The sequence below is a fragment of the Micromonospora sp. NPDC005203 genome (genome assembly GCF_042872705.1).
In the GTDB taxonomy this organism is placed as follows: Bacteria; Actinomycetota; Actinomycetes; order Mycobacteriales; family Micromonosporaceae; genus Micromonospora.
In genome coordinates, this window is sequence record NZ_JBIAKV010000004.1 from 56,948 (window position 1) to 113,948 (window position 57,001).

General features: G+C 71.9%; 51 protein-coding genes and 1 pseudogene (2 of these 52 cut by a window edge). 10 read left to right on the forward strand and 42 right to left on the reverse strand.

What is annotated here, in order from left to right:
* The 15 genes from ACFYPM_RS12035 to aspS form a co-directional block, all read right to left on the reverse strand.
* A protein-coding gene (locus tag ACFYPM_RS12035; protein WP_387194573.1) for a hypothetical protein crosses the window boundary here: on the reverse strand, positions 1-727 show its 5' portion. It extends 1,211 nt beyond the left edge of the window; only the first 727 of its 1,938 coding nucleotides appear in the window; the start codon lies at positions 725-727; its stop codon lies beyond the left edge, outside the window.
* 223 nt (positions 728-950) lie between these two features.
* Positions 951-2,663 (reverse strand): glycosyl hydrolase, encoded by a 1,713-nt coding sequence (locus ACFYPM_RS12040; RefSeq protein ID WP_387194576.1) that lies wholly within the window; start codon positions 2,661-2,663, stop codon positions 951-953.
* A 101-nt stretch (positions 2,664-2,764) separates the two neighbouring features.
* Positions 2,765-3,577, reverse strand: coding sequence for a shikimate dehydrogenase (locus ACFYPM_RS12045; RefSeq protein WP_387195423.1), 813 nt, complete (start codon positions 3,575-3,577; stop codon positions 2,765-2,767).
* A gap of 94 nt (positions 3,578-3,671) precedes the next feature.
* Positions 3,672-4,880: an endolytic transglycosylase MltG gene (gene mltG / locus ACFYPM_RS12050; RefSeq protein ID WP_387194579.1), complete on the reverse strand. Its 1,209-nt coding sequence runs from the start codon at positions 4,878-4,880 to the stop codon at positions 3,672-3,674.
* Positions 4,880-5,338, reverse strand: coding sequence for a Holliday junction resolvase RuvX (ruvX, locus tag ACFYPM_RS12055; protein ID WP_238671622.1), 459 nt, complete (start codon positions 5,336-5,338; stop codon positions 4,880-4,882). The genes mltG and ruvX overlap by 1 nt, the downstream gene beginning before the upstream one ends.
* 72 nt (positions 5,339-5,410) lie before the next feature.
* A complete protein-coding gene (gene alaS / locus ACFYPM_RS12060; protein WP_387194582.1) occupies positions 5,411-8,089 on the reverse strand; it encodes an alanine--tRNA ligase in 2,679 nt (892 codons plus the stop codon).
* On the reverse strand, positions 8,086-8,391 hold the full coding sequence (locus ACFYPM_RS12065) for a hypothetical protein (protein ID WP_387194585.1): 306 nt from the start codon (positions 8,389-8,391) through the stop codon (positions 8,086-8,088). The genes alaS and ACFYPM_RS12065 overlap by 4 nt, the downstream gene beginning before the upstream one ends.
* A gap of 30 nt (positions 8,392-8,421) precedes the next feature.
* The gene (locus ACFYPM_RS12070; protein ID WP_357254791.1) at positions 8,422-8,886 is read right to left on the reverse strand and encodes a DUF948 domain-containing protein; all 465 of its coding nucleotides are present in this window, start codon (positions 8,884-8,886) and stop codon (positions 8,422-8,424) included.
* A 146-nt stretch (positions 8,887-9,032) separates the two neighbouring features.
* Entirely contained in the window at positions 9,033-9,728 is a 696-nt protein-coding gene (locus tag ACFYPM_RS12075; RefSeq protein WP_357254932.1) for a hypothetical protein, read from the reverse strand.
* A 2,573-nt stretch (positions 9,729-12,301) separates the two neighbouring features.
* Entirely contained in the window at positions 12,302-13,840 is a 1,539-nt protein-coding gene (locus ACFYPM_RS12080; RefSeq protein ID WP_387194588.1) for a replication-associated recombination protein A, read from the reverse strand.
* A 74-nt stretch (positions 13,841-13,914) separates the two neighbouring features.
* The gene (locus tag ACFYPM_RS12085) at positions 13,915-14,136 is read right to left on the reverse strand and encodes a hypothetical protein (RefSeq protein ID WP_387194591.1); all 222 of its coding nucleotides are present in this window, start codon (positions 14,134-14,136) and stop codon (positions 13,915-13,917) included.
* 133 nt (positions 14,137-14,269) lie between these two features.
* Complete coding sequence (locus tag ACFYPM_RS12090; RefSeq protein ID WP_387194594.1) at positions 14,270-15,553, reverse strand: MFS transporter; 1,284 nt, start codon at positions 15,551-15,553, stop codon at positions 14,270-14,272.
* Between the two features lie 175 nt (positions 15,554-15,728).
* Complete coding sequence (locus ACFYPM_RS12095; protein WP_387194596.1) at positions 15,729-16,328, reverse strand: winged helix-turn-helix domain-containing protein; 600 nt, start codon at positions 16,326-16,328, stop codon at positions 15,729-15,731.
* A 66-nt stretch (positions 16,329-16,394) separates the two neighbouring features.
* Positions 16,395-17,207, reverse strand: coding sequence for a sugar nucleotide-binding protein (locus ACFYPM_RS12100; protein WP_387194599.1), 813 nt, complete (start codon positions 17,205-17,207; stop codon positions 16,395-16,397).
* 95 nt (positions 17,208-17,302) lie between these two features.
* Positions 17,303-19,108 carry an aspartate--tRNA ligase gene (gene aspS, locus ACFYPM_RS12105; RefSeq protein WP_387194602.1) on the reverse strand — a complete coding sequence of 602 codons (1,806 nt, stop codon included), beginning with the start codon at positions 19,106-19,108 and terminating at the stop codon, positions 17,303-17,305.
* A 154-nt stretch (positions 19,109-19,262) separates the two neighbouring features.
* Between aspS and ACFYPM_RS12110 the strand changes: the two genes are divergently transcribed.
* Positions 19,263-19,973 (forward strand): DUF998 domain-containing protein, encoded by a 711-nt coding sequence (locus ACFYPM_RS12110; RefSeq protein WP_387194605.1) that lies wholly within the window; start codon positions 19,263-19,265, stop codon positions 19,971-19,973.
* Between the two features lie 75 nt (positions 19,974-20,048).
* Here ACFYPM_RS12110 and ACFYPM_RS12115 read toward each other — a convergent pair whose 3' ends face one another.
* Positions 20,049-21,095, reverse strand: coding sequence for a S1 family peptidase (locus ACFYPM_RS12115; protein ID WP_387194608.1), 1,047 nt, complete (start codon positions 21,093-21,095; stop codon positions 20,049-20,051).
* A gap of 274 nt (positions 21,096-21,369) precedes the next feature.
* Entirely contained in the window at positions 21,370-21,846 is a 477-nt protein-coding gene (locus ACFYPM_RS12120; RefSeq protein WP_387194611.1) for a winged helix-turn-helix transcriptional regulator, read from the reverse strand.
* Between the two features lie 55 nt (positions 21,847-21,901).
* Here ACFYPM_RS12120 and ACFYPM_RS12125 point away from each other — a divergent pair, with 55 nt between their 5' ends.
* Positions 21,902-22,408 (forward strand): PaaI family thioesterase, encoded by a 507-nt coding sequence (locus ACFYPM_RS12125; protein WP_387194615.1) that lies wholly within the window; start codon positions 21,902-21,904, stop codon positions 22,406-22,408.
* 109 nt (positions 22,409-22,517) lie between these two features.
* Here the strand turns inward: ACFYPM_RS12125 and ACFYPM_RS12130 are convergent, their stop codons facing one another.
* The 3 genes from ACFYPM_RS12130 to ACFYPM_RS12140 all read right to left on the reverse strand — a co-directional run bounded on the left by ACFYPM_RS12130 (position 22,518) and on the right by ACFYPM_RS12140 (position 25,644).
* Positions 22,518-23,453 (reverse strand): acyl-ACP desaturase, encoded by a 936-nt coding sequence (locus ACFYPM_RS12130; RefSeq protein ID WP_387195426.1) that lies wholly within the window; start codon positions 23,451-23,453, stop codon positions 22,518-22,520.
* 77 nt (positions 23,454-23,530) lie between these two features.
* The gene (hisS, locus tag ACFYPM_RS12135) at positions 23,531-24,859 is read right to left on the reverse strand and encodes a histidine--tRNA ligase (protein WP_387194618.1); all 1,329 of its coding nucleotides are present in this window, start codon (positions 24,857-24,859) and stop codon (positions 23,531-23,533) included.
* 74 nt (positions 24,860-24,933) lie between these two features.
* Positions 24,934-25,644 (reverse strand): MBL fold metallo-hydrolase, encoded by a 711-nt coding sequence (locus tag ACFYPM_RS12140; protein ID WP_387194621.1) that lies wholly within the window; start codon positions 25,642-25,644, stop codon positions 24,934-24,936.
* A 269-nt stretch (positions 25,645-25,913) separates the two neighbouring features.
* Between ACFYPM_RS12140 and ACFYPM_RS12145 the strand changes: the two genes are divergently transcribed.
* Positions 25,914-26,786 (forward strand): peptidylprolyl isomerase, encoded by an 873-nt coding sequence (locus tag ACFYPM_RS12145; protein WP_387194624.1) that lies wholly within the window; start codon positions 25,914-25,916, stop codon positions 26,784-26,786.
* A 63-nt stretch (positions 26,787-26,849) separates the two neighbouring features.
* Entirely contained in the window at positions 26,850-27,689 is an 840-nt protein-coding gene (locus tag ACFYPM_RS12150; protein WP_387194627.1) for a peptidylprolyl isomerase, read from the forward strand.
* Positions 27,690-27,755: 66 nt separating this feature from the next.
* On the opposite strand, the pseudogene ACFYPM_RS12155 reads toward ACFYPM_RS12150, so the two are convergent.
* The 8 genes and pseudogenes from ACFYPM_RS12155 to ruvC form a co-directional block, all read right to left on the reverse strand.
* Positions 27,756-30,035: pseudogene (locus tag ACFYPM_RS12155) on the reverse strand (RelA/SpoT family protein); the annotation flags it as partial.
* A 443-nt stretch (positions 30,036-30,478) separates the two neighbouring features.
* Positions 30,479-31,045, reverse strand: a complete 567-nt coding sequence (locus ACFYPM_RS12160; RefSeq protein WP_387194630.1) for an adenine phosphoribosyltransferase — start codon at positions 31,043-31,045, stop codon at positions 30,479-30,481.
* Between the two features lie 88 nt (positions 31,046-31,133).
* The gene (secF, locus tag ACFYPM_RS12165) at positions 31,134-32,327 is read right to left on the reverse strand and encodes a protein translocase subunit SecF (RefSeq protein ID WP_387194633.1); all 1,194 of its coding nucleotides are present in this window, start codon (positions 32,325-32,327) and stop codon (positions 31,134-31,136) included.
* 1 nt (position 32,328) lies between these two features.
* Complete coding sequence (gene secD / locus ACFYPM_RS12170) at positions 32,329-34,266, reverse strand: protein translocase subunit SecD (protein ID WP_387194636.1); 1,938 nt, start codon at positions 34,264-34,266, stop codon at positions 32,329-32,331.
* Between the two features lie 278 nt (positions 34,267-34,544).
* Complete coding sequence (yajC, locus tag ACFYPM_RS12175; RefSeq protein ID WP_387194639.1) at positions 34,545-34,883, reverse strand: preprotein translocase subunit YajC; 339 nt, start codon at positions 34,881-34,883, stop codon at positions 34,545-34,547.
* Between the two features lie 140 nt (positions 34,884-35,023).
* Positions 35,024-36,091, reverse strand: coding sequence for a Holliday junction branch migration DNA helicase RuvB (ruvB, locus tag ACFYPM_RS12180; RefSeq protein WP_387194642.1), 1,068 nt, complete (start codon positions 36,089-36,091; stop codon positions 35,024-35,026).
* On the reverse strand, positions 36,088-36,690 hold the full coding sequence (gene ruvA / locus ACFYPM_RS12185; protein ID WP_387194645.1) for a Holliday junction branch migration protein RuvA: 603 nt from the start codon (positions 36,688-36,690) through the stop codon (positions 36,088-36,090). The genes ruvB and ruvA overlap by 4 nt, the downstream gene beginning before the upstream one ends.
* The gene (gene ruvC / locus ACFYPM_RS12190; RefSeq protein ID WP_387194648.1) at positions 36,687-37,214 is read right to left on the reverse strand and encodes a crossover junction endodeoxyribonuclease RuvC; all 528 of its coding nucleotides are present in this window, start codon (positions 37,212-37,214) and stop codon (positions 36,687-36,689) included. Before ruvC ends, ruvA begins: the two co-directional genes overlap by 4 nt.
* 547 nt (positions 37,215-37,761) lie before the next feature.
* Between ruvC and ACFYPM_RS12195 the strand changes: the two genes are divergently transcribed.
* A complete protein-coding gene (locus ACFYPM_RS12195; protein ID WP_387194651.1) occupies positions 37,762-38,544 on the forward strand; it encodes a 3-hydroxybutyrate dehydrogenase in 783 nt (260 codons plus the stop codon).
* A 14-nt stretch (positions 38,545-38,558) separates the two neighbouring features.
* Positions 38,559-40,478 (forward strand): helix-turn-helix domain-containing protein, encoded by a 1,920-nt coding sequence (locus tag ACFYPM_RS12200; RefSeq protein WP_387194654.1) that lies wholly within the window; start codon positions 38,559-38,561, stop codon positions 40,476-40,478.
* Positions 40,479-40,592: 114 nt separating this feature from the next.
* Here ACFYPM_RS12200 and ACFYPM_RS12205 read toward each other — a convergent pair whose 3' ends face one another.
* The 3 genes from ACFYPM_RS12205 to ACFYPM_RS12215 all read right to left on the reverse strand — a co-directional run bounded on the left by ACFYPM_RS12205 (position 40,593) and on the right by ACFYPM_RS12215 (position 43,532).
* The gene (locus tag ACFYPM_RS12205; protein WP_387194657.1) at positions 40,593-41,201 is read right to left on the reverse strand and encodes a TetR/AcrR family transcriptional regulator; all 609 of its coding nucleotides are present in this window, start codon (positions 41,199-41,201) and stop codon (positions 40,593-40,595) included.
* A 10-nt stretch (positions 41,202-41,211) separates the two neighbouring features.
* Entirely contained in the window at positions 41,212-42,780 is a 1,569-nt protein-coding gene (locus ACFYPM_RS12210) for an MFS transporter (protein ID WP_387194660.1), read from the reverse strand.
* Between the two features lie 80 nt (positions 42,781-42,860).
* Positions 42,861-43,532 (reverse strand): transcriptional regulator, encoded by a 672-nt coding sequence (locus tag ACFYPM_RS12215; protein WP_387194662.1) that lies wholly within the window; start codon positions 43,530-43,532, stop codon positions 42,861-42,863.
* Positions 43,533-43,678: 146 nt separating this feature from the next.
* Here ACFYPM_RS12215 and ACFYPM_RS12220 point away from each other — a divergent pair, with 146 nt between their 5' ends.
* Complete coding sequence (locus ACFYPM_RS12220) at positions 43,679-44,536, forward strand: SPFH domain-containing protein (RefSeq protein WP_387194665.1); 858 nt, start codon at positions 43,679-43,681, stop codon at positions 44,534-44,536.
* A gap of 23 nt (positions 44,537-44,559) precedes the next feature.
* On the opposite strand, the gene ACFYPM_RS12225 is transcribed toward ACFYPM_RS12220, so the two are convergent.
* The 4 genes from ACFYPM_RS12225 to ACFYPM_RS12240 all read right to left on the reverse strand — a co-directional run bounded on the left by ACFYPM_RS12225 (position 44,560) and on the right by ACFYPM_RS12240 (position 48,292).
* Positions 44,560-45,834 (reverse strand): FAD-dependent oxidoreductase, encoded by a 1,275-nt coding sequence (locus tag ACFYPM_RS12225; RefSeq protein ID WP_387194668.1) that lies wholly within the window; start codon positions 45,832-45,834, stop codon positions 44,560-44,562.
* Complete coding sequence (locus tag ACFYPM_RS12230) at positions 45,827-46,390, reverse strand: TetR/AcrR family transcriptional regulator (protein ID WP_387194671.1); 564 nt, start codon at positions 46,388-46,390, stop codon at positions 45,827-45,829. The genes ACFYPM_RS12225 and ACFYPM_RS12230 overlap by 8 nt, the downstream gene beginning before the upstream one ends.
* 163 nt (positions 46,391-46,553) lie before the next feature.
* Positions 46,554-47,930, reverse strand: coding sequence for a permease prefix domain 1-containing protein (locus ACFYPM_RS12235; RefSeq protein ID WP_387194674.1), 1,377 nt, complete (start codon positions 47,928-47,930; stop codon positions 46,554-46,556).
* Positions 47,927-48,292: a PadR family transcriptional regulator gene (locus tag ACFYPM_RS12240; RefSeq protein ID WP_387194677.1), complete on the reverse strand. Its 366-nt coding sequence runs from the start codon at positions 48,290-48,292 to the stop codon at positions 47,927-47,929. Before ACFYPM_RS12240 ends, ACFYPM_RS12235 begins: the two co-directional genes overlap by 4 nt.
* A gap of 142 nt (positions 48,293-48,434) precedes the next feature.
* Here ACFYPM_RS12240 and ACFYPM_RS12245 point away from each other — a divergent pair, with 142 nt between their 5' ends.
* Together ACFYPM_RS12245 and ACFYPM_RS12250 are read left to right on the forward strand one after the other, a co-directional pair.
* Complete coding sequence (locus ACFYPM_RS12245; protein WP_357569861.1) at positions 48,435-48,722, forward strand: hypothetical protein; 288 nt, start codon at positions 48,435-48,437, stop codon at positions 48,720-48,722.
* A 127-nt stretch (positions 48,723-48,849) separates the two neighbouring features.
* Positions 48,850-49,596, forward strand: coding sequence for a phosphotransferase family protein (locus ACFYPM_RS12250; RefSeq protein ID WP_387194680.1), 747 nt, complete (start codon positions 48,850-48,852; stop codon positions 49,594-49,596).
* A gap of 39 nt (positions 49,597-49,635) precedes the next feature.
* Here the strand turns inward: ACFYPM_RS12250 and ACFYPM_RS12255 are convergent, their stop codons facing one another.
* The 3 genes from ACFYPM_RS12255 to ACFYPM_RS12265 all read right to left on the reverse strand — a co-directional run bounded on the left by ACFYPM_RS12255 (position 49,636) and on the right by ACFYPM_RS12265 (position 52,987).
* Positions 49,636-50,763, reverse strand: a complete 1,128-nt coding sequence (locus ACFYPM_RS12255) for a zinc-binding dehydrogenase (RefSeq protein ID WP_387194683.1) — start codon at positions 50,761-50,763, stop codon at positions 49,636-49,638.
* Positions 50,760-52,214, reverse strand: coding sequence for an aldehyde dehydrogenase family protein (locus ACFYPM_RS12260; protein WP_387194686.1), 1,455 nt, complete (start codon positions 52,212-52,214; stop codon positions 50,760-50,762). Before ACFYPM_RS12260 ends, ACFYPM_RS12255 begins: the two co-directional genes overlap by 4 nt.
* A 116-nt stretch (positions 52,215-52,330) precedes the next feature.
* Positions 52,331-52,987 (reverse strand): TetR/AcrR family transcriptional regulator C-terminal domain-containing protein, encoded by a 657-nt coding sequence (locus ACFYPM_RS12265; protein WP_387194689.1) that lies wholly within the window; start codon positions 52,985-52,987, stop codon positions 52,331-52,333.
* A gap of 99 nt (positions 52,988-53,086) precedes the next feature.
* On the opposite strand from ACFYPM_RS12265, the gene ACFYPM_RS12270 reads away from it, so the two are divergent.
* Positions 53,087-54,259 (forward strand): acyl-CoA dehydrogenase family protein, encoded by a 1,173-nt coding sequence (locus ACFYPM_RS12270; protein ID WP_387194691.1) that lies wholly within the window; start codon positions 53,087-53,089, stop codon positions 54,257-54,259.
* Between the two features lie 6 nt (positions 54,260-54,265).
* Here ACFYPM_RS12270 and ACFYPM_RS12275 read toward each other — a convergent pair whose 3' ends face one another.
* The 4 genes from ACFYPM_RS12275 to ACFYPM_RS12290 all read right to left on the reverse strand — a co-directional run.
* Complete coding sequence (locus ACFYPM_RS12275) at positions 54,266-55,303, reverse strand: aminotransferase class V-fold PLP-dependent enzyme (protein WP_387194694.1); 1,038 nt, start codon at positions 55,301-55,303, stop codon at positions 54,266-54,268.
* Between the two features lie 61 nt (positions 55,304-55,364).
* Positions 55,365-55,901, reverse strand: a complete 537-nt coding sequence (locus ACFYPM_RS12280; RefSeq protein ID WP_387194697.1) for a SigE family RNA polymerase sigma factor — start codon at positions 55,899-55,901, stop codon at positions 55,365-55,367.
* A complete protein-coding gene (locus tag ACFYPM_RS12285) occupies positions 55,901-56,512 on the reverse strand; it encodes a permease-like cell division protein FtsX (RefSeq protein WP_387194700.1) in 612 nt (203 codons plus the stop codon). Before ACFYPM_RS12285 ends, ACFYPM_RS12280 begins: the two co-directional genes overlap by 1 nt.
* Positions 56,513-56,573: 61 nt before the next feature.
* Positions 56,574-57,001, reverse strand: the 3' portion of a protein-coding gene (locus ACFYPM_RS12290) for an FUSC family protein (RefSeq protein WP_387194703.1). Its footprint extends 1,777 nt past the window's final position; only the last 428 of its 2,205 coding nucleotides appear in the window; its start codon lies off the right edge, out of view — the gene reads right to left on this strand; its stop codon occupies positions 56,574-56,576.

The following is a 57,001-nucleotide window of genomic DNA, read 5'->3' on the forward strand; positions in this document are numbered from 1 at the left end:
CGTCCACGAGCGCGATCTGGTTGCGCGCCAGACCGTTGACGAGCGTGAAATTGCCGCCGACGACGAGCGTGTTGCCATCCGGCGCGACGTCGAGGGTCCAGACGTACGACGTGGTGCCGTGCCGTCCCACGGTCGCGTCGATGACGAAGCTCGGGTCGATCGCGCCGGTGGTCGCGTTGAGGCGGCCGACACCGACGTGTGCCGTGCCGTTGAGCCAGTTGAACGCGCCCGCCACGTACAGCCAGTTGCCGTGCAGCGCCAGGTCACGGACCGTGCCGCCGTCGGAGCGCCCGACCCAGCTGTCGACGATCGCGCCGGTGGCCGGATCGAGTGCGACCAGGTTCTTCCGGGAGACCCCGTTGACGTTCTTGAAGGAGCCGCCGGCGATCAGCGTGCCGCCGGGACCGGCGACAAGCGTGTTGACCGCGCCGTCGAGCACCGGCAGGAAGGTGGTGGACATGGTGCCGGTGAGCCGGTCGTACGCGAAGAGGTAGCGCTGGGTGACCCACGCGGCGCCGGCGGTCTGCCGCAGTTGGGTGAAGCTGCCGCCGACGAAGACCGTGTTGCCCACCTGCGCGAAGGCGCGGGTCTCACCGTCTCGGGCGTGCGGCGTCACATCGGCGGGATTGGCCGACACCAGGGTCGCCGTCTCGGGGACCGGCACCACCGCGGCCGACGCGGTGGTGGGTACGCCGAGAACCGCGGCGACGGTCGCCAACGCGACCATCCCCGCCCTGCTCCGACGTCGTCCTGCGAAACGCCACAAGTGCGAGAGTCTAGGCACGCTGCGCCTCCAAGGTGGATGAGAACCCGGCGGTAGCGTGCCTCGTCCAGCTTGGTCAATGAAATCCGCCGATTGGGCGGTGCATGAATCTGCTAGCCGACAGAACGCCGGAGGGTCGGATGCCCGACCTCCGTGCGCGGCGTCCTGTCACTGGCCGAAAGGGTCGTCAGCGGCTCCCTCCGGTGGGCTGCCGCAGGTACGGATCCTGTCCGGCCTTCGCGAAACCGGCCACCGCTGCGGCGTCGTGGTTCATCGTCATGTCGCAGGTCGCCGTGCGACTGGTCATGCCCGGCGAGTTGAAGTAGATGGCGGCCTTGATCTTCGGGTGCGCCTTCAGCGCGGCCGGGAAGTCCTGGAACCAGCGCTGCTTGGCGCCCAGGTCGGCGGAGTTGAAGTTGGTGCCGAACTCGGCGAGCATCCGGGGTTTGCCGGCGCCGATGCCGTTGGCGTCCAACCAGTCGTAGAAACCGCCCACCGTCGTGCTCGGGCTCTTCCACACCGTGCTGCCGTTGCAGACGTGGAAGTTGTACGGGTCGTAGGCCACCCAGTCGACGTACCGGTCACCGGGGTACAGGCCGGCGTACCGGGAGTGGTGCCCGGACCAGCCCATCATCGTCCACACCCAGACCGCGTTCGTCGCGCCGGCCTTGGCGAACCGCTCGTAGACGTAGCGCCAGGCGCGGACGAAGTCGGCGTCGCTGCCCTTGTTCGGCTCATCCTCCGGCTCGTGGTCGAAGCCCATGAAGACCGGTACGCCAGCCGCACGGATGCGACCCGCGACCGCGTCGATCGTCGCGTCCTGCCGGCCACTGTAGATCTCCGACCACTTCATCGTGGTGCCGGCGGAGAAGTCACGGGACTCCCAGGCGAAGAACATCAACCGGCCCTCGCGCATCTGCTGCGTCTCGTACGCGTCCGGGAAGGCGCCGTTGCTGCCGGCGTTCGAGAAGTCGTGGTAGCGGTGCACGATGTCGAACTTGCGCCCGACCTGTGACTCCACGTCGGTGACGGCCTTACCGTGGTCCCAGCCACCGGACGCCCCGGCCGGCGAGTACATGCCCCACCAGGCGCCGCAGGACGGGACGAGCTTGTCCGACACGGAACCACACCGGCCGTCCGGAAGGGTGCCGCTCGGGCTCGGCGTCGCGGTCCGGCTCGGCGCGATGGTGGCCGACGGCTTCGGCGCGGCGGTGGTCGGCGCGGCGCTCGGCGACGCGCTCGGCGGCGACGCGGGCCGGGTGGTCGTCACCGACGACGGCCGGGTGCCGATGTCGTAGCTGATCACCAGGCTGGGACGCAGGTCCGCGTTGCGGTTCTCGACCGACGCCCAGTAGACCCGGCTCTCCAGGCCCGTCTGGGCCAGGGCGACAGTCCAGGTGCCGTTACCGGTGACCAGCTTGGAGATGTCCCACTCGTTGAAGCCCTTGGCCACACCTGACACGCTGTCCAGCACGGCACCGGCCGTCGCCAGCGGCGGCCGCGACTCGCGGGCGCTCAGCGGTGAGGCGTGCGCCGTCACCGTGGCGGGAAACTGCTGCCAGGCGTGCATCCGCAGCGTCGCCCGGACGTTGACCGCGGCGGCCGGCACGGTGGTCACCGCGAACTCGATGACCGCCTCGCGGCCACCACGCGGATTGCCGTCGCAGCGCGTCGCGCAGGTCGCCAGCGTCGTCTTGGTCGCGTTGTCGCCGTCCTGCGACACCGCGGTCGCGGTGGTGTCGGCCACCGCCCGGATCGACAGGTCGTCGCTGGCCAACAGCGGCATCATGGTCGCCACGACGCCGGCCACCACCGATCCGCCGACCACGCCGATGGCGATCGCCTTGCGCCGGGGTGCGGAGCGGAACCGGGTGATGCGGTGCAGTCCGTGCCTGGTCAAGGAAACTCCCTGTGTCTGCGTCCGTAACGGTGAGCAGCGTATCCATGACCAGGACGCATCGCAGGAACGACAGTTTCCCGTAAGCGCGTCTTAACCGTCAGCTAAAGAAGGCCGCCTCTGGTCGCCCGTCGTACCGCCTCGCGCATCGCCGTGACCGGTGCGGCCACGCCGGTGAACTGCTCGAACTGCCCGACCGCCTGAGCCAGCAGAAGGTCCAGACCGGACACCACCCGCCGGCCGGCCGCGACGGCGGAGGCGGCCAGTGGCGTGGGCCACGGGTCGTAGAGCGCGTCGAGGAACACCGCCCCCGGCCGCCAGGCCACCGCGTCGGCCAACGGGTCGGCGGCGCCCTTCGGCACCGTGGAGACAACCACGTCGGCGGCGGCGAGATGCTGGTGCGCGGCGGCCCAGTCGGCGGGGATCAGCGCGACACCCAGGGCGTCCGCCACCGGCCGTAGCTCGTCGACCGCCGCCGCCCGACGGGCCACCACGGTGACCGGGGAGCAGGCCAACCGCGCGGCGGCGGCCAGCGCGGCGCGGGCCGTGCCACCGGCGCCGAGCACCGTCACGGCGGCGCCGGCGCCCACCCCGGCGTCGGTGAGCACCCGCACCATGCCGGCGACGTCGGTGTTGTCCGCGTACCAGGAGCCGTCGGGGCGGCGTACCAACGTGTTGGCCGCGCCGACGGCGACGGCGACCGGCGAGGCGGCGTCGGCCACGGCGAGCGCCGCCTCCTTGCCCGGCATGGTCACCGACAGGCCGGCCCACTCCGGGCCCAGGCCGGCGACCAGATCCGGCAGCTCCGCGGCCGCGCACTCGATCCGGGTGTACGTCCACCCGGTCAGCCCGGCCGCGGCGTAACCGGCGTTGTGGATCACCGGGGAGAGGGAGTGCGCGATCGGCTTGCCGAGCACCGCGGCCCTACGGGTCGACACGACCACCGCCGACTGCCATTGCCAAGGTCCGCACCACTGCCCCGCTCTCGCTCGTGTGTCGGAACGGATGCCGTCAGATGATGCCGGCTTCCCGGGCCTTGGCCTCGTTGCGCTTCTGCTCGTCGTATGTCTCGGCGAAGGCGGAGTGCCCCTGCTTGTCGATCGCCACGAAGTAGAGCCACTTGCCCGCCGGCGGGTCCATTGCACCCTCCAGGGCCTGCTTGCCGGGGCTGTTGATCGGGGTCGGGAGCATGCCCCGCAGCTTCCGGTTGTACGGGTTCTTCGGGTCGTCCATCTCGGCCGCCGTCATCTGCTTGGACGACTTGGTCGGCTTGCCGATCGACTCCAGGTAGTAGTTGACCGTGACGTCCATCTCCAGGCAGTTGCAGAAGAACTCGCCGTACACCCGGTTGTAGGCCACCCGGGCGACCTTGCCCAGGTCGTCGGCGTTGCCCGCCTCGGCCTGCGCCAGTGAGGCCACGATCAACGCCTCGTACGGGCTGACGCCGCCCCGTTCCTTCTGCACCGTGTCGGCGAACTTCATCTCACCGGTCACGGAGAGGAAGCGATTCACCATCAGCTTCAGAATGCTCTGCGCGGTGGACTTGGGCGGGATCTCGTACGTGTCCGGGTAGAGGAAACCCTCGACGGACTTGGTGACCTTCCTGCTGTCGCTGCGGGTGAACCACCAGTCCGGAACGCCCAGCGCCGCCGGGTCCTTCGCGGCGGCCTGGAAGTCCTTCACCGGGATCTTGGTCTTCTCGCTGAGCAGCTTGTAGATGTTGAAGCTCGTGCGACCCTCGGGAATCGTCAACCCGTTGACGATCTTGTTCTTCAGGTCGAGCATCGCGGTGACGGCGCTCGTGCCGCTCATCTGCTTGCGCAGCGTGTACGTGCCCGGCTGGATGTTCTTGCTGCGCGAGTTGGCCTCGGCCGCCTCGATGAACGCCTTCTGGCTCTTCACCACGTCGGCCGCGACCAGGGCCTCGGCCATGTCGGCAATCAGCGCACCGTTCTTGATGTCGACGGTGACCTCACCGGACCCGGCGCCGTCGTAGTCGGGGGTGACGAAGTAGCTCTGGATGCGGTCGAAGCCGTAGAAAGCGCCGCCACCGATCGCGCCCAACAGGACCAGGGCCATCAGCAGAGCCAGGAACGTCTTGCCCCGGCCACCGCCGGACCCGCCCTTGCCCTTGCCCTTGCCGTTGCGGAAGCTGCGCCGGTGTCGGCCCTTCTCCCCCCGCTCGGCCTCGTCGAACCCCAGGTCCAGATCGTCGATCATTACGTCCGCCTCCGCTGCGCGTCCAGCCAGCTCTGCAGGATCTCCACTGCGGCCGCCTGATCGACAACCGCACGTTGACGTTTACCTCGGACGCCACGTTCGGCAAGCCTACGAGAGGCGACCACCGTCGACATCCTCTCGTCGGTGAGCGTTACCGGGACGGGCGCTATCACATCGACCAGTCGGTCAGCGTACGCCTTCACGTGGACAGCCGCCGGACCATGCTTGCCGGCGAGATTGACCGGAAGGCCGACGACAACGCCGACAGCCTCGTGCTCGGCCACCAACGCGGCCAACTCGGCGAGATCGCTGGGCACCGCGTCCGGCGCCGCCGTCAGATCACGGGCGAGCGTGACCAGCGGCGTTGCCAAGATTCCGTCCGGATCCGAGCGGGAGACGCCCACCCGCACCTGACCGACGTCCACCCCGATCCGCACACCGCGCGTCGACTCAGCCACCGACTGTCACCACCGACCGGGTACGAACCAGGGCGGACCGAATGGCCCGCCCTGACTCACAGTAATGAACTGTCACGCTTCGGTGATCGCCTTCTCGACGGTGAGCAGCAGGTTCGGCGCCTCAGCCGCCGGCAGTCCGCCACCCTGGGCCAGATCGGGGCTGCCACCGCCGCGCCCGGAGAACGCCGCCTTCACCAGATCCGACGCGGCCAGGCCCCGGCTGCGCGCGGTCGCGTTGACCGCCACCACCAGGGACGCCTTGCCGTTGGACCGGGCCGCCACCGCGACCACCGCCGGCCGCGCCGGGTCGATCTTGCCGCGGATCTCCTGGGCCAGGGTCCGCACGTCGTTGCCGGCCGCGCCCTCCGGTGCCTCGGTGCCCACGTACGCCACCCCGCGCACATCCTTGGCCTGCGCCGCAAGCGCCGACGCCCCGCCCAGCACCAACTGGGCGCGCAGCTTCTCCAGCTCCTTCTCGGCGTCCCGGAGCTGGGTGACGGTCTGCTCCACCCGGTCAGCGACCTGGTCGTTGGGCACCCGGTACAGCTCGGCCAACCGGGAGACCAGCAGGTGCTCCTTGGCCAGGAAGCCGAAGGCGTCCATGCCGACGAGCGCCTCGACCCGGCGAACGCCGGACCCGATCGACGACTCGGAGAGGATCTTCACGAGGCCGAGTTGGGCCGAGCGGGCCACGTGCGTGCCGCCGCACAACTCCCGGGCGTAGTCGCCCACCTCGACGACCCGCACCTCCTCGCCGTACTTCTCGCCGAAGAGCGCCATCGCGCCGATCCGCCGCGCCTCGTCCAGCGAGGTGATGAAGGCGTGCACCTCCAGGTCGGCCAGGAGCACCTCGTTGACCTGCTGCTCCACGTCCCGCAGGACGGTCGGCGACACCCCGGTCGGCGTGTTGAAGTCGAACCGGAGCCGACCGGGCGCGTTCAGCGACCCCGCCTGCGTGGCCGACTCACCGAGGAAGTTCCGCATGGTCTGGTGCACCAGGTGCGTCGCGGTGTGCGACCGGGAGATCGCCCGCCGCCGGGTCGTGTCGATCTCGGCGTACCCCGCCTCACCGGCGCGCACCTCACCCCGGATCACCCGGGCCCGGTGCACGATCAGGCCGGGCACCGGCTGCTGCACGTCGAGCACCTCGACCTGCCCGCCGCCGACGGTGATCATGCCCTGGTCGGGCTGCTGACCACCGCCCTCGGCGTAGAACGGGGTCGTGTCGAGCACCAGCTCGATGGTGTCGCCCTCGGTCGCCGCCTGCCGCGGCCCGTCGACGCCGAGCAGCGCCCGCACCGTGGACTCGCGGGCCACCTCGCTGTAACCCGTGAACGTCACCGGGCCACCCGAGTCGAGCACCGACCGGTACGCCGACAGGTCGGTGTGCCCGGTCTTGCGGGCCTGCGCGTCCGCCTTCGCCCGGGTGCGCTGGTCGGCCATCAGCCGGCGGAAGCCCTCGTCGTCCACCGCGAGGCCCTGCTCCGCGGCGATCTCCAGGGTCAGGTCGATCGGGAAGCCGTACGTGTCGTGCAACTGGAACGCCTTCGCCCCGGACAGCGCCGCGCCGCCCGCGGTGCGGGTCTCGGCGATCGCGGTGTCCAGGATCGTCGTGCCGGCACGCAGGGTGGACAGGAACGCCTCCTCCTCCGCGTACGCGTAGTCCGCGATCCGGTCGAAGTCGGTCGCCAGCTCCGGGTACGACGGGGACATGCAGTCCCGCGCCACCGGCAGCAACTCGGGCAGCGCCCGGTCCTGCCAGCCGAGCAGCCGGATCGACCGGATCGCCCGGCGCATGATCCGGCGCAGCACGTAGCCGCGACCCTCGTTGCTCGGGGTCACGCCGTCGCCGATCAGCATCAGCGCCGTGCGCACGTGGTCGGCGATCACCCGCAGCCGGACGTCGTCCGGGTGCGACTCGCTCGCCACATGCCCGGAGTGCGCGCCGTAGCGCTTACCTGTCAACTCCGCCGCCCGCGCCAGGATCGGCCGGACCTCGTCGATCTCGTACAGGTTGTCCACACCCTGCAGGATCGAGGCCATCCGCTCCAGGCCCATGCCGGTGTCGATGTTCTTCGCCGGCAGGTCACCCAGGATCGGGTAGTCCTCCTTGGTGGTGCCCGGCCCCCGCTCGAACTGCATGAAGACGAGGTTCCAGTACTCCATGTACCGGTCCTCGTCGACCGCCGGGCCGCCCTCACGGCCGTACTCCGGGCCCCGGTCGTAGAACAGCTCCGATGACGGACCACACGGCCCCGGAATGCCCATCGACCAGAAGTTGTCCGCCTTGCCCCGGCGGACGATCCGGTCGGCGGGCACCCCCACCGACCGCCAGATCTCGTACGCCTCGTCGTCGTCGAGGTAGATCGTCGGCCAGATCCGCTCCGGATCCAGCCCGTAACCACCCTCGGCGATCGGCTTCGTGGACAACTCCCAGGCCAGCGGGATCGCGCCGGCCTTGAAGTAGTCACCGAAGGAGAAGTTGCCGTTCATCTGGAAGAACGTGCCGTGTCGGCTGGTCTTGCCGACCTCGTCGATGTCCGGGGTCCGCAGGCACTTCTGCACGCTCACCGCCCGCTGGTACGCGGGCGTCTGCTGACCCAGGAAGTACGGCACGAACTGCACCATGCCGGCGTTGACGAACAGCAGGTTCGGGTCGCTGATGGCGGGCAGCGGAGCGGACGGCACCACGGTGTGGCCATTCGCCTCGAAGTGCGCGAGGTACCGCCGCTTGATCTCCGCCGTCTTCATCGCTGGTGTTCCTCCGGAAAGATATCCCGATCGCCGATCCGCGGGTCTTCCCGCAGGTCGGCGAACTTGTCGTCGAACGCCTCGCCCTGGGCGAACGCGTGGTGGATCTCCTGCTCGCGTTCGGCCATTCCGACCCGGACGTCCTCCACGAAACTACGCAGCGACTCGACGAGCCCGCCAGCGGATTCCGTCAGTGAGCTGGCGATGCCCGCCGGCGTGTACGCCTGCGCGGTCCGGGTCGCCTTGCGGACCACGATCACCCCGACGGCCACGCCGATGCCGAGCCAGAACAAGCGCCTCATGTCCCGCTACCTCCTGGTGCGCCGGGCCGGTCAGCTGTTGCCGCGTCGCGCGGCCCGGCGCTGCTGCTTGATGGTGTCGCGTACCTCGCGCTCGGTCTCGGCGTGCCGGCGGCCGGCGGCGGCCTTGCGCACGCCGTAGCCGAACGCGGCCACCTTGACCAGCGGATTCGCGGCCGCGGCTGAGACGACGGTGGCCAGGTTGGCGACGTTGGCGGTGACGTTCTGCGCGTGGCTGGTCATGGTGTCGACCTTCGCCAGCTGGAGGTTCACGCCGTCGAGCGAGGTCTGCACCTGCTCCAGGGCGGTGTTGACGTTCTTCACCGTGGTGTTCACGTCACCGAGCAGCGGTCCGGTCCGGTCGTTGAGATCGTTGATCATCCGGGTGGTGGCGTCCACCGTGTGCCGCAGCCGCAGGATGGGCAGCGTCAGGATGAGCACCAGCACCGCGAACGCGCTCGCCGCGATCAGCGCCGCGATCGCCAAAATGTCGCCCACGCCTGTCCTCCTCAAGCAGAGTCCGCAGGACCCGACGTCCCCGGAACGCACAACCGTGGCACCGTGGCGGCGCCACGCCGTCAGCGGTCACCGACAGCGGGCGTGCCCGCCAGCCCCAGACCCTACCGTCCGTGATGGAGACCGCCTCACGACGGTGAGGGTGTCAGCTCACCCAGCGGATCCCCGCTGACCGTCGGGAACGGGTCCTCCCCGGTCAGGGACGGGTCGGTGGTCGGCTGCGGCCTGGTCCGCTCGTCGTCGATCGCGTTGCGTACCTTCACCGACACCAACGAACCGGTGCACTCCGTCGCAGCGGCCGACGGGTCGCCGGACGGCACGACCGCCGGCTCGCCGTCGACCGGCGGCGGCACGCAGGTCGGCTCGCGTACCCACAGGTCGAGCGTCAACTCGTCGCGACGCCAGCAGGTGTAGCTGCCCTTCGTCTTCTGCTCCGGGCAGCGGCTCACCTTCCACGGCTGCCAGCCGTCCTGGCGCAGCGCGTCCTCGTAGACCTTCGCCGTGTCCTCTGGCGACTTGTCCGAGGTGACGGTGCGCTCCCGCAGCCGGCAGTCGAGCAGGCACCAGCGGCTGCCGCTGACGTCGTCGACGGTCTTGGCCGCGGCCCAGCCGGGCACGTTGAGCTGATCAAGGTTGTCGAAGACCGGGTCACGGCTCAGCGTCCGAATGCCGAAGAAGAGCGGCACCGCACCGAGCAGCACGACGCTGACCAGCACCAGCACCGCCGCGCGGAGGCGACGGCGTTCCCGCAACTGCCGGCGCAACTCGGATCGGGCACCCGGCGCGGCATCGTCGTCGGGCGTGTCCTGACCGGCCGAGCGCAGCGCGGGCTCACCTGCCGGCCGATCCACCGGGCCGGCCGGGACCGGCACCGCGGCGGCGGCACGGGCCACCCCGACCGGCTCACCGGGGCGACCGGGTGGTGGCACCGGGGCGACGCCGTTCGGGTCGGCGCGGCCGGGCTCCCGGTGCGGCGGCAACGCACGTCCCGCGGCACGGTCGGCGGGCACGGGTCGGCCGGCCGGGGCGCCACCACGCGTCGGGGACCCGGGACCGGGACCCGGCTCACCGTGCGCCCGATCGTCGGCGAGCGGCGGTCGCGCGCCGCCGGGCGGGCGGACGGCGGCACGAGCCGGGCCGTCCGGCCGCGTACGTGGCGGACCGTCCACGCCCGGTGCGGCGGCGGCCCGAACCGGGCCGTCCCCACCCGGTGGCACGGCGGCCCGAGCTGGACCGTCCGGACGGACGGCGTCCCGGGGTGCCGACTCGGCGCCCGGGGCGGGGCGGGCCGCGGGGTCGACGCCCCGGCGCCCGGCGCCCGGGACCGGTGCGCCACCCGGGACGGGTCGCGCCCGGCCGGGCGGGGTGGAGCGGGCGGCGCCGCGCGCGGGTGCGCCGGGACCGACGCCGGGCGCGGGTGCGCCGGGACCGACGCCGGGCGCGGGCCGTCCACCGGCGTAGGGGGCGTCGCCGCGGTCGTTGGCCGGGCCGGATCGCCCTGGGCCGTCCGAACCGGGCTCGGCGCCCGGCCGGCGTCGTCGGCCGGTCGGATCCGGCGTGGGAGTCGCGTCCGGGCCGGGCGCGCCCAACGGGCGGGCCCGCCCGCCGGTGCGGTCCGCAACGGACGCCGCAGCGCCCCGGCCACGGGCCGGGCGATCGCCGGACGCCGACGCAGGGGGCAGAGCCTGCTCACCTGTGGTTCCTGGCGCGTCGGGTCGGGCGGCACGACGACCGGTCGGAGGGTCCGCACCGGGGTCGGCCGGCGGGCCGGCGGGCCGGCGGGCGGCGGTGCGCTCCGCGGCCGGGTCGGGCACGCCGAGGCGACCGGACGCGTGGTCGACGAGGTCACCCGCACCGCCGGCCGGTGCGGGGCCGCGACCCGCGGCCGGCGGGGTGCCACCGCGGCGGTTGACCACGGGCAGACCGGGGTCGGTGTGCGGCAGGCGGCCGGCCTGGCGCAGCCAGTCGGCGGGCCGTTCGGGGCGGTCCGCCCGGGGTTCGCCGCCGGCCGGCAGCCGATGCTCCGGCTCAGCGGGGACGGCCCGGCGACGACCGGTGCCGTCGGCCGGTCCGATGGTGGGCGTGGCACCGCTGTGCGCGCCGGAGGCCGCCGGCACCGGCGGGGCGTTGCCCGTGCGGGGCACCGCGGGCTCGTCGGGTTCGGCGGCACGGCGGCGGCCGGCGGCCGGACGGGAACGCTCGTCGGGACGACGGTCGGTGGGCTCCGGGGCCCCCGGGTCGACCGGGCCTGGGCGACGCCGCGCGGTACGTGGGTCGCGGTCGATGGCGGGGTCGGGTCGTAGGCCGTCCGCGGCCGGTGGCGCGGCCGGCGCGCCGGCGAGGCGCGCCGCGCCGGCGGCTGGTCCGGCGGCCCGCGGCGGGTCGGGTGCCGCTCCGGCGCGCCGACCGGCGGGTGCTCCCTCGGCCGGCGGCAGTGCACGACCGGGCTCGGTGGGCTCCGGACCAGGTCGGCGACCCGGTGGGCCGGCGTCCGGGCGGCGCAGTGGCGGCATCGCGTCCGGGTGACCGCCGGCCACGGCGGCGTCCGGACGGCGGCCCGGCGGAACGGCGGCGTCCGGACGACGACCCGGCGGAACGGCGGCGTCCGGACGACGGCCCGGCGGAACGGCGGCGTCCGGACGACGACCGGTCGGGGCGCCTGAGGTGGGTGGGCCGGGGGGAGCCGTTGCCGGGCGGGGCCGGGCCGGGCCGCCGGGCGCGTCGGGTGTGGCGCGAGGCGCCGGCGGGCCGGCCGGGTCGCCGCCGACCGGGCGGGCGGCGGGAGGCGCCGGCGGTACGGCGGCACGGGCACCGGGTGCCGGCCGTACGCCGCGACGCGCGGGCTGCCCCGGGCCGGGGGCAGCGGGGCCGGCGGGAGGTGGGCGGTCATCCGGGCGGCGGCCCGCCGGCGGCACGTCCCCCGGCCAGGGGGTGTCGACCGGTCGACGGGCGGCGGCACCCGGGCCGCTCTGGCTCGGGGCGGGCGGCGCCGCGGCCGCCGGCGGCACCGGCCCCCGCGCACGGGCCGGCTCGGCCGGCGCTCCCGTCCGCGGCCCGGCGGGCTCTACCGGCGCACCCGTCCGCGGCCCGGCGGGTTCGGCCGGCGCACCCCCACGCGGCCCGGCGGGTTCGGCCGGCGCACCCCCACGCAGCCCGGCGGGCTCTACCGGCGGACCACCGTGAGGGCGGTGGGGTTCGGCCGGCGCGCCGTCCGGACCCAGTTCACCGCGTTGCTGCTTGGCTGAGCGGAGGTCGTCGATCCAGCCGAACTCCTCGCCGGCGACCGGCTCCGCCGGCTCGGCCTCGGGCGCCCGGCCTCGACCCCACCGGCGCGTCTTGGCGCGGGGATCGCGCCGCTCGTCCGGGCCCTCGTCCGGGCGGTCCCCACCACGCGATCTCACTGTTGACCCTCTCCTGCGGCGTCAGCGCCGCTGTCCTGCGTCGTGCCGGAGGTGCCCGTGCCCGTCGTCGGGCGGCCGTTCCCACCAGGAAGCGCGGACACGGTCCGCGTCGTTACCTGCGGCTCGACTGTCGGAGTGTCCGGACGGGTGGCCGGGGCCGGCAGGCCACGCACGATCCGGCGCAGCACCGGCAGCCGGTTGGCCACCGACCGTTCCGCGCCGTGCGGGCTGGGCTGGTAGTAGTCGGTGCCGACCAGGTCGTCCGGCACGTACTGCTGGGTGACCACACCGCGCTGGTCGTCGTGCGGATAGCGGTAACCCGTGCCGTGGCCCAGGCCGCGAGCGCCGGCGTAGTGCGCGTCGCGCAGCCCGCGCGGCACGGGGCCTCCCCGACCGGCCCGGACGTCGGCGATCGCGGCACCGATGGCGGTCGTGGCCGAGTTGGACTTGGGGGCGGTGGCCAGGTGGATCACCGCCTGGGCCAGGTTGAGCTGCGCCTCGGGCAGCCCCACGTACTCGACGGCGTGGGCGGCGGCGGTGGCGACGCTCAGTGCGCCCGGGTCGGCCATGCCCACGTCCTCGCTGGCGAAGATGACCAGGCGGCGGGCGATGAACCGGGCGTCCTCACCGGCGACCAGCATGCGGGCCAGCCAGTGCACCGCGGCGTCCACGTCCGAGCCGCGCAGGCTCTTGATGAAGGCGCTGACCACGTCGTAGTGGGCGTCGCCGTCGCGGTCGTAGCGCACCGCCGCGACGTCGACGGCCTGCTCGGCGGTGGCGAGGTCGATCCGCCCGCCGCCGAGCGCCGTGGCGGAGGCCGCCGCCGCCTCCAGCGCGGTGAGTGCCTTGCGGACGTCACCGGCGGCGAGTCGGACCAGGTGGTCCTCGGCCTCCGGGGTCAGGGTGAGCACGCCGTCGAGGCCACGCTTGTCGGCGACCGCGCGGCGCAGCAGGCCCCGCACCGCCTCGTCGTCGAGCGGTTGCAGGGTGAGCAGCACGCACCGCGACAGCAACGGCGAGATGACCGAGAAGTACGGATTTTCGGTGGTCGCCGCCAGCAACGTGACAGTGCGGTCCTCGACCGCGGCGAGCAGCGAATCCTGCTGGGTCTTGCTGAACCGGTGCACCTCGTCGATGAAGAGCACGGTCTGCGGGCCGCCCGAGCGGCGCTGGCGGCGGGCCGCCTCGATCACCGCCCGGACGTCCTTGACGCCGGCGGAGAGCGCCGACATGGCGACGAAGCGCCGGTCGGTCGCCCCGGCCACCAGGTGCGCGATGGTGGTCTTGCCGCTGCCCGGGGGACCCCAGAGGATCACCGACATCGGAGCGCCGCCGGAGACCAGTTGCCGCAGTGGGGCGCCGGGGGCGAGCAGATGGTCCTGGCCGATCAACTCGTCGAGAGTCACCGGGCGCATCCGGACGGGCAGGGGCGAGTCGTCGGCCACCGCGGTGAAGCCGTCGACACCGGCGGGACCGTCGGGCGCGCTGCGCGACCCGGCGGGTTCACCGAGGGAGAAGAGGGCGTCGGACTCCATCACGAAGACAGTACCGGGCCGGGCCCACGAGGCCAGAATCGCGCCGTGGGCCCGCCCCCGGTGATCGGTTCCGGTCAGCCACGACCGGGGCGACGGCCCCGGTACCAGCGACCGCCACCGCCACCGCCACCGCTGCGCGGGCCGCTGCCCACGCCGCCCAGGTAGAGCGAGAGCAGGAACAGACCGAGGAGCACGAGGGTGTTCCAGTTGAACAGGTCGGGTGCGCCGAAGTTGGTGTCGAGCAGATCGATCAGCAGGGCAAAGCCAAAGACGATGGCCGCGAGAATGGCGAGCATGTCGCTCCTCCGGTGGGGGTTCCCAGTAGGTCGGCGCGTGATGTACCCAATCGGTCGACTCGCCAATCTCCACGGTGGATCTGGGGTGTCCACGTCCGGACCGGGTGGACCGCCGCCCGGGTGAGTGGCCCTCCTACCGTTGCGCCGACACGGGCACCGCCGTCGGCTCGACCGGGGTTGCGGGCCGGCGGCTGGCCAGCCAGGCCGGCAGGTAGAGCGGCGCGGCGACGGCGAGCACCACCGCGCCGACCACCATCGCGGTGCTGACGCTGGCGGCGGCGGCGATCGCGGTCAGGACCACCCCGCCGAGGGCGGCGGCGGGTTGCGCCATCATCGAGTTCAGCGAGAGCACGCTGGTCCGGTAGGGGCCGTCGACCTGCCGGTGCAACAGCCCACTGTGCAGCGGGTTGGACGCGCCGTGCACGGCATAGCAGGCCAGGTAGGCCACCAGCACCCCGACCGGCCCGGCGAACAGGCCCATCCCGGCCACCGTCACACCCTGCAGGATGCGCAGCAGGGCCGCACCCGGGGCCGCCCCGAACCAGCGCAGCAGCAGCGGGGTCAGTGCCGCCCCGGCGGCCGAGGCGAGCCAGGCGGCCGAACTGGCCGGCCCGAGCAGCGCGGCGGCCCGTTCCGGGTTGCCGATCACCTCGGTGAGCCGGACCGGCAGCAGCGACTCAAAGGTGATCATGCCGAAGCCCCAGAACAGCTCCACCGACACCAGCGCCAGCAGCACCCGGGAACGACGCAGCAACCCGAATGCCTGACTGATCATCCGGGGCGCCTGGACCACCGAGGCCCGGATCGCCGCGACCCCCCTGGCCGGCCGCTGCTCGACCAGCAGGACGAGCAGCGCGACGAGCGCGGCCGCCTGCGCGACGATCGCGGCCAACACGGGCACGGTGAGCGCGCTGACCGGCCCGATCGAACCCAGCGCGACCAGACCACCGCTGAGCAGCGCGCCAGCGCCGATCGCCCCGCCACTGACGGCACCGGCGTGCCCGAGGCCGCGTTCGTACTCGGCCTGCGGGTCGACCGCCAGGGTGGCGTCGACGTACCAGGACTCCAACGGGCCGCTGTCCAGTGCCCGATAGATCCCCTGCACCGCAAAGAACAGGAAGAACACCCAGAACGAGTCGGCCGCCGCGAACAGCGCCAGCGAGACGAGGTTGAGCGCCGCGGCGACGACCAGCACCGGCCGGCAGCCGAGAGCGTCGGCGAGCCCGCCGGTGGGCAACTCCAGCGCGAGCGCCAGCAGTCCCTGCGCGGTGAAGACCAGACCGATCTGCGGCAGCGACAGGCCGCGCTCCTGCATCAGCAGGATCATCACCGGGATCATCAGGCCGGTGGGCAGCCAGCGCAGGCCGTAGAGGGTGAGGTAACGACGCCGGACCTGGCGTACGGTCAGCGCACTCACGACGACACCTCCGTTCGCGACTGCGGGGCTCGCAACACCGGCTCACTCCTCGCGCTCACCAGGCCACCGTTCGTTCGCGACTGCGGGGCTCGCAACACCGGCTCACTCCTCGCGCTCACCAGGCCACCGTTCGTTCGCGACTGCGGGGCTCGCAACACCGGCTCACTCCTCGCGCTCACCAGCGATCGTCCAACCGGGGGAAGCCCGCCAGGAACACGTGCACGGGCTTGACGTCCGACGCCTCGGTGACCGCCTCGTCGCGGTAGCGCATCAGCACCGCCCACAGGTCGGCACTGAGAGCCCGCAGCCGGGTCGGGTCCAGCGGCAGCACCAGGTCGCTCATGCCGGCGGCGTCACGCCAGTCACGGGACTGGTGGTGCTCGACGGCCATCCACCGCTCGGCCAGCTCGGCCATCACCCGTACCTGGTCGCCCTGGATCCACTGCACTGCGGCACGGGCGTCCGGATCGTCGTCGAAGTCGGTGGGCTCGAAGTCGCTGAGGTCGTGTGCGGCCTGCCACCATCGCTGCCGGCTGGTGCCCCGGTCGGGATCCTCGGTCACCAGTCCGACGTCGGCGAGCTGGCGCAGGTGGTAGCTCGTGGCGCCGGTGTTGGTGCTCAGCCGCTGCGCCAACGCGGTCGCGGTCGCCGGGCCGTCGACCCGCAGCGAGCCGAGCAGCCGCATCCGCAGGGGGTGGGCAAGCGTGCGGACCTGTCGGCCGTCCAGATGGACGCGGCGCTGCTCGACCGGCCGCTCGGGTGAAGGGCTCTCCATGCCTGCACACTAACTCTGCACAACTCCTGTGCACAATATTTTTGCATGACAACTATGCAAGCTTGCTCAGGGCGCGAGGAGTTCGCGTACTCCCCGCAGTGGCGTGCGCAGCAGGCCGGTGGCGCGGGCGGAGTCGAGGCGTACGTCGAGGGGGCGGGACAGGCCGGCGGCGGCCCCGGTGGTGGTCGTGAGCCCGGCCGCGTCCAGACCGAACCGCGCCGCGACCAGCAGGCCCAGGTCGGCGCGGCTGACGGCGTCCGGGCCGGCCACGTTGAGCAGACCGGCGTACGGGGAGGCGACCAACTCCAGCACGGCCTCGGCCAGGTCGGTGACGTCGATCGGGCAGCGCATCTCGTCGCTGAACAGGACGGCCCGGCCGGCGAGCGCGTCCCGGCAGAGCTGGATCTGCTTGCTGCCCTCCCCCAGGATCAGCGAGGTACGCACCAGGGCCGCGCCGGGGTCGATCGCCCGCACGGCGGTCTCGGCCGCGGCCTTCGCCGCTCCGTACGCGTGCACCGGGGTGGGTGGGTCGTCGTCGGCGTACGGCGTGGGACGGCCGGCGTGCAGCGCGTCGCTCGACACGTGCACCAGCCGGGCGCCCACCTCGGCGGCGGCGACCGCCACGTTCGCGGCGCCGTCGGCGGTGACCGCCCAGTCGTCGTACCGGTAGGGGGTCCCGACCACGGCGTCCGGCCGCACCTGCGCGACAAGCGCGCGCACGGCGGCCCGGTCGGTGACGTCCAGCCGCCGGGCGTGCACGCCCGGCACCGCGAGCTCACCGGAGTGGAACGTCCCGACCACAGCGAGCCCGGCGCGCACCCCCCGCCGACAGACCGCACGCCCCAGAAACCCACCCCCCCCCCCCACCCCCCCCCCCACCCCCCCCCCCCCCCCGGGTGGTTTTACAAAGTGTTTGGGTCCACCTCGGGGGGCTATTATGACGCAAACCTCTTGATCAACCAAGCGGGGTGGGGTCAGACCGGGTCGGCTACCGGGGCTGCGGGGCCGGCGGTTCCCGTGTGGGCCGTCGCGGGCGGCTTGGGCTTGGCGTCGATGCCGGCCTCGGTGCGCTGCTGGCCGGTGATCGGCGTCGGTGCGCCGGTCAGCGGGTCGAACCCACCCCGGGTCTTCGGGAACGCGATGACCTCGCGGATCGAGTCCGCGCCGGCGAGCAGCATGCAGACCCGGTCCCAGCCGAAGGCGATGCCGCCGTGCGGCGGAGCGCCGTACTTGAACGCCTCCAGCAGGAAGCCGAACTTGTCCTGCGCCTCCTCGGGCGTGATGCCGAGCAGGTCGAAGACCCGCTTCTGCACGTCACCCCGGTGGATACGGATCGACCCGCCGCCGATCTCGTTGCCGTTGCAGACGATGTCGTACGCGTACGCCAGGGCCCGGTCCGGAGCCTCCTCGAACCGGTCCACCCACTCCGAGTTCGGCGAGGTGAACGGGTGGTGCACGGCCGTCCAACCGCCCTCGTCCGTGCGTTCGAACATCGGCGCGTCGACCACCCAGCAGAACGCCCAGGCGCTCTCGTCGATCAGACCGGACCGCCTGGCGATCTCCACGCGGGCCGCGCCGAGCAGCTCCTGCGCCTCCCGGGTGGTGGCGCTGGCGGCAAAGAAGATCGCGTCGCCCGGCTTGGCGCCGACCGCGTCGGCGAGCCCGCCCAGGTGCTCTGCGGAGAGGTTCTTCGCCACCGGTCCGCGTGCCTCGCCGGTCTCGGCGTCCAACACCACGTACGCCAGGCCGCGCGCGCCACGCGCCTTGGCCCAGTCCTGCCAGCCGTCCAGCTCCTTGCGGCTCTGCGCCGCGCCGCCCGGCATCACGACCGCGCCGACGTAGCCGCCCGCGTCGATCGCCCCGGCGAACACCCGGAACGCGGTGCCGCGCAGGTATTCGGTCAGCTCGGTCAGCTCGACGCCGTAGCGCAGGTCCGGCTTGTCGGAGCCGTACCGGGCCATGGCGTCGTGCCAGGTGATCCGCGGGATCGGCCCGGAGATCTCGTGCCCGGCCAGTTCCTTCCACAGCGTCGAGACGATCGCCTCACCGAGGTCGATCACGTCGTCCTCGGTGACGAAGGACATCTCGATGTCGAGCTGGGTGAACTCGGGCTGCCGGTCGGCCCGGAAGTCCTCGTCGCGGTAGCAGCGGGCGATCTGGTAATACCGCTCCATGCCGCCGACCATCAGCAGCTGCTTGAACAACTGCGGCGACTGCGGCAGCGCGTACCAGCTGCCGGGCTGCAGGCGCACCGGCACCAGGAAGTCGCGGGCGCCCTCGGGCGTCGACCGGGTCAGCGTCGGCGTCTCGATCTCCAGGAAGTCCCGCTCGTGCAGCACACCCCGGGCCAGGTGGCTGGCGCGCGAACGCAACCGCAGCGCGTTCGCCGGCCCGCTGCGGCGCAGGTCCAGGTAGCGGTACTTGAGCCGGATGTCGTCGCCGGCCTCGATCTGGTCGTCCACCGGCAGCGGCAGCGGCGCGGCCTCGGAGAGCACCTCCAGCTCGGTGACGGTCACCTCGACCTCACCGGTGGGCAGCTCCGGGTTCTCGTTGCCGGCCGGCCGGCGGGTCACCTCGCCGACGACCTTCACGCAGAACTCGTTGCGCAGCGCGTGCGCGTCCTCCTCGCGGAAGACCACCTGGACGACGCCGGTGCCGTCGCGCAGGTCGACGAAGATGACCCCGCCGTGGTCGCGCCGGCGGGCCACCCACCCGGCGAGCGTCACCGTCGAGCCGGCGTCCGCGGCGCGCAGGCTTCCGGCATTGTGGGTACGGATCACGGCTGGCAACTCCTCATCGTGGAACAGTCCTCACCGGCATTCTGTCAGGGGTGGCCGCCCCGCCTCCGGGCACCCGGCAGGCCGGCGCGATTCGCTGGTGGGGTGGACCGGCGAACCCGTCTCCCCCGGCAGCCGCGCCGGTTAACGTGGCGAAATGCGGCCCGTACCGAACTGGGCCGTCGCCACGGCGGCGGCCGCGCCCGTGCTGCTGGTGGCCGGTTGGACCGTCGCGGAGGCCCGACAGCCCGCCGGGTACGACCCGATCCGGGACACCATCAGCGAGCTGGCGGGGCAGGACGCCACCGACGCCTGGATCATGGTGGTGGCGCTGGTGCTGCTCGGCTGCTGCTACCTGTCGGTGGCCGCCGTCCTGCACGCGGCCGGACTGCCCAGCCGGTTCCTGCTCGCGATCGGTGGGGTGGCCACCATCGCGCTTGTCGCGTTTCCCCGGCCGCCGGTCGGCGGCTCGCTCAGCCACGGCGTCGCGGCCACGGTGGCAGTCCTCGCCCTGGTGCTCTGGCCGGCCGGCTCGGCACTGCGGCTGCCGCGCGGTCACGACGCCGAGCACCCGACCCGACCGGAGCCGCCCTGGGCGTTTCGCCGGGCGGTGGGGCTGCGCACCACCCTCGTGCTGCTCGCGCTCTTCGGCTGGTGCGCGTTCGAGGTGACAAGTGGGTCGCGCACCGGGCTGGCCGAGCGGGTCACGGCGGTGGCGGTCTCCCTGTGGCCGCTGCTGGCGGTCGTCTCCGCCCGGCGGGCACACCTCGCCTGGTCCGTCGGCGCCGCGACACCCACCGGTCCCGCCGTGGCTGTCGTGCCCCCGGATCCCCGGCGACCCACCCAGCGGCCCGACCGGCTCGCCTGAGCCGGCGCGCGACGGCGGCCGGACGCGCGACGCGGGCCGCCGGAATCCTCCGGCGGCCCGCGGGCGGTGACGGGATCAGAAGACGCTGACGCCGTAGCGGCTCAGGGCCTCGGTGACGGGCTGGAAGAAGGTCGTGCCACCGGAGCGGCAGTTGCCACTGCCACCGGAGGTCAGGCCCAGGGCCGTGGTGTTGGCGAACAGCGAGCCGCCGCTGTCGCCCGGCTCGGCGCAGACGTTGGTGCGGATCAGGCCGGAGACCGAACCCTCGGCGTAGTTCACCGTGGCGTTCGTCGCGTTCACCGAGCCGCTGCGCAGGCCGGTGGTGCTGCCGGAGCGCTGCACCGACTGACCGACTGAGGCGTTGCCGGCGCCGGTGATGTCCCGGTAGCTGCCGTTGTAGAGGTAGACGTTACCGGCGGCGTTCGCCGAGTTGTTGTGCCGCACGATGCCGTAGTCGTTGCCCGGGAAGCTGGTGCCGGTCCGGGTGCCGAGGAGGGCGGTCTGGGCGGAGTTCGAGTACCAACTCGCCGAGATGTTGGTGCAGTGCCCGGCGGTCACGAAGGAGTAGGTGCTGCCGCTGCGCACGTTGAAGCCGAGCGAGCAGCGCCCGCCCCCGCCGGCGTAGATGGCCTGGCCACCGGAGATCCGGGTGCTCAGCACGCCCGCCTCGGCCTCGACGCGGACCGCGCCGTTGGCCCGCGCGGCGGCGGCCTTGACCCGCTCCAGCTTGGCGCCGGTGACGGTGCTGTCGACGGAGACCACGACCTGGTTGGTGACCGGGTCGCTCCACCAGGCGGTGCCCGGGATCTTCGCGGAGCGCTCCAGGTCGGCGGTGGCCCGGTTGAGTTCGCCAGCACCGCGGGTGACGTAGCGGACGGCGGCACCGGCCTTGTTCGCCGCGCTCGCGGCGGCCGCGTCGGTCACCGTGACGACGGACCTGCCGCTGGCGTCGATGTACGAGCCGGCCGAGCGGTCGCCGAGTTGCGCGGACAGCGCGGCCGCGGCGTCGGGCGAGGCGGCGGGTGCGGCCTGGGCGGGTGCGCCGATGAGCACACCGACGACCAGGCTTCCGGAAACGGCGACAGTGGCCGCAACGCGGAATGTGGACCTCGTGGGTCGCATGTAACAACCTCCTGGGCGGGGGAGCGGGTCTCGCCGAGGTCGGCTGACCCGAGGGCAACCCGGCCGATCTGGGGAAACCGGCCAAGTGCACTGAAGTATTCACATACTTAAGATCATTGACAAGGCTTGGTTGAGCCCGGATTCAGCGAACGCGGCCGGCCACATCTCCGCAACACCACCGACACGATGGCGAACAGCCACCGTCACACCGGATTTGTCTCCGACGCGCATGATCGTCGATGTCTTGGCGCACTCCCGGCGCGGGTACCGCCCGTCAGGGCGTACGGCGGCGGGCACCGGGGCCGGGGCGGGGAACCACGTCACGCACCCGCCCCACATCGTGTCCGTCGGCGCAGCGCAATCCGACGTGCACCGGGGCGCCGCAGTCACGGTGAGTGACGCTCAGCGGCGAACCCTCGGCGTCGGCGAGGTACCGGTCACCCCACCCGAGCACGGCCACCAGGACCGGCCAGAGGTCCAGACCCTTCTCCGTCAACAGGTACTCGTGGCGCACCCGGCTGCCCGGCTCCCGGTACGGCTCGCGGCGCAGCACGCCCTGCTCGACCAGGCCGGCCAGCCGGTTGGTCAGCACCTGCCGCGGAATGCCGGTGCGCACCCGCATGTCGTCGAAGCGGCGGATGCCGGTGAACACCTCGCGGAGCACCACAAGGGTCCACCGCTCACCGAGGATCTCCATGGCACGGGCGATGGTGCAGTTCTCCACCGACCAGTCCAGCGCTGCGGGTCGCATCCAACCAGGCTAGGTCTCGTTGACAGACTCAGCAACCTGCTGCCAGGCTGCATCCATGACGCAGACGCAGGAACCGGCGCGCAGCCGTACCTTCACCTGGGCGGACCCGGCGGTCAACGCCGCTCAGGTCGGTCGACGCAGTGGCCTCGACATGCTCCGGGCGATGATCGCCGGCGAGTTGGCCGCACCACCGGTGATGCACCTCATCGACATGACCCGGATGGCGGCCGACGAGGGCGTGGTGGTCGTCGAGCTGACCCCGCAGGAGTTCCACTACAACCCGCTCGGCACCGTCCATGGCGGTGTCCTCTCGACACTGCTGGACACGGCCGCGGGCTGCGCCGTGCACAGCACCCTGCCGGCCGGCGTCGGCTACACCTCGCTGGACCTCAACGTGAAGTTCCTCCGCCCGGTCACGGTCGCCAGTGGCACGCTGCGCTGTACGGGGACGGTGCTGCAACGTGGCAACCGGACGGCCCTGGCCGAGGCCCGCATCACCGACGCCAACGGCCGCCTGACGGCCCACGCCACCAGCACCTGCCTCCTGCTCCCCCAACCCTGACCCCACCCCACCCCCACGCCGCGTTGATCATGGAAGTTATTGCCCTGACCCACTCCATGATCAACGGAGTGGAGACCCGGGGTGGGGGCAGGAGAGGGTGGGGGGTGGGTCAGCGAAGGGCTAGGCGGGCGGCTCGGGCGTCGCGCTTCTCCTCGAAGCGGCTTGCTGCCTTGTCCAGGTTGTCGAGCTGGCCGGCGAGCTGCTCGCGGGCCGCCTCGCCGTCGGCGTCGAGACCTGTCACGTTGAAGACGTCCCACTGGCGCAACACCGGCTGGAGCACCTCGTCGCGGTGCTGGCGCAGGTCGTAGATGCCCGCCAGGGCGATCGCCACCGACTTGCGGGCGAAACCGTCGATGCCGGCGCCCGGCATCTGGAAGTCGGCCACCACGTCGGCGACGGCCCGCATGGCCTGACTCGGGGCCAGCTCGAACGCGGCGGCGAGCAGGTTGCGGTAGAAGACCATGTGCAGGTTCTCGTCGGCGGCCACCCGGGCCAGCAGTGCCTCACAGGCGGGGTCGCCGGTGGCCTTGCCGGTGTTGCGGTGCGAGATGCGGGTGGCCAACTCCTGGAACGAGACGTACGCCAGCGAGTGCAGCACCTCGTCGCCGTGGGCGTTGGTGTAGCCCTCCGACATGTGCGTCATCCGGGCCCGCTCCAACGCCACCGGGTCGACCGCCCGGGTGACGCTCAGGTAGTCGCGGATCGCGACCCCGTGTCGACCCTCCTCCGCGGTCCACCTGTGCACCCAGGTGCCCCACGCGCCGTCCCGGCCGAACAGGGTGGCGATCTCGTGGTGGTAGGAGGGCAGGTTGTCCTCGGTCAGCAGGTTCACGATCAGCGCCGTGCGGGCCACGTCGGGGATGGTCGAGTCGGTCGGTGACCACGCCTCGCCGCCGAGCGGCCCGTCGAAGGTCCGCCCTTCGCTCCACGGCACGTACTCGTGCGGGAACCACTCCTTGGCCAGCGAGAGGTGGCGGTCGAGGTTGCGGGCAACCACCGGCTCCAACTCGACGAGGAGCGCGGTCTGGCTCAGTGTGGTGCTCATGGTCACGAGAAACTCCCTACGGTGGCGTAACTTACGCTACCGTAGGTCCCCGCGACCATGAGCGCCAGTGGTGAGACTCAGCTGACCGTCGGTTTGCGGTCCGCCAGTGGTGGCATCCACTCCCCCGCACCGGCCGTGACCTGCTCACCCGAACGGATGTCCTTCACCTCGTCCGGCGCTCCGTCGGCACCCGGGAACCACACGTACGGGATGCCGCGCCGCTCGGCGTAACGGATCTGCTTGCCGAACTTCGCCGCGCTCGGCGAGACCTCGGTGGCGATGCCGCGGGACCGCAGCGCCGCCGCGATCCGGCCACTGGCCGGCCGGTGCTCCTCGTCGGCCAGTGCCACCAGGACACAGGTGGGCACCGAGCGGGAGACCGACAGGTCCCCCGCGCCGAACAGCAACCCGAGCAGCCGGGTCACCCCGATCGAGATACCCACCCCGGGGTACGAGACAGCGCCGGCGCTGGCCAGGTTGTCGTACCGGCCGCCGGAGCAGATCGAGCCGAACCGCTCGTAGCCGCGCAGCTGGGTCTCGTAGACGGTGCCCGTGTAGTAGTCCAGGCCGCGGGCGATGCGCAGGTCCGCCACGCAGAGGCCGGGCGAGTGCTCGGCGGCGCTCTGCACCACCCGGACCAGCTCCTCGATGCCCTCGTCGAGCAGCGGGTCACTCACCCCGAGCGCCCGCACGGCGTCGGCGAACGACGCGTCCGGAGCGGAGATCTCGGCCAGCGCCAGACACGCCTTGGCCTGCGCCTCGCTCGCCCCGGCGGTCTGGGCCAGCAGCTCGGCCACCTTCGCCGGACCGATCTTGTCGAGCTTGTCGATCGCCCGCAGCGCCGCCTCCGGGTCGGTGAGCCCGATACCCCGGTAGAAGCCCTCGGGGATCTTGCGGTTGTTGACCTGGATGGTCACCGGCGGGATCGGCAGCGACCGCAGCGCGTCCCCGATGACAAGCGGCATCTCCGCCTCGTGGTGCGGGGCCAGGGTGTCCCGGTCGACGATGTCGATGTCGGCCTGGACGAACTCCCGGTAGCGCCCCTCCTGCGGTCGCTCCCCCCGCCACACCTTCTGGATCTGGTAGCGGCGGAACGGGAAGGTCAGCTTGCCGGCGTTCTCCAGCACGTACCGGGCGAACGGCACGGTCAGATCGAAGTGCAGGCCGAGCTGGTCGTCGCCGCCCGCGCCCTCGGCGTCGGCGTGCAACCGCCGGATCACGTAGACCTCCTTCGAGGTCTCGCCCTTGCGCAGCAACTGGTCCAGCGGCTCCACCGCGCGGGTCTCCAGCGGCGCGAAGCCGTACAGCTCGAACGTGGCGCGGATCTTGTCGAGCACGAACTGCTCGATCATCCGCTGGCCGGGGGTCCACTCCGGAAAACCGGAGATGGGCGTGGGCTTGCTCATCGGCGTACTCCTTGCGGTGCCGCGCCCGCGGCGCGGTGGTGTCGTGGGTCCGCGCCGCGGCGCGGACGAAAGATCTAGAGGCCCCGGGTGGGAGCGGCCGGCGTCGTGCCGGCCACCTCGACGAGGTACGGGTTGCTGGCGCGCTCGCGGCCGATGGTGGTGCTGGGGCCGTGGCCGGGCAGCACGACGGTGTCGTCGGCCAGCGGAAGGATCTTGTCGCGCAGGCTGGTGAGCATGGCCGGCATGCTCCCGCCCGGCAGGTCGGTGCGGCCGATCGACCCGGCGAAGAGGACGTCGCCGGACAGGCAGATCTCGTCCGCCTCCCAGCCCGAGCCCGCGCCGGGCAACCGGAACAGCACCGACCCGCCGGTATGGCCCGGGGCGTGGTCGACGGCGATCTCCAGGCCGGCGAGGGTGAGGGTGGCGCCGTCGGTCAGCTCGGCCACGTCATCCGGCTCGGTGTAGCTCAGTCGGCCGCCGAACAGCGACGTCAGGTCGGCCGAGAGGCCCTTGGCCGGATCGGCAAGCATCTCCCGGTCGCCGGGGTGCACGTAGGCGGTGATGCCCCGCGCACCGCAGACCGGCGCGACCGAGAACGTGTGGTCGAGGTGCCCGTGGGTGAGCAGGACAGCGGCCGGATGCAGGCGGTGTTCGGCGAGCAGCGCGTCGAGCTGGTCGAGCACCCCGATGCCGGGGTCGACCACCACGCACTGCTCCCCCGGCGCGGTGGCAACCACGTAGCAGTTGGTGCCGAAGGCGTCCGCGGGAAAGCCGGCCACGAGCACGGGCGCTGTCCTTTCGTCGAACGGCTGTCGTCCTGCCCAGCAGCCTAACGGGCGCGCCGAGTGAGTTTGCCGCGTCCGTCCCGCGCGCCCCGCGGGACACAGTGACACCGCCCGATAAGCGCTGCTCGGAACGGGGTGGACCTCGTACACCACTTTCCCAGTCACTAGCCGTACACTCTGGCGGGCGTGTGGCGCGGCACACGTGACGCCCGGACGGGCCGGGACGCCCGGTCGCCGGCGACGACCAGGTAGAGGAAAGGGGAGCACCGGTGGCTTCCAGCAGGGACCGGCAGCGCAAAATGGCGCGGGCCAAGCTCGACCGGCAGTTGGCCCGCCGGGCCGCCGCCACGCGGCGGCGTCGGCAGATCCAGGCCGGTGTCGGCGCCGCCCTGATCCTCGTGTTGGTCGTGGCCGGCTCCGCCTGGGCACTCGGGGCGTTCGACTCCGACTCCACGCAGAACACGGCAAACGAGGACACCTGCCTCTGGACGCCGCAGGACGCCTCGGCCAACGCCAACCTCAAGGACGTCGGCACGCCGGAGAGCAAGGGTCTGCCCACCGAAGGCACCCGGGCGATGACGGTGACCACCAACCAGGGCGGGCCGATCACCGCGGAGCTCAGCCTGACCAACTCGCCCTGCGCGGCGGCGAGCATCGCGCACCTGGCGAGCCGGTCGTTCTACGACAACACCACGTGCCACGAGATCACCGCCGACGGCGCGCTGCGCTGCGGTGACCCGAGCGGCACCGGCCTCGGCGGACCGACCTACTCGTTCTACGACGAGGAGCTGCCGACCGTGTCGTCGGCCAGCCCGGCTCCCGGCCAGCCGCCGACGTACCCGAAGGGCACCGTGGCGATGATCGCCAACCCGCCGGGCAGCAACGGCAGCCAGTTCCTGATCTTCTTCAAGGACTTCACCACCGCCGAGCCGAAGTTTCCGGTGATCGGGCGGGTGACCGGCGGGCTGGACGTGGTGGAGAAGATCGGTGCCCTCCCGACCGTGGACAATGGGACCGGGGCCAAGGTCAAGCCCAGCACCGACGTGACGATTCAGAGCCTCACCGTCGGTGCGCCGGTCACCGCGGCGGCGCCGATGCCGTCGGCCTCCGGCGCGCCGTCCAGCAGCCCCAGCGCCGGCTGACCGGCCGCCACCACCCACACCCAGAGCGGCACCCCAGCAGCAGACAGCCAGGAGGATCCAGGCGTGACGTCCACCAGAGAGCGGCAGCGCGCGGCGGCACGCGCCCGGCTCGAGAAGGAGATGGCCGAGCGCGCGGCCAAGGCCCGCAAGGGCCGGCAGACGCGGGCGATCATCAGCGCGGCAGGCGCGCTGGTGCTCGTGGTCGCCGGCACCGTCTGGCTGGCGGTGAGCCTCGGCGGCGGCGACGACGACAAGAAGAACACCGCCGCGCCGGCCGGCGCGGCGGAGTGCGCCTTCAACGAGCTGCCGAAGGAACAGCGGCCCCCGCAGATCAAGGACGTCGGGGTGCCGAGCAACCAGCAGTCCGCCACCGGCGTGCAGACCATGACGATCGACACCAACCTGGGCCCGATCACGGCCAAGGTCGACCGGTCGAAGGTGCCGTGCACGGCGGGCAGCTTCAGCTACCTCGCGGAGAAGAACTTCTTCGACAACACCAAGTGCCACCGCCTCGTGAGCGAGGGCATCAAGGTGTTGCAGTGCGGCGATCCCAGCGCCACCGGCAACGGCTGGCGGGACACCGACGGCCAGGGCGGCCCGAGCTACCGCATGGCCGAGGAGAACCTGCCCACCGACAAGCGCCCGCCGTACCCGGAGGGTGTCATCGCGATGGCCAAGTCGCAGGATCCGGGCAGCACCGGCAGCCAGTTCTTCATCGTCTACGGCGACTCACCGCTGGACCCGGCGTACACGGTGCTGGGCACCATCACCGGCGGCATGGACATCGTCAAGGACGTGGCCAAGGCCGGTGACGACGGCGCGTTCGCCCAGCAGGCCGGTGGTGGCCACCCGAAGAAGGAGGTCATCATCAAGGACCTCGCGATGAGCCCACCGCAGGGCTGACCCCCGCGCTGACGACCAGGCGCCCGCCGGCTGAGCCGGCGGGCGCCTGGGTGTCCGGGGTACGCGTCAGGCGCCGGAGGTGACCCGGTACGCGTCGAAGACGCCGTCCACCTTGCGGACCGTGGCCAGCAGGTGGCCGAGGTGCTTCGGGTCGGCCATCTCGAAGCTGAACCGGCTCACCGCCACCCGGTCGCGGGTGGTGGTGACGGTGGCGGAGAGGATGTTGACCCGCTCGTCGGAGAGCACCCGGGTGACGTCGGCCAGCAGCTTGTGCCGGTCCAGTGCCTCGACCTGGATGGCGACCAGGAAGGTCGAGGCGGAGGTGAGCTTCCAACTCACCTCGACCACCCGCTCGCTCTGGGCCCGCAGGTCCTCGGCGTTGGCGCAGTCGTCGCGGTGCACACTCACCCCGCCGGAACGGGTGACGAAACCGAACACCGAATCCGGTGGGACCGGGGTGCAGCAACGGGCCAGCTTGATCCAGACGTCGCTGACGCCGCGGACCACGACACCGGGGTCGTTGCTGCTCTGGCGGCTGCGCGGTGGCCGGGTGGCGACGGCGGTCTCGGCGATGTCCTCCGCCGCGCCCTCCTCGCCGCCGTACGCGGCCATCAGCTTCTGCACCACCGACTGGGCGGAGACCTGGCTGTCACCGACCGCCGCGTAGAGCGACGCCACGTCGGCCAGGTGCAGGTCCCGCGCGATCGACATGAGCGCGTCGGAGGTGAGCATCCGCTGCAACGGCATGCCCTGCTTGCGCATCGCCTTGACGATCGCGTCCTTGCCGGCCTCGATCGCCTCCTCGCGCCGCTCCTTGTTGAAGTACTGGCGGATCTTCGTACGCGCCCGCGGGCTCTTGACGAAGCCCAACCAGTCCTGCGTGGGGCCGGCCGTCTCGGACTTCGACGTGAAGATCTCGATCACGTCGCCGTTGGACAGCGTCGACTCCAACGGCACCAGCTTGCCGTTGACCCGCGCCCCGATGCACTTGTGCCCCACCTCGGTGTGCACCGCGTACGCGAAGTCCACGGGCGTCGAGGAGGTCGGCAGCGGGATGACGTCACCCTTGGGGGTGAAGACGTACACCTCCTGGCTGGACAGGTCGAAGCGCAGCGCGTCGAGGAACTCGCTCGGGTCGGCCGCCTCCCGCTGCCAGTCGAGCAACTGCCGCAGCCAGGTCATCTCGTCGATGTGCGCCGGCGGGCCGACGATCTGGGTGCCCTTGTGCTCCTTGTACTTCCAGTGCGCGGCGATGCCGAACTCCGCGGTGCGGTGCATCGCGTACGTGCGGATCTGCATCTCCACCGGCTTGCCGGTGGGCCCGATGACAGTCGTGTGCAACGACTGGTACATGTTGAACTTGGGCATCGCGATGTAGTCCTTGAACCGGCCCGGAACCGGCTGCCAGTTGGCGTGGATGACGCCCAGCGCCGCGTAGCAGTCCCGAACCGTGTCGACCAGGATCCGCACCCCGACCAGGTCGTAGATGTCGTTGAAGTCACGACCCCGCACGATCATCTTCTGGTAGATCGAGTAGAGGTGCTTCGGCCGCCCGGTGGTCTCCGCCTTGATCTTGGCGGCCTTGAGGTCGGTGCCGACCTTCTGGGTGACCTGCCGCAACAGCGTCTCGCGCTGCGGCTGGTGCTCCCCGATCAGCCGGTTGATCTCCTCGTAGCGCTTCGGGAACAACGTGCCGAAGGACAGGTCCTCCAGCTCCCACTTGATCGTGTTCATACCGAGCCGGTGCGCCAGCGGCGCCAGGATCTCCAACGTCTCCTTGGCCTTCTGCTCCTGCTTGGGGCGGGGCAGGAAGGTCAGGGTACGCATGTTGTGCAGCCGGTCGGCCAACTTGATCACCAGCACCCGCGGGTCCTTGGCCATCGCCACGACCATCTTGCGGATCGTCTCGGCCTTGGCCGCGTCACCCAGCTTGACCTTGTCCAGCTTGGTGACGCCGTCGACCAGCAGGGCGACCTCGCCGCCGAAGTCGGCGCGCATCGCGTCGAGGGTGTACTCGGTGTCCTCGATGGTGTCGTGCAGCAGCGCGGCGACGAGCGTGGTGGTGTCCATCCCCAGGTTGCCGAGGATCGTCGCCACCGCGAGCGGGTGCGTGATGTACGGGTCGCCGGACTTGCGGTACTGCCCGGAGTGCCACCGCGCGGCCGTGTCGAAGGCGCGCTGGAGCAGCCGGGCATCGGCCTTGGGATGATTGTCCCGGTGGCTCGCGATGAGCGGCTCCAGCACCTCACTGACCTGGGAGGTCTGCCAGGGCGCGTTGAACCGGGCCAGCCGGGCCCGCACCCGCCGCCCGGTGGGCGCGTTGGACAGCCCGAAGCCACCGCTCGGCGACGGGTCGACGCCGGCGTCACTCGGGAACGGCACCACCACCCCGTCGGCGCCGGGAGACGCCTCGACGCTCGGCGGGCCGCTGATCGGACGTACCGCGCTCTCGCCGGCAGCCCGGCCAGAGCCGCTGCCGGCGCCCGTGACCCGGGCTGGCGCATCGCCTGCCCGGTCAGTCACCGTGCCGTCAGCGTCGCCTGTCGGGTGCACCGTGCCCTCCGCTGGAGGGACGACATCGTGGGACACCGGCCTCCTCACCGCTCGCCGGGAAATCACCTGCCGAACAATCGGCCGGCCTGGTCTCGTGCCGCCGGACGGCGTACCGCCGGCGTCAGCAATGGGCAATGCTACCCGCACGGACGGTCCGCTGCCGCTCCGCCGGACGGTCGCCGCAGGCTCCCGCCCGACCAGTCCGCCATCAAACGGTCAGCCCGCCACCGAACGGCTCAAACGGTCAGCAGGGCATGGACGGGACGCGGTGCCAACCGCTCCCGCCCGCCCAGGAAACCGAGCTCCAGCAGCACGGTGAAACCGGTGACGGTGCCGCCGGCCCGCTCCACCAGGTCCAACGTCGCCTCGGCGGTGCCGCCGGTCGCCAACACGTCGTCGACCACCAGCACCCGGTGCCCGGCGGTGAAGGCGTCCTCGTGCACCTCGAGGGTGGCCTCGCCGTATTCGAGCGCGTAGGAGACCGAGTGCGCCGGGCGGGGCAGCTTGCCGGCCTTCCGGACCGGCACCACGCCGACCCCGGCCGCGTACGCCACGGCCGCGGCGACGACGAACCCGCGCGCCTCGATGCCGACCACCACGTCGAAGGCGTCCCGACCGTGGTACTCGATGATCCCGTCGATCACCTCACGGAACGCCTTCCCGTCGGCGAACAGCGGCATCAGGTCCTTGAACATCACGCCGGGCTTGGGGAAGTCGGGCACGTCCAGCACCCGGCTGGCGACCAGTCGGGCGGCCTCCGGGCCGCTGTCCCCGCGCGCCGCGGTGCTGTGGGTCTCCGTCATGGCTGTTTCGCTCTCCTTCAACGACGACGGCGTCCGGCAGTGCTGCTCGCACAGCATGCCGGACGCCGTTCGGTTGTGTCGTGGCGGGTCAGCGCCGCTTGGCGCCACCCGGCCGGTTGCCGCCACCGCCGGGGCGACCGCCCCGGGCACCGGTCGGCCGCTTGCCCGCCGGGCGAGCGCCCACCTTGGGCGCGGCGCCGGCCAGCGCGGCAGCGTCCGGGTCGAGCGACTCCTCGGTCACCTGACCCTGGGTCGGGCTCGCCGGACCCTTGCCGGTGACCTCGCCCCGGGCGAGCCCGCCCCGCCGGGCCAGGACGCGCTTGTTGTGCGCCTGGATCCGCGGGTCGTAGTTCTTCAGCAGGGCCAGCAGCGGCGTGGCCACCAGGATGGAGGTCAGGAACGCCACCGCCATACCGACGAACAGCACCAGGCCGAGGTCCTTCAACGTGCCGGCGCCGAGCAGGCCGGCACCGATGAAGAGCAGACCGCCGACCGGCAGCAGGGCGACCACCGAGGTGTTCAGCGACCGCATCAGGCTCTGGTTGACGGCCAGGTTGGCCGCCTCGCCGTACGTCTGGTTGTTGTTGGCGGTGATGCCGCGGGTGTTCTCCTGGACCTTGTCGAAGACCACCACCACGTCGTAGAGCGCGAAGCCCAGGATCGTGAGGAAGCCGATGATCGTCGACGGGGTGACCTCGAAGCCGACGAGCGAGTAGATGCCGGCGGTGAGGATCAGGTTGGTGAACAGCGACGCGACCGCCGCGACGGCCATCCGCCACTCGAAGCGCAGGATCAGGTAGACCATCACCAGCGCGATGAAGATGACCAGACCGAGTACGGCCCGCTGGGTCACCTGACTGCCCCACGCCTCGCTGACCTGGTTACCGCTGATCTGGTCCGCGTTGATCCCCAGGTCCTCGGCGATCTGACCCTTTACCGCGTTCGTCTGCTCGGCGCTGAGCTGCGGCGTCCGCAGCTCGTAGGTGTCACCACCGGTGCCGCCGACCTTCTGGGCGGTGGCCACCTTGATGCCGGTGTTCTCCGCGGCGAGAGCCGAGTTGACCTCTCGCTCGGCGTCTTCCAGGGTGCCGACACTGGCCGGCACCTGGAACGAGTTGCCGCCGGCGAACTCGATGCCGAGGCTGAACCCGCGCAGCCCGAAGCTGAGCAGCGCGATCAGGATCAGGACACCGGCGACGCCGAACCAGAGCTTGCGGCGGCCGACGACGTTGAGACCGGCCTCGCCGTTGTAGAGGCGGCTCGCCAGACCGTTTTCAGCCATCTCAGGCCTCCTTGGCGCGCGGGTTGCGGGGCTGAGTCTGCTGGCTGCGGGCCGGCAGTGCCCGGCCCAGGCCGCTGACCCGCGGGGACAGGAACGCCCGGGTCCGGGCGAACATCGTCATGATCGGGTGCCGGAAGAGGAAGACCACGACCAGGTCCAGCACGGTGGCCAGACCGAGGGCGAACGCGAAGCCCTTGACCGTGCCGACCGAGACCACGTAGAGCACCACGGCGGAGAGCAGGGTGATCGCGTTGGCCGAGATGATCGTGCGACGAGCCCGCATCCAGGCGCGCGGCACCGCGCTACGCGGGCTGCGCCCCTCCCGGATCTCGTCCTTCAACCGTTCGAAGTAGATGACGAACGAGTCCGCCGCCACACCGAGCGAGACGATCATGCCGGCGATGCCGGCGAGGGTGAGCGTGAAGCCGATCTGCCGGCCGAGCACCACCAGCGCGCCGAAGACCAACAGCGCGGAGAGGATCAGGCTCAGGAAGATCACCGAGCCGAGCAGCCGGTAGTAGAAGAACGCGTAGATGATGACCAGCAGCATGCCGATGCCGGCCGCGAGCAGACCGGCGCGCAGGTGGCTGGCACCCAGCGTCGCGGTGACGTTCTGCGCCTCCTGCTGCTTGAACGTCACCGGAAGCGCACCGAAGCGCAGCTGGCCGGCGAGCGCGCTGGCGTCCTTCTGGTTGAAGTTGCCGGTGATCTGGGAGTTGCCGGTCAGCACGCCCTGGATCTCCGGGGAGGAGACGATCTCGTTGTCCAGCACCACGGCGACCCGGCACTTGCCGTCCTGGCCGAGTGCGGTGGCGTCGCAGGCCTGGCCCTCGTTGGTGAACGACTCACGGGTGAGGTCGGTCCACTTGCCCTGACCGTCGCCCTTGAAGTCGAGGCTGACCACCCAGGCGTTGGTCTGGTCGAGCACCGCGTCGGCGTCGGACACGTCGGTACCCAGCACCTTGGCCTGGTCGAGCAGGTACTTCGAGGCGCCGTCCTCGCAGGAGACGACCTGCTGCTTCGGGTCGGAGATCGACGCCGGGGGACGCTCGTCGAGCTGCTTGCAGCCGATGGTCGGGGTGTTGAACTGCATCTGCGCCGGCAGCACGGCGACCTCTTGCGGCGACAGCGTGCCGAACGGCTTGAGCTTGTCGGCGAGCGACGGGTCGGCGGTCAGGTCGGCCGGGGCCTGCAGACCGTTGGCGGCCTGCCAGGCGGCGGCGCCGACCTTCTGCTCGACGGCCTTGCGCTGCTGCTCGATGCTGGCCGACACCGGCTCGTCGCTGGCACTGGCACTGGGCGCGGCGGCACTCGCCGAGGCCGAGGCGGACGCGGACGCGGACGGAGTCGGCGTGGCGCTGGGCGCCGGGGCCATCCCACCCTGACCGCCGCTGGGCGACGAGGTTATCTTCGGCGCGCCGCTGCCCGACGGGGTCGGGGTGGCGCCGCCGGACGGCGTCGCGCTGCCGGACGGGTTGGGGACGGCGCTGCCGGACGGGGTGGGCGCGGCCGGCGGCGGCACGGCGGCCGTCCCGCTGCCGTCGGCACCCTTGAGCACCTTGCGGAAGCGCAGCTCGGCGGCGTTGCCCACGTTGTCCAGGTTGCGGTTCTCACCGGGCAGGGAGATGACGATGTTCCGGTTGCCCTCGGTGACCACCTCGGCCTCGGCCACGCCGAACGCGTTGACCCGGCTCTCGATGATCTGACGAGCCTCCTCGAGATTCTCCGCCGTCGGGGCCTTGCCGCCGATGCTGTTTCTCGCCTCCAACGTCACCCGGGTGCCGCCGATCAGGTCCAGACCGAGCCGGGGCTCGAGCCGATCCTGGAAGCTGCCCTTGGCGCCGCCGGAGAAGAACACCAGTAGATAGAGGACGACGAAGATGAACCCGAGCACGGCGAGCTGCCGCCCGGGGCGCATCTGTCCCTGAGGTGGTGCCACGGCTGTCCTGTCTCCCTGTGCGGTGGCGCCGCTGTGCGCAGCGGCGGCGGTGTCGGGCCGGGGGTCCCGGCTGACGGGTCTGACCTGAGCCGACGAGATGCCGACACGTGGCCCGGACACGCCGGCGCGGAACGCCGATGGTCACCGGAACGTGCCGACGCCCGGCGTCGACCCAACTATCCAGTTTTACTGCCTGGTCCGCTGCCCCGTCGGGCGCGGTGGCCCGGAGGTCGGCCGACCGGCCGTACGCCGGAACCGCGATCCCCCGGGAGCAGGGGTCATTCCTTGACGGTGTCGGCGTCCTCGCTGACCGGCTCGCTCGGCAGCTCCGCGCGGGTGGTCACCCGGGCGATGGCGGCGCGGGCGTAGCGGGTCTGCACGCCCGGGGCGACCTCGATCAGGACGGTGTCGTCCTCGATGCCGGTGACCGTGCCGTAGAGCCCGCCGATGGTGACGACCTCGTCGCCCGGGCCGAGCCCGGACTGCATGGACTCTGCCTCGCGGCGGCGCTTCTGCTGGGGCCGGATCATCATGAAATACATGACACCGAAGAGCAGGACGATCATCAGGATCGGCGTGATGCCGCCGCCCGAGGGGCCCGCTGCTATGTGGTTCACGGTTACTGACCTTCCCACTGGCCACCGGCCCGGCGCTTGGGGCGCCGGAGCGGAGGCGGAATCTCACGTCCTGTACAGACCGCGGCGAAGTCTAAACCCTGCACCTGAGAACGCCGAATGCGGCACAGATCACGTTCACATCACGGCTGATCAGTATCCATCGAGAACAGATCGGGCACAGGTGGACTATCCATGCCAAAGGTACCATTCGGCGGAGTACGCCCCAGATGCCGCCAGGCGCCCTCCGTGGCCACCCGCCCCCGCGGCGTACGCGCCAACAGACCGGCACGGACCAGGAACGGCTCGCAGACCTCCTCGACCGTGTCCGGCTGCTCGCCCACCGCCACGGCAAGGGTGGACAGACCCACCGGCCCACCCCGGAACGAGTCGACCAACGCGGTCAGCACCGCACGGTCCAACCGGTCCAACCCGAGCGCGTCCACGTCGTACACGATCAGCGCCGCACGGGCGGTGTCGACATCGACCACGCCGTCGGCCCGCACCTCGGCGTAGTCGCGGACCCGGCGCAGCAGCCGGTTGGCGATCCGCGGCGTGCCCCGGGACCGACCGGCGATCTCGGTCGCACCCTCCGGGGTGATCGGCACCCCCAGGATCCGCGCCGAACGGTGCAGCAGCGTCTCCAGATCCGCCGGAGCGTAGAAGTCGAGGTGGGCGACGAACCCGAACCGGTCCCGCATCGGACCGGTCAACAGACCCGAGCGGGTCGTCGCGCCCACCAGGGTGAACGGCTCGACATCCAGCGGGATCGCCGTCGCGCCCGGCCCCTTGCCGACGATCACGTCGACCCGGAAATCCTCCATCGCGCTGTAGAGCAACTCCTCGGCCGGACGCGCGATGCGGTGGATCTCGTCGATGAAGAGCACATCGCCCTCGGTGAGACTGGTCAGGATCGCCGCCAGGTCCCCGGAACGCTCGATCGCCGGGCCACTCGTCACCCGGATACCCGCGCCCAACTCGGCCGCGACGATGTTGGCCAGACTCGTCTTGCCCAGACCGGGCGGGCCGGAGAGCAGGATGTGATCCGGTGGCGACCCACGCCGCATCGCGCCCTGCAACAACAGGTCGAGCTGATCACGCACCCGGTCCTGGGCGATGAACTCGGCCAACCGTCTCGGCCGGACCGTGGCCTCCGCGTCCCGGTCGGCGTCACTGACGTACGCCGAGACAAGCCCGTCGGTCTCGCTCATCGGGTCCGACCCAGCAGGCGGATGGCCTGCTTGAGCAGGACCGGCACCGGCGGCGTCTCACCCTCGATCGACTCGGCCACCGCGGCCACCGCCTGATCGGCCTGGCCAGCCGTCCAACCCAGCCCGACCAGCGCCTGCCGAACCTGGTCCGGCCAGCTACCGCGGGTCACCCCGGTCACCCCGTCGACGCCGATCGGCACCGGGCCGATCCGGTCGCGCAGCTCCAGCACCAGGCGCTCGGCGCCCTTCTTGCCAATTCCGGGCACCCGGGTCAGGGCGGCCGTGTCGGCGTTGGCGATCGCCCTGCGCACCGCGTCCGGGCTGTGCACGGCAAGCACCGCCTGAGCCAGTCGCGGACCCACCCCGCTGGCCGTCTGGAGCAACTCGAACAGCGACTTGGCGTCGTCGTCGGCGAAGCCGTAGAGGGTCAGCGAATCCTCCCGCACGATCAGACTGGTGGCGAGCCGGGCGACCTGGCCGACCCGCAGCTCCGCGAGGGTGCCGGGGGCGCAGTGCACGGCGAGGCCGACACCGCCGACCTCGATCACGGCCTGGTCCGGACCCGTCGCGGTCACCGTGCCGCGCACGCTGGCGATCATCGTGCTCCTCCTCGTCGTGCCCGGTCGGCTGCCGCGGCCAGCTTCGAGCGGGTCCCGCCGCGCCACACGTGGCAGATGGCCAGGGCGAGCGCGTCGGCGGCGTCGGCCGGTTTCGGCGGCTCGGCCAGCCGCAACAGCCGGGTGACCATCGCGGTCATCTGCGCCTTGTCCGCCTGACCGGACCCGGTCACGGCCGCCTTCACCTCGCTCGGCGTGTACGTCTGCACCGGCAGTCCGGCGCGCGCCCCGGCCAGCACCGCGATGCCGCTGGCCTGCGCGGTGCCCATCACCGTACGCACGTTGTGCTGACTGAACACCCGCTCGACGGCGACGCTCTCCGGCTGGTGCTCGGCGACCAGATCGTTGAGCGACCGGTCCAGGTGCAGCAGGCGCAGCGCCAGGTCGTCGGCCGGGTCGGTGTAGATGACGTAGTAGGCGATCAGAGTGCACGGACGCCCGGGCACACCCTCGACCACGCCCACCCCGCACCGGGTGAGCCCCGGGTCAACCCCCAGCACCCGCACGCCGCCCCCTCCCCAGCCGTCAGCAGTACGTGTGTTCGACACCCTAACCGGCGCCCTTCCCACCAGCCCCACGGGACACGCCCCGAGCCCGCGCCCCGCGCGCACCACGCTCGACCGGCCGGGAGCGGAGGTCCGGGGCGCCAGCCGCAGGGTCACGCTCGATCCGGGATGCAGTGGCAACGAAGCACCAGAACACCACTACATCCCGGGACAACGCCGTTGCGTCAGTGCTGTGGCCGACAGGTCAACCCGCTGCGGACTGCCGAGGCTTGTAGATCAAGCCACGTCGATCAGGAGAATTGCGCCGATCTTGCACTTTCTGTCGCTGATTTAAGCGGTAACGCCCCTTAATGTCGGGGCAGGAAGTGCAAGATCGCGATGCAGGATCGGTTGAGGAACGGTCATTCCGTCGCTCGCAACGGCGTTGACAATCCCGGATGCTGCGCGATCTTTCCGCGCGGGGGCGGGTGGGCCACACAGCTTTGGTACGGAGTATGTGTCGCTGGCCCATGTGCCGGGGAGCACACAGCTCGTAACTTCTTGCGCCATGACGGCAGAACCCGTGGCGGTCCCCCACGTCGTACAGGTCGACCTCGCCGGTCGGACCGCCCTGGTCACCGGGGGCGGTGGCGGCATCGGGCGAGCGTGCGCCCTGCGGCTGGGCGCGGCCGGCGCCACGGTGCTCGTGGTGGATCGCGACCTGGAGGCGGCCAAGGCGGTGGCCGCGGAGGTCGGCGGCCGGGCAGAGGGTGTGGACCTGTCCGACGCCGCGGCGGTGGACCGCCTCGACGTGGACGTGGACATCGTGGTGAACAACGCCGGGCTTCAGCACGTCGCGCCGCTGCAGGACTTTCCCGTCGAGCGCTTCGAGTACCTCCAGCGGGTGATGGTGGAGGCGCCGTTCCTGTTGATCCGTCGCGCGCTGCCGCACATGTACGCCCGGGGCTGGGGTCGGATCGTCAACATCTCCTCGGTGCACGGGCTGCGCGCGTCGCCGTACAAGGCGGCCTACGTCTCGGCGAAGCACGCCCTGGAGGGGCTGTCGAAGGTGGTGGCACTGGAGGGAGCCGCGCACGGGGTGACCGCCAACTGCATCAACCCGGCGTACGTACGCACCGCGCTGGTGGAGAGCCAGATCGCCGACCAGGCGGCCAGCCACGGCATCGACGAGGCCGAGGTGGTCGAGAAGATCATGCTGGCTCGGGCCGCGATCAAGCGACTGATCGAGCCGGAGGAGGTCGCCGAGCTGTTGGCGTACCTCTGCTCGTCGCCGGCGGCGTTCATCACCGGCGCGTCGATCGCCCTCGACGGGGGCTGGACGGCCAACTAGTGGGGCTGAGCACAATGTCGACCATGTCATCGCCGGTGGAGTTCCTGGAGCTGCTCGCCCGTGAGGCCGCGGCGGTCGAGTTCGAGGGACCGCTGGTGGCCGCGCGGGCCGCGGGGCTGCCGCCGGAGCGGCTGGCCGAGCTGGAGCAGGCCAGGTCGGTGGCGTTGCGGGTCCGCGCGCTGTTGGAGCGCCGCCGCCGCCGGGAGTCCGAGCTGTCCGGCCTGTACGACACGGTCAGCGACCTGGCCGGGTTGCGCGACCTGGACGACGTGCTGCGGGCGATCGCGCACCGGGCCCGCAACCTGCTCGGCGCGGACGTGGCCTACATGACGCTCAACGACGACGAGCGCGGCGACACCTACATGCGGGTGACCGACGGGTCGGTCTCGGCCCGTTTCCAGCGGTTGCGGCTGCCGATGGGCGCCGGTCTCGGTGGCCTGGTGGCCCAGTCCGGCGCGCCGTACGTCACCGGGAACTACGGCGAGGACGCGCGCTTCCACCACACCGGGGAGATCGACGCCGGGGTGGGCGAGGAGGGTCTGGTGGCGATCCTCGGGGTGCCGCTGCGGCTCGGTTCCACCTCGATCGGTGTGCTCTACGCGGCCAACCGTTCGGCTCGGCCGTTCGTCCGGGAGGAGGTGGCGCTGCTGGTCTCGCTGGCCGCGCACGCCGCGGTGGCGATCGACACCGCCCGACTGCTGACCGAGACCCGCTCGGCGCTGGCCGAGTTGTCGGCCGCGAACACCACCATCCGGGCGCACAGCAGCTCGGTGGAGCGGGCCGCGGCGGCACACGACCGGATGACGGCGCTGGTACTGCGCGGCGGCGGGGTGGAGGACGTGGCGGCGGCGGTGACCGAGGTGCTGGGTGGTGCGCTGCTGGCGTTGGACGCCGAGGGCCGCCTGCTGGCCCGGGTGGGTGAGATCGACGAGCCGGACCGGGCGGACATCGTGGAGGCGGTGGCGGCGTCGCGGACCGAGGGACGAAGTGTGCGCCGGGGTCCACTCTGGTACGCGGCGGTGGTGGCGGGCGCGGAGAACCTGGGCGCCCTGGTGCTGCGTCCGGACGACGAGTTGGTCGACGCCGACCAGCGGATTCTGGAGCGGGCCGCCCTGGTGACCGCGCTGCTGCTGCTGTTCCGCCGGACTGTCGCGGAGGCGGAGGGGCGGGTTCGTGGCGAGCTGCTGGACGACCTGATCGCCCGCCCGCTGCGCGACACCGACGCGTTGCGCAGTCGTGCTCGCCGGCTCGGGGTGGACCTGGACGCGCCGCACGTGCTGGTGGCGGTGGGCGACGACGCGATCGCGGCGACCGGCTCGGCCCGGCAGCGGGTGCTCTCCTGGGCCACCACGTACGCCTCGGCGCGCGGTGGGCTGGCCGCGGCGCGCGACGGTCGGGTGGTGCTGATGCTGCCGGGGTTGGACGCGGGCGGCAGCGCCCGCGCGGTGGCCAGGGACCTGTCCCGGGTGACCGGCCGACCGGTGACCGCCGGGGCGAGCGGCCCGTCGAACGGGCCGGCGGCGCTGGCCGGGACCTTCCACGAGGCGGACCGGTGCCTCACGGCGCTTGGCGCGTTGGGCCGGACCGGCCAGGGGGCGAGCACCGCCGAGCTGGGCTTCGTCGGGTTACTGCTGGGCACGGTCGGTGACCGGGGCGAGACGGACGTGGCCCAGTTCCTCCGCAGCACGGTCGGGCCGGTGGTCGACTACGACGCCCGTCGGGGCACGGCTCTGGTGCGGACGTTGGAGGCGTACTTCGGGGTGGGTGGCAGTCTGTCCCGCGCCGCCGAGCAGCTGCACGTGCACGTGAACACGGTGACCCAGCGGTTGGAGCGGGTCGGGCAGCTGCTCGGCGCGGACTGGCAGCGGCCCGAGCGGGCGTTGGAGGTGCAGCTCGCGCTGCGCCTGCACCGGCTGCGCGCATCGGCCGACTGATCGACCGACGCCAGCCCACGACCGCCAGTGCGCGAACGCCGACAGGCCGTCGATCGGCCGACGCCAGCCGGCGAGCGCCCCGAGCAGCCGCCGGCTCGCTGACCAGCGGCCTGCTCAGCGGACCTGGATGCCCCGCAGCACGGCGTCGACGACCCGCTCGGGCAGTGTCTGCTCGTCCAGGTCCGGGTTCCACTGGAGCACCCGCTGGATCAGCATCGGCCCGGTGAGCAGCGCCATCGTCACCTCGATGTCGATGTCGCCCCGGAGCACTCCCTCGTCGATGCCGCGCCGCAGCACCTCGCGCATCAGCTGCCGGCGGGGCGAGATGATGTTCTGGTAGAGCTGGAACTGATCCGAATCGCGGTTCACGGCGGACGCGAGACAGGGCATGATCTTCGGCGCGCGGGGGTCGACGTTCTTGCCGATCGCGCCGACCAGCAGCACCAGGTCGTCGCGGACCGAGTGCCCGGCCGGCTGCGCCAGGACGCCCTTGAGGCGACGTAGCGCGTCCAGCAGCAGGGCGTCCTTGCCCGCCCAGCGGCGGTAGATGGTGGCCTTGCCGACCCCGGCGCGAGCGGCGATCGCCTCGATCGAGAGCGCTTCGATCGTGCTGCCCTCGGCGAGCAGGTCGAGGGTGGCCTCGATGATCGCCTCGTCGGCACGGATGCTCCGCGGTCGCCCGGGCGACCGCGGAGCATCAGCGGTGGACGTCATGGCCGACATCTTCCCGCACCTATGCCGTAGCGGCCAACTCGAGTTCGGCAACCGGGGCCGCCGGAGCGACGCTGGTCTCCTCCCGACCCGGCATCCAGCGCAGCACCACGATGATCCCGAGCGCGGCGATCACCGCGGAGAGCCCGGCCGCCCAGTGCATGGCGGTGACGAAGGCGTCGTTGGCGGCCGAGATCAGCGACGGGCCCGCCGGGCCGAGCTGGCCCGCCGCCGCGTACGCGCCGGAGATCGACTCGTTGGCCGCGTCGCGGGCCTGCGTGGGCAGACCGGTCAGCGCGTCACCGATGTCGCTGCGGTAGACCGCGGAGAGCACCGAGCCGAGGACGGCCACGCCGAGCGCGCCGGCCACCTGGCGGATGGTGTTGCTGACCGCGGAGCCCACGCCGGCCTTCTCCCGGGGCAGCGCCGACATGATCGACTCCGTGGCGGGCGGCATGATGTTGGCCATTCCCGCGCCCTGGATGAGGAAGACGAGCAGCACGATCCAGATCGGGGTGGAGGCGCCGATGAAGACGAAGGCGCCGAGTGACACCACGGTCAGCGCCAGCCCGACGGTGGCGACGGCCTTACCGCCGTAGCGGCGGACCATCGCGGCGCTGCGCGGCGCGAAGATCAGCTGGGCACCGGCGAAGGGCAGGAAGAGCAGACCGGTCTGCAACGGGCTGTAGTCGCGGACGAGTTGCAGGTAGAACGAGCCGAAGAACATCGAGCCCATGGCGGCGAAGAAGACCAGGCCGACGATGGCGACCGGCGCGGCGAAGCGGGGCACCCGGAACAGCCGGACGTCCAGCGACGGGTGGACGCTGCGCCGCTCGTGCTGGACGAACCAGGCGAGCACCGCGACGCCGATCAGGATCGAACCCCAGGCGATCGGGCGGTCGAAGCCGTGCTCGCCGCCGTCGATGATGCCGTAGGAGAGGGCGACCAGGCCGACCACGGAGAGCAGCACGCCGAGTACGTCGATCCGGCCCGGTCGCGGATCACGCGACTCCGGGACCAGCAGCCCCACCAGCACCACGCCGGCGATGACCACCGGCACGTTGATCAGGAAGACCGAGCCCCACCAGAAGTGCTCCAGCAGCGCGCCGCCGAGGATCGGGCCGATGGCCACGGCGAGACCGACGGCGCCGGCCCAGACCCCGATGGCCCGACCACGCTCGCGCGGGTCGAAGACGTTGGAGATGATCGAGAGCGTCACCGGCATGATGGCCGCGCCGCCGACCCCCATCAGGGCGCGGGCCGCGATGAGCTGGCCGGGGCTCTGGGCGTACGCGGAGAGCAGCGACGCCAGGCCGAACAGCACCAGACCGATCATCAGGAAGCGCTTGCGGCCGGCGCGGTCGCCGAGCACCCCGAAGGTGAACAGCAGCCCGGCGAAGACGAGCGTGTAGGAGTTGATGGACCACTCCAGCTCGCCCTGGCTGGCGCCGAGGCCGTGCACCGGGTCGGCCAGGGTACGCAGGGCGACGTTCAGGATCGTGTTGTCGAGGACGACCACGAGGAGGCTGATCACCAGCACCCCCAGGATCGCCCACCTCCTCGGGTGGCCGGTGTTGTTGTGCAGCTCCATGCCTGGTTCCCCCCACGCTTTCCCCGCGCCGCAATACGATACGGGTCAGACTCGTAACGCGGGTCAGCCTACGGCGTGCATTAACGATACGGCACCGATCCGTATCGTATGTGGTGGGCATCACGCCGGGCAGCGACGGCCAGGCAGGCGGCGACGGCGGTCGGCAGCGAGTCGAGACGGTCCGCCGGCGCGGTGAGTGGCTCGATCCAACCCGGTCCCGCGCCGAACACCCGCAGGCGTGGGAGGTCCCGGGCAAAGCGCACCAGACGGTACGCGCGGCCGGTGACCGGCGTCTGCGACCAGAGCACGACGGTGTGCGGGCGGGCCCGGTACACCGCGCTGGTCAGCGCCGACCAGGGCAGCGCGGGACCCAGGTGCAGACACCCGCGCCCCTGCTCGCGCAGCGCGGCGGCGAGCGCGTGCAGACCAAGGCAGTGCGCCTCCTTCTCGACGCCGGCCAGCAGCACCCCGCCGGTGGGCAGCGACCGGCCCGGCTCCCGGCGGTACACGTCCAACCCGACCCGGACGCCCTCGAAGAGGGCGTGTTCGACGGCGACCTCGGCGGCGGTACGTCCCCGCAGCCGGGCCAGCAACGGACGACAGACCTGCTCCCAGAGCGCCGGCACGCCCCAGGCCTCGGCCACCTGCAGCACCAGCGTGGCGACGGCGTTGCCGTCCAGGTCCTCGGCAGCCAGCGAGACCTGCTCATACGCGATCTCCACGGTCCCCGCCGGCATCGGCTCGGTCAGCACCAGACGTACCCCCGGATAGACGTTCCCTACCCGGGGGTTCGCTGAAACGGCGCGCGGTGGATGCGCCGGCGCGGGATTTACCGGCGGCGACCTTGACCGGACCTCCTAGGTTGATGATCCACCCAGCCCCGCGGAAGGTCCCACCCATGCCTGTCGGCTTCACCACGGCGATCGTCTTCGCCGCCGCCCTGGCGGTCAGCGCCGTCCTGGCCCTCGTCACCCCCGCGCGGCCACTGAAGCGGGTGGCCGCTCTCGCGGCCCTCGGCTTCCTGGTCCTCACCCTGCTGGTCGGGATCACCTCCAGCGCCCACTCGGTGCCCATCCGCTCGGTCGGCATCGTCACCAGCTTCGGCAAGCCCACCGGCGAGGTGACCGGTTCCGGCCTGAAGTGGGTGGCGCCCTGGCAGAAGGTCGGCGAGTGGGACGCCGGCCGGCAGAAGTACGACCACATCGGCGGCAACAACTGCGTACGGGTCCGCACCGGCACGCTCGCCGACGCCTGCGTCGAGGTCCTCATCGAGTGGCAGGTCAAGCCGGAGAACGCACCGAAGCAGTTCATGGACTACAAGGGCGACTTCAACAGCTTCCGGGGCCAACGGGTGGGAGTGCAGTTGGACAGCGCGGTCAACGACGCCTTCGCCGCGTACAACCCCCTTGAGAAGATCGACGCCCAGACCGGCGACCTCAACGTCGACCTGAAGCCGTTCGCGGCGAACATCAAGACCAGCGCGGAGACCCGGCTCACCACCGACGTGGACATCCTCTCGGTGACGATCACCCGGGTAAACCACGACGACAAGACCGAGGGCAACATCAAGGCGTTCCAGGACAAGCTGGCCCAGACCCGCAACCTGGAACAGGACCGCAAGAACGCCGAGATCTCCAAGCAGATCACCGAGACCAACGCGAAGGTCGACAAGGTGACCCGTTGTCTGGAGATCGCCGAGAAGAACGGCGCCAACCCGGGTCTGTGCATCAACCCGGGCATCGTCACCGGCAAGTGACCGACGCCGAGCGGGTCGGCGCGTCAGCGCGCGCCGGCCCGCTCCCAGGGGCGGGGAGCGCTGACCTTGGCCCAGCTCGCGCCGAAGGTCATCCGGCGCAGCGGCGGCACGATGTCGCAGAGGCTGAACCAGCCACGGGTCAGGCCCACGTTCAGCGGGTTGCTCACCATGCCCTGGTGGAGGGTCCGCAGGGCCAGGTCGACGGCTTGGAATCCGTACTCGCGCATCTCGGTCTCGTACTCGCCGATGGCGTCGAGCAGCGGCAGCTGGCCGGTGCCGGCCAGGGACAACTGGCGGGTGAGCAGGGCGGAGTCGCGCAGTGCGGTGTTGGCGCCGTTACCGCCGGCCGGCGGCATGCCGTGCACGGCGTCGCCGAGCACGGTGACCCGTGCGGGCGCCCAGGGGGCCGGGCGGTCGGACGCCTGGAACGGAAACGCGCTCACGTCCCCTGGTGGACACTCGTCGATCAGTCGGCGGAGCGCGGGGTGCCAGTGCGTGATCAGCCCGGCGACGTAGGTCTTCAACTGTGTGCCGTCGAGGCGCTCCGGACGCGAGGGGAACAGTTCGTTGCGGCCGACGAACGCGCAGAGCAGATAGTCGTCCCCGACCGGCTGCTGGCGTTCGAACACGGAGGTGAACAGGAAGTACGGCGCACCGGTCAGGACGAGGTTCATGCCGTCCGCCAGCCGGGCGGGTAGCCAGGCTCTGGTGTCGTCGTTCAGCGGCAACTTGAGCCCGACGCCCACCGCGCCGGTGTCGCGCCGAGTGGCGGTCGGCAGGTACTGCGCCCGTACCCGGGAGTTGATCCCGTCGGCGCCGACCAGGACGTCGCAGCTGACGGACGTTCCGTCGGCGAAGTGCGCGGTGGGCCGACCGTCGGCGGCGAGCTCGTAGCGAACGAATGTCCTGTCGTAGTGGACGGCGTCGTCGAGTCCGTCGAGGAGGACGCCGCGAAGCGTCTGACGGTCGACCGGGTAGGCCCGTTCCGCGGGGTCGGGATCGTCGGGATGCATGAGCGCGTCCTCGACGAGGACGAGCGTGCGCAGGTCCGCGCCCAGGAAACCGAAGCCGCCACCGGGGCGGCCCGCGGTGTCCGTGAACGCCTGCCACTGTCGGTCGGGCAGGCAGGCACGCAGCGACCGGCTGCCCGCCGGGTTGATCGCGAGCCGGTAGCGGTCCACCCGGTCGTCGCGGCGCCGATCACGCTCGTACACGGCGGCGTTGAGGCCGTGTTTACGCAGACCCTGGGCGAGCGCGAGGCCGCCGATGCCGCCGCCGACGATGAGGACGTCAATCATGGGTGAGTCCTTCTGGTGAGAAGAGGTCGCACAGTTGGTTGACAACCGACTCGGCCTTGTCGGGACGCAGGCGGATGCCCTTGACGGTGGCGATCACCAGCTCGACGCTGGCGGCGACGTTGAGGTTCACCGACCAGACGTGGTGCGCGACGCCTTCGGTGAAGATCGCCGCGAGGGCGTCACGCCACCCCTGTTCGTCGCGCTCGATATCGACCCCGGTGGACGCGTCACGTCGAGCGCGAAGATCAAGCTCATCGAGTACGACGAACAACTCGGGCCGTTCCGCGACGGCGGTGGCGATCTCGCTGAGGTGTTGCCGCAACCGGGCGGCGGGTTCCAGATCGGTGTGCATCGTCGCCTCGAATTGGCTGGTCACGTGCTCGAGCACCGCGGCGATCAGATCGGCCTTGGTGCGGAAGTAGTGGTGCAGGGTGGAGTGGTCGATGCCTGCCGCGGCAGCGATCGGTCGCAGCCGGAACCCCTCGAAGCCGTTCTCGGCGATCGCCGAGAACGCCGCGTGCACCAGGGCCTGCCGGCGGTCGAGCTGTTCAGTCATCACCCATCCTCAACCAAGCGGTTGGTTGATAGTTCAGCAGCTGTGTGAGCCCTTGTCAACCACCTGGTTGGTGGGCATCGCCCGGCCTGGGGCAGTGGGCACAGCCGCCCCCCGGGGTAACCGTCGGTTACCTCCGAGGGGCGGATGCGGTAGCGGGTGACAGTTAGGCGTAGCTGAACAACGGGGGAAAGACGAGGACCACGATCCAGGCCCACGCCGCGTAGACCGGCAGGTAGCCGGTCTGCCAGCGTTCGAGGGTGGTGAACGGCGTGCGCCGGCGGATGAAGGTCAGCAGGAGCCACGCCGCCCACGCGAGGTTGACCAGCAGGATCACGTTCTCGCCGAGCGCGGCCGCCCGGTTGGGCGTGCTGCCGTACTCGTCGGTGATGCGCCCGGTGATCTCCAACAGCACCAGTACGTCAATGGCCAACGCACTGACCACGAGCGCGAGTTGAAGTTTGTCGAACGCTCCGGCAGGGGCCAGCGGATCACGGGCCGAGAGTGAGTAGAGCAGCAGCCCCAGCACCACGACCAGCAGAAGGTCGAACAGGATCAGCGCCTCGCGCTCGACGTCGATGCCGTGGCTGGTCCAGACCACCGCGACGAGGAAGGCGAGCAGGGCGGCCGTGAAGAGCGGCGTGAACAGTCGGGTGAGGACCGGCGCGATGTTCTCCACGACACCCTGTTTGGCCTCGACCAGCCACCCGGCCACCACGACCGCGGCCGCCGCGCCGCAGGGCAGGAGCCACTGCGAGACGAACGCCTCCGGGGCGATACCGATGGCCGCGAAGGTGTTGAACAGGAACGCGGCGAGCACGCCGCCGCCGAGGGCCATCAGCACGAAGTAGATGAACCACTCGCCGGTGAAGCGGATGAAGTCCATGCGTCGACGCGACGAGCGCCAGTCGTCGGCGACGTAGGCCAGACCGACCACGAGCCAGAGAGCGATGGGCAGGTGGACGCCGGTGACGACCACGGACTGCGAGTCGTCCGGCAGGGGGTAGACGTTGGCCGCCGCGACGCCGAGCGCGAACAGCGCCACCAGCACCGCGAGCACCGCCGGCCGGGCCTGCCGGCGCCAGGCCAGGAACCCCGCCAGCCAGGGCAGCGCGAACAGGGTGGCGTTGCGCGCGTAGAACGAGCCGTCGTCGTCGAGGCTCAACCCGAACAGCGCGGGTGCCTTGACGGACACCACCGCACCCGCCGCGCAGCCGAGCATGACCCACAGGTCCCGGCGGGAGCGCGTGCCGGCGACCGGACCGTCGGAGTCGCCGGTCAGCACCAACTGCTTCCATAGACGTTCCGAATGTTCCCGGGCGAACTCGCGGGAGAGGTCGTCGAGGCTGCCCATCCGTTTCACCGCGACCAGGAACGCCTCGTCCGGGCTCAGGCCGGCGGTGACGAGCTCGTCGACGGAGCCGCGAAGGTGGTCTTCCAGCTCGTCCGCGTCCACCGCCTGCAACTCCCTGCGGCGCAGCACGTACCGGCGCCACTGCGCGAACTGCTCTTCCAGCTCCTCCGGCCCGTCGTGCGTCGTCATGCGGGACCCTCCAGCGGGTACGCCGCCAGTGGCGCCCGGTCGTGCCAGATCTCCTTGAGCGCGCCCACGACGGTGTCCCACTGCCGGCGCTGCTCGGCCAGCTCGGCCAGGCCCCGGTCGGTGATGCGGTAGTACTTGCGCCTGCGCTCACCGGCGACCGCCTGCCAGCTCGACTCCAGATAGGCGAGGCGCTCGAGCCGGTGCAGCAGCGGGTACAACAGCCCCTCGGTCCAGTCCAGCTCACCCCCGGACAGCTCGTTGATCCGCCGGAGGATGGCGTATCCGTAGCTCTCACCCTCGGCCAGGATGCCGAGCACCATCGGTGTCGCCGAGGCGGCGACCAGATCCTTGGCGACCTTCATGAAGCCTCCCACCCCTAACCCTAGAAGTACGATGCATTGTACTGCTAGGTATTGCTCCAGCCGCAAGGGGCGGCGACCGAATCGCCGTCCCGGGCAGCGGTGGTGCCGCGAATGGGCGCCGTCCGGGTTAGCCTTGGCGCATATGGCTACCTTTCGCAGCGCCTCAGTGCTCCTTTCCTCCGACGGCACCCGGACCCCCGGCACCGCCGCGCTCTTCGCCGAGCCGGCCCGTAGGGGCGGTATCGCACCCTGGGCGGGCGACTTCCGCCCCGCCAACAGCGCCGGCAACGGCCCCAAGAACGCGATCGGAAAGACCTTCACCCTGGAGTTGCCCGACGGCAGCACCGGCAAAGTCGTGGTCCAGGGCCTCAAGAGCGGCAAGGGTGGCGTCGTGCTGGCGCTGATGGGCGAGGACGCCCCACCCTTCTGATCTGTCGCCCGGCCTTCGTCGCCCGGGCGCCCGGGGTTGGCCCGTTCGGAGCCAGCCCAGAGCGCCGGGCCAGGCACGCCCCTCGTCGCCGACAAACCCCTGGGACACCGGTGGTCGGGTGGCGATAATGCCTGCTGTGCAGGAAGTCGAAGTCGTCGTCGCCCATCGCGAACGCGCGACCCTGCGCGTCGGCGACACGTTCCTGAAGATCGACGCCGATCCGGTACGCGCCGACGTCGAGGTCGAGGCGATGGCGATCGCACCGGTCCCAACTCCCGAGGTCCGCTGGCACCGGCCGCCGGTACTCGCGCTCGCCGCCCTGCCCGGAACCGCGCTCGGTCGCCTGGGTACGCCGTCGACCGCGTCGCCGGCGGCCTGGGCCGCGGCCGGCGCCGCCGCTCGTACGCTGCACGACGCGCCGCTGCCGCCCTGGCCCGGCCGCAGCCGCGACGAGTTGGCCGGGCAGCTCGACGGCGAGTGCGAGTGGCTCGTCAGCAACGCCGTTCTTCCCACCGACCTGGTCACCCGCAACCGCCACGTCGCCGAGGCCGCGCTCCGGCCGTGGACGCCGGTGTTCACCCACGGCGACCTACAGATCGCCCACGTGTTCGTTGACGGCGACGAGATCACCGGCGTGCTCGACTGGTCCGAGGCGTGCCGGGGCGATGCCCTCTTCGACCTCGCCACGTTGACGCTCGGGCACGAGGAGCGCCTCGACGACGTCGTCACCGGCTACGGCGTCGACGTCGACGCCGACGTGATCCGGGCGTGGTGGTCGTTGCGCAGCCTGCTGGCGATCCGCTGGCTCGTCCAGCACGGCTTCGACCCCTCGTCGCCAGGCTGCGAGGTCGACGTGCTGCGGGCGCGGATGTGACACGCGTCCGGGTGAACGGCGGTGGCCGACCCACTCGGCTCAGTCCAGGGTGACCACCCAGCGAGCGCCCTCGCCTCGCGCCAGTCGGGCGAACGCCGTGGGGGCGTCGTCCAGCGGGACTGTGCCGCTGACCAGCACGCGCAGATCCAGCGCACCGTCGGCCAGCTTGGCCGCCAGCGCCGGCACCTCCCGCTCCGGGTCGGACGAGCCGTACACCGAGGAGCGCAGAGTACGGGCGGAGTGGAAGATGTCGAGCGCGCCGAGGCTGACCATGTCGTCCTTGGCGCCCATGCCGACCACTGTCACCACTCCCCCGCGCCGGGTCAGCCGCCAGGCGGCGCGGATGGTGGCGGCGCGGCCGACGCACTCGAAGGCGTGGTCGACGCCCCGGCCCTCGGTGCGCGCCCGTACCTCCTTGGAGAGCCGGTCGTCGGAGAGCAGGAAGTCGGTCGCCCCGGCGGCGAGCGCCAGGTCCCGTTTGGCCTCGGCGACGTCGACCGCGAGGATCGTCGTGGCGCCGGCCTGGCGGGCGGCGCTGAGCACGGCGAGCCCGACCCCGCCGAGCCCGATCACCGCAACCGACTGGCCGGGCGCGACCCGGGCGGTGTTGTGGACCGCGCCGACACCGGTGAGCACCGCGCAGCCGAGCAACGCGGCCCGCTCCGGCGGCAGGCCCGCCGGGATCGGGATGACGGCGTTCTCGGGCACCACCACCGCTTCGGCGAGCGCGCCGAGGCCGAGGGTGAGGTGCAGGGGGACGCCGTCCTCGGTCTCGCCGCGCGGCACGGTCGGGGCGGTGGTGTCGGCGCAGAGCCACGGCTCGCCGTTGCGGCACCACCAGCAGGCCCGACAGGCCGGCGCCCAGTTGAGCACCACCGGGGTGCCGACCCGCAGGGCGCTGCCCGGCCCGACCTCGGCGATGAGGCCGGTCGCCTCGTGCCCGAGCGCCAGCGGGAACCTCGCGGCGATGGTGCCGTTCACCATGGACAGGTCGGAGTGGCAGACGCCGGCGGCTCGGATCGTCACCCGCACCTCGCCCGGACCGGGCGCGGGCAGGCGTATCCGCTCGACGCGCAGCTCGGCGCCGGCCCCGCGCGCGACAAGCGCGCGGACGATGACCGGCTCGCCGCGGCCCGGCGCGGCCGGGGACGGCTCGGCGGCGCTCATCGCTGGATCGCCTTCAGCTCGCAGAACTCGGCGAGCCCGTGTACGCCCAACTCTCGGCCCAGGCCGGACTGCTTGTAGCCGCCGAACGGGGCGAGCGGATTGAACGGGGCGCCGTTGATGTCGACCGCGCCGGTCCGCAGCCGCCGGGCCACCGCGAGCGCCGCCGCGGTGTCGGCGGACCAGACCGCGCCGGCCAGCCCGTAGCGCGAGTTGTTGGCGATGGCGACCGCCTCGTCGGTGTCGTCGAACGCCAGGACGGCGAGGACCGGGCCGAAGACCTCCTCCTGGGCGAGCGCGCTGTCGGGGTGCACGTCGGCGAAGACGGTCGGGGCGACGAAGTGCCCCTGGGCCGGCACCGGAGCGTCCGGGCCGCCGGCGACCAGCCGGGCGCCGTCGGCGAGAGCCCGGTCGACGTGAGCACGGACCCGCTCGACCTGGACGGCGGAGACCAGCGGGCCGAGCCGCGTGGCCGGATCGAACGGATCACCGAGCCGGTAGCCGGCCACCGCCGCGGCGACCAGGTCGAGTGCTTCGGCGTACCGGTCGCGGTGCACCAGCATCCGGGTCCACGCGGTGCAGGTCTGCCCGGAGTTGAGCAGGGCGTTGCCGACGCCCACCTTGACCGCACCGGCCAGGTCGGCGTCGCGGAGGATCACGTTCGCGGACTTGCCGCCCAGCTCCAGCGCGACCCGGGCGATCCGGTCGGCGGCGAGGCGCATGATCCGCGCGCCGGTGGCGGTGGAGCCGGTGAACGAGACCAGGTCGACGTCGGGGTGCCCGGCCAGGGCCTCGCCGACCACCGCTCCGGTGCCGGGGACCAGGTTGAGGACCCCCGGCGGCAGGCTGGCCTCGGTGACGGCGTCGAACAGCAGGTACGCGGTCAACGGGGTCAACTCGCTGGGCTTGAGGACCACCGTGCAGCCGGCGGCCAGCGCGGGCGCCAGCTTGGCCAGCACCTGGTGCAGCGGGTAGTTCCACGGGGTGATCGCGCCGACCACGCCGACCGGCTCGCGGACGACGAGCGAGTTGCCGATGCTCTCCTCGACGGGTGGTCGGGCGGCGAGCGCGACGTGGTCACGCAGCACGGTCAGCGGCAGCCCGACCTGGACACGGGTGGCGAACCTGAGCGGCGAGCCCAGCTCCACGGCGATGGTGCGGGCGAGGTCGTCGGCGCGGGCGGCGAGCGCGGTGTGCAGCCGGTCGAGGTGGGCGGCACGCTCGCCGGGGGCGGTGGCCGCCCAGCCGGGGAAGGCGGCGCGGGCCGCGGCGACGGCGCGATCCACGTCGGCCGGGGTGCCGGCGGGCACCTGCCCGATCGGCTCGCCGGTGCTCGGATTCTCCACCTCGAGCAGGTCGGCGCCGGCGGGAGAGGTCCACTCGCCGCCGATGTGCAGGTGACGTCGGAGGCGCAGGGTGTCGGGCAGCTGCGACGGCGGAGCGGCGAGGTCCATGGCGTCCCTTCGGGGGTGGTCGACGGGCGATGGCGGCGGGGGTGGCGACGGAGTCGCGGCGGGCGGTGGCGACGGAGTCGCGGCGGGCGATGAAACTAGCGCTGGGAGTTTGGACGCTACCCGCTGGACCGCCCGGACTCCACCGTGCCGACGCTGCGGGCGTACTCGGCGGCCAGGCCGTGCAGCAACGCGTCCAGGCCGAGGGCGAAGGCGCCCTCGTCCACGCTCTGCTGGTGCTCGGCGAGCCGGTGCGCCTGCCGCAGGTGCGGGTAGTGCGCGGCGTACAGCTCGGGGTCCTCGACGAAGCCGCGGGCGAACGAACCGAGCGCCGACCCGGCCACGAAGTAGCGCAGGGCGGCGCCGATGTGGGTGGCGCGTGCCGGCGGCCAGCCGGCGCGTACCAGCCCGCCGTAGACGGCGTCGGCCATGGCGAGGGCGGCCGGTCGGCGGCCCGGCCCCTGCGCCAGGTACGGCACGATGTTCGGGTGCGCGGTGAGCGCCCGCCGGTACGACCAGGCCCAGTCGCGCAGCGCGGCGGCCCAGTCCCGGCTGGCGAAGCCGCTGGTGTCGACGGCGCCGGTGACCGTGTCGGCGACGGCGTCGAGGATCTCGTCCTTGGTGGCGAAGTGGTTGTAGAGCGAGGGGCCGCGGACGCCCAGCTCGGCGGCGAGCCGGCGGGTGGAGAAGGCGGGCAGGCCCTCGGCGTCGATGAGCGCGGTGGCGGTCTCGACGATCAGCTGCCGGGTGAGGCGGGGCTGGCGGGGTCGGGGCACTGCGCTCCTCGCGGGTCTCGGCGGTGGGGGTCTGGACGCGGCAAAACTTGCACCGCTAGTTTAATGGTGACCGGCAGCTCCGACGCCAGGAGGACCACCGTGGACTTTTCGCTGACCGACGAGGAGCGGGCGGTGCGGGACACCGTCCGGTCGTTCATAAGCCGCGAGGTGATGCCCCTGGAAGCCGAGGTGCTCCGCCGGGAGCGGGCGCACCAGCCGGGCCTGGACCACTCCGAGGTGCGCGAACTGCAACTCAAGGCCCGCAAGTTCGGCTTCTGGGGCCTGGCCACCCCCGAGGAGTACGGCGGCATGAACCTGCCGGCCGTACTCCAGTCGTTGATCTGGACGGAGCTGGGCCGCACGTTCGTGCCGTTCCGCTTCGGCGGGGAGGCCGACAACATCCTGTTCCACGCCACCGAGGAGCAGAAGCGGGAGTTCCTCCTCCCGACGATCGAGGGCGAGCGGCGCTCCTGCTTCGCGATCACCGAGCCGGGGGCCGGCTCGGACGCCGCGAACATCCGGCTCTCGGCGCGCCGCGACGGCGACGACTGGGTCCTGGACGGCGAGAAGACCTTCATCACCGGCGGGCACGACGCGGACTTCGCCATCGTGGTCGCGGTGACCGACCGGGACAAGGGCGCCCGCAACGGTGGGGCCACCGCCTTCCTGGTCGACCGGACGATGGGGTGGCGCTCGGAGTTCATCCAGACCATGGGCGAGGGCGGTCCCGCGTCGCTCATCTTCGACGGCGTCCGCGTGCCGCACCGCAACATCCTCGGCGAGATCGGGCAGGGCTTCACGCTGGGCATGGAGTGGATCGGCAAGGGCCGCTACACCATCCCGTCGCACGCCATCGGCATCGCCGAGCGGGTGCTGCAGATGGCCATCGACTACGCCAACACCCGGGAGACGTTCGGCGCGAAGATCGGCACCAACCAGGCCATCCAGTGGATGATCGCCGACTCGGAGACCGAGTTGGAGGCGGCCCGGTGGCTGGTGCTGCGTTCGGCGTGGACCGTCGATCAGGGCCTGGATCCCCGGCACGCGTCGTCGATGGGCAAGCTCTACGGCGCCGGCATGGTCAACCGGGTGGTCGACCGGGTGCTCCAGATCCACGGCGGCATGGGCTACACCCGGGAGTTGCCCATCGAGCGGTGGTACCGGCAGGTCCGGCTCTACCGGATCTTCGAGGGCACCGACGAGATGCAGCGGCTGATCATCTCCCGGGACCTGCTGCGCGGCTACACGAAGATCGGTGGTCACCTCGCCTGAGCGGAGTCACCCCGTCAACGCCTCCAACGCCGCGTCCACATCAGCCTCCGTGGAGTAGATGTGGAAGGACGCGCGGACCCGTCCGGCGCGGACCGCCGCCCGGATGCCGGCCGCCGCCAGGCGCTGCTCCGCGTCCGGCACGTCGACGCTGACGATGGCGCTCTCCCCCGGCGGCCGGCCAAGCCCGGTCAGGAACCGGTTGGCCAGCGCCACGTCGTGTGCCTGGATCGCCGGCACGCCGATCTCGGCGACCACCTCCAGCGCCGGCGCCGCGCCGACCCAGCTGAACCAGGCCGGGGAGATGTCGAACCGGCGGGCGTCGTCGGCCAGCCGCAGCGGCGGGCCGTAGTAGGAGGCGTGCGGGTCGCGGCCCGCGTACCAGCCGGCGGCGTCCGGGCGCAGCCGGTCACGCAACGCCGGGGCCAGGTAGGCGTACGCGGTGCCGCGCGGGTTCATCAGCCACTTGTAGCCACCGACGGCCACCACGTCGGCCCGGCTCCCGTCGAACGGCAGCCAGCCGCACGCCTGGGTCGCGTCCACCACCACCAACGCGCCGTGCGCGCGGGCCGCGGTCACGATCTCGTCGTACGCCGCCACCGTCCCGTCGGCCGACTGCACCAGGCTGAACGCGACCACGTCGGTGTCGGTGTCGATCGCGTCGACGAGGCCAGCCAGCGGCACCGTACGGACCTTGATCCCGCGCTCCTCCTGCACCAGCCACGGAAACAGGTTGGAGGTGAACTCGACCTCGGGGACCACCACCGTCGCCCCCGCCGGCAGGGCCGCCGCGACCGGCGCGAGGATCTGCGACACGGCCGCGCCGACCGCGACGTCAGCGGCCGGCACCCCGATCAGGGCGGCGAACGCGGTACGGGACCGGTGTACCGCCTCGCCCCAGCCCTCCCACGACGTGCGGCCGACGCGCCACGCGCCCAGGGCGTCCTGTAGTGCCGTCCACGCCGGCTCGGGCGGCAACCCGTAGGAGGCGGTGTTCAACCAGCCGGGCTCCGGCTGCCACAGCTTCTGCGCCTGCTCGATCTCCATCTCGCCGACGTTAGGCGAGGCGGCGTCGAACGGGCAGGACCAATCAGCGATCGGCGGCCTGTCAGATCCGGACGAAGTCCTGGCCGAGCACCGTCCGCAACCTGGTCAGTGCGCGGGCGTTCTGCGTCTTGACCACCGAGACGGAGACGCCGAGGGTGCTGGCGACTGCCTCGACGCTCTGGTCCTCCCAGTGCCGGAGCACGACGATGGCCTGGTCCCGAAGGGGCAGGGTGGCAAGCGCCCGAAGGAGGGTGACGTGCAACTCCGCGGTGTCGTCGAGCCGTCGGGGCGCCGCCTCGGGCAGCTCAGCCAGCACCAGCTCGGTGGCGCTACGCCGCTTCGCGTGGTCGAAGACGACGTTCATGAGCACCCGCCGGCTGTACGCGTCGAGGTTCGTGGTGTGCCGGATCCGGCTCCAGTTCGCGTACATCCTCGCGAAGGTGGTCTGGGTCAGGTCCTGCGCCAGGTGCCAGTCGCGGCACATCAGGTAGGCGGTCCGGCGCAGTCGCGGCGCGGTGGTCTCGACGAAGGCGGTGAACTCCGCCTGCCGGGCGGTCTGCTCGCGCCGTCGGCCCGCGCCCCAGCGGACATTTGCCATCAGTCGACCACCAACGCGCTCGCGCCGGCCGGGCAGTCGATGCCGATGATCTCGTCGACCCCGGGCAGGCGTTCGACCGGGACCCTCAGCTCGGCGAACTGCTCCCGCGCGGCGAGGGTGATCCGGTACGACTCCGGAAACTGACTGGCCTGGACGCTGGCGACGAGATCGGGCGCGTCCGCGTACATCTTCTGGAACGTCGCCAGCGCCTGCTCGCGACTCTCGAACACCACGGTCCGGATCGCCGGGTCCGCGTCCAGCGCACGTCTGACCTCGTCGCGCTGCTGATCGGTGACGTTGTCGTCGAGGAAGACCACAGCGTCGGTCACGGCCGTCCGGGCGGGAAACTCGCACACCTCGTTCACCAGCATTCCGAACGCCGCCGGCACGGTCGTCGGTGCCGGGGCCGAGCGTTGCGGCGGTGCTGCCACGTTCACCACCCCGACCGCCGCGATGGCGGCCACGGCTGCCGCGCCCGCCGTCACCAGGCGCTGCCGGCGTCGGCGCAGGCCGGTGCCGGCCGCCATCGCCGCGCCGGCCAGGTCGGTCGACGGCAGTGCGGGCTCGTCGTCGATCGCCCGGTCGAAGAGCATCCGCAGGTTCTGATCCATGATTCACTCCCGTGCTCCGGTGGACTCCCACACTCCATGACTGGTTGGGGCACCGGATCGGTCACATCGGGGCCGAATCGCCAGCCGGTGGGCGGATTCGGGCGAGGCTGGCCGCGAGGCCGGTGAGCCACCTGTCGACCTCCACGAGGTGCCGGACCGACCGCGGGTCCTTCCCGCCGAGCAGTGGACGGACCCGGTCCAGTTCGTCGGCGCAACCGCCGGTCCGGTCGGACGTCGGGTCCGCGGCCCGGTCGTGTGCCACCTCGCGAGCGACGTCGTCGTACGCCGAGCGCAGGTGCGCGGCGGAGTCCCGCAGCAGGGTCGCCGCCGCCGGCCAGTCGGCGAGACAGCCGGGCGGGTTACGGCGCAACAGCGACTCCGCGCCGGGCACCACGTGGTGCCCGGCGCTCAGGACGGCGTCCCAGTTCACCTGCTGTTGGTGCGGATGGTGCCGCTCCGAGTGGTACTGGCAGTACGACGAGTCGACGA

What these genes read in the sequence shown, in the direction of transcription:
- ACFYPM_RS12280 (WP_387194697.1), bottom strand. Translation starts at nt 55,901, where the DNA reads ATGGCAAATGTCCGCTGGGGCGCGGGCCGACGGCGCGAGCAGACCGCC.
- ACFYPM_RS12065 (WP_387194585.1), bottom strand. Translation starts at nt 8,391, where the DNA reads ATGAGGCGCTTGTTCTGGCTCGGCATCGGCGTGGCCGTCGGGGTGATC.
- ACFYPM_RS12230 (WP_387194671.1), bottom strand. Translation starts at nt 46,390, where the DNA reads ATGACTGAACAGCTCGACCGCCGGCAGGCCCTGGTGCACGCGGCGTTC.
- ACFYPM_RS12275 (WP_387194694.1), bottom strand. Translation starts at nt 55,303, where the DNA reads ATGGAGATCGAGCAGGCGCAGAAGCTGTGGCAGCCGGAGCCCGGCTGG.
- ACFYPM_RS12095 (WP_387194596.1), bottom strand. Translation starts at nt 16,328, where the DNA reads ATGGAGAGCCCTTCACCCGAGCGGCCGGTCGAGCAGCGCCGCGTCCAT.
- ACFYPM_RS12250 (WP_387194680.1), top strand. Translation starts at nt 48,850, where the DNA reads ATGCCTGCTGTGCAGGAAGTCGAAGTCGTCGTCGCCCATCGCGAACGC.
- ACFYPM_RS12205 (WP_387194657.1), bottom strand. Translation starts at nt 41,201, where the DNA reads ATGTCGGCCATGACGTCCACCGCTGATGCTCCGCGGTCGCCCGGGCGA.
- ACFYPM_RS12255 (WP_387194683.1), bottom strand. Translation starts at nt 50,763, where the DNA reads ATGAGCGCCGCCGAGCCGTCCCCGGCCGCGCCGGGCCGCGGCGAGCCG.
- ACFYPM_RS12220 (WP_387194665.1), top strand. Translation starts at nt 43,679, where the DNA reads ATGCCTGTCGGCTTCACCACGGCGATCGTCTTCGCCGCCGCCCTGGCG.
- ACFYPM_RS12240 (WP_387194677.1), bottom strand. Translation starts at nt 48,292, where the DNA reads ATGAAGGTCGCCAAGGATCTGGTCGCCGCCTCGGCGACACCGATGGTG.
- ACFYPM_RS12210 (WP_387194660.1), bottom strand. Translation starts at nt 42,780, where the DNA reads ATGGAGCTGCACAACAACACCGGCCACCCGAGGAGGTGGGCGATCCTG.
- ACFYPM_RS12080 (WP_387194588.1), bottom strand. Translation starts at nt 13,840, where the DNA reads ATGGAGTCCGACGCCCTCTTCTCCCTCGGTGAACCCGCCGGGTCGCGC.
- ACFYPM_RS12085 (WP_387194591.1), bottom strand. Translation starts at nt 14,136, where the DNA reads ATGCTCGCCATTCTCGCGGCCATCGTCTTTGGCTTTGCCCTGCTGATC.
- ACFYPM_RS12120 (WP_387194611.1), bottom strand. Translation starts at nt 21,846, where the DNA reads ATGCGACCCGCAGCGCTGGACTGGTCGGTGGAGAACTGCACCATCGCC.
- ACFYPM_RS12245 (WP_357569861.1), top strand. Translation starts at nt 48,435, where the DNA reads ATGGCTACCTTTCGCAGCGCCTCAGTGCTCCTTTCCTCCGACGGCACC.
- mltG (WP_387194579.1), bottom strand. Translation starts at nt 4,880, where the DNA reads ATGATCGACGATCTGGACCTGGGGTTCGACGAGGCCGAGCGGGGGGAG.
- ACFYPM_RS12285 (WP_387194700.1), bottom strand. Translation starts at nt 56,512, where the DNA reads ATGGATCAGAACCTGCGGATGCTCTTCGACCGGGCGATCGACGACGAG.
- ACFYPM_RS12235 (WP_387194674.1), bottom strand. Translation starts at nt 47,930, where the DNA reads ATGACGACGCACGACGGGCCGGAGGAGCTGGAAGAGCAGTTCGCGCAG.
- ACFYPM_RS12130 (WP_387195426.1), bottom strand. Translation starts at nt 23,453, where the DNA reads ATGAGCACCACACTGAGCCAGACCGCGCTCCTCGTCGAGTTGGAGCCG.
- ACFYPM_RS12260 (WP_387194686.1), bottom strand. Translation starts at nt 52,214, where the DNA reads ATGGACCTCGCCGCTCCGCCGTCGCAGCTGCCCGACACCCTGCGCCTC.
- ACFYPM_RS12200 (WP_387194654.1), top strand. Translation starts at nt 38,559, where the DNA reads ATGTCGACCATGTCATCGCCGGTGGAGTTCCTGGAGCTGCTCGCCCGT.
- alaS (WP_387194582.1), bottom strand. Translation starts at nt 8,089, where the DNA reads ATGAAGACGGCGGAGATCAAGCGGCGGTACCTCGCGCACTTCGAGGCG.
- ruvB (WP_387194642.1), bottom strand. Translation starts at nt 36,091, where the DNA reads ATGAGCGAGACCGACGGGCTTGTCTCGGCGTACGTCAGTGACGCCGAC.
- hisS (WP_387194618.1), bottom strand. Translation starts at nt 24,859, where the DNA reads ATGAGCAAGCCCACGCCCATCTCCGGTTTTCCGGAGTGGACCCCCGGC.
- ruvA (WP_387194645.1), bottom strand. Translation starts at nt 36,690, where the DNA reads ATGATCGCCAGCGTGCGCGGCACGGTGACCGCGACGGGTCCGGACCAG.
- ACFYPM_RS12160 (WP_387194630.1), bottom strand. Translation starts at nt 31,045, where the DNA reads ATGACGGAGACCCACAGCACCGCGGCGCGCGGGGACAGCGGCCCGGAG.
- ACFYPM_RS12125 (WP_387194615.1), top strand. Translation starts at nt 21,902, where the DNA reads ATGACGCAGACGCAGGAACCGGCGCGCAGCCGTACCTTCACCTGGGCG.
- ACFYPM_RS12195 (WP_387194651.1), top strand. Translation starts at nt 37,762, where the DNA reads ATGACGGCAGAACCCGTGGCGGTCCCCCACGTCGTACAGGTCGACCTC.
- secF (WP_387194633.1), bottom strand. Translation starts at nt 32,327, where the DNA reads ATGGCTGAAAACGGTCTGGCGAGCCGCCTCTACAACGGCGAGGCCGGT.
- ACFYPM_RS12115 (WP_387194608.1), bottom strand. Translation starts at nt 21,095, where the DNA reads ATGCGACCCACGAGGTCCACATTCCGCGTTGCGGCCACTGTCGCCGTT.
- ACFYPM_RS12225 (WP_387194668.1), bottom strand. Translation starts at nt 45,834, where the DNA reads ATGATTGACGTCCTCATCGTCGGCGGCGGCATCGGCGGCCTCGCGCTC.
- ACFYPM_RS12110 (WP_387194605.1), top strand. Translation starts at nt 19,263, where the DNA reads ATGCGGCCCGTACCGAACTGGGCCGTCGCCACGGCGGCGGCCGCGCCC.